51 protein-coding genes (1 of these 51 only partly in view) are annotated in these 57,671 nt (G+C 54.9%); 16 read left to right on the forward strand and 35 right to left on the reverse strand.

Going from position 1 to position 57,671, the window contains the following annotated elements:
• Nucleotides 1-17: 17 nt before the first annotated feature.
• On the reverse strand, nucleotides 18-584 hold the full coding sequence (gene gmhB / locus ENTMO_RS0101970; protein WP_010426655.1) for a D-glycero-beta-D-manno-heptose 1,7-bisphosphate 7-phosphatase: 567 nt from the start codon (nucleotides 582-584) through the stop codon (nucleotides 18-20).
• 188 nt (nucleotides 585-772) lie between these two features.
• On the opposite strand from gmhB, the gene metN reads away from it, so the two are divergent.
• The 6 genes from metN to proS all read left to right on the forward strand — a co-directional run bounded on the left by metN (nucleotide 773) and on the right by proS (nucleotide 6,352).
• Complete coding sequence (gene metN, locus ENTMO_RS0101975; protein WP_010426657.1) at nucleotides 773-1,804, forward strand: methionine ABC transporter ATP-binding protein MetN; 1,032 nt, start codon at nucleotides 773-775, stop codon at nucleotides 1,802-1,804.
• Nucleotides 1,797-2,450, forward strand: a complete 654-nt coding sequence (locus ENTMO_RS0101980) for a methionine ABC transporter permease MetI (RefSeq protein WP_010426659.1) — start codon at nucleotides 1,797-1,799, stop codon at nucleotides 2,448-2,450. Before metN ends, ENTMO_RS0101980 begins: the two co-directional genes overlap by 8 nt.
• 40 nt (nucleotides 2,451-2,490) lie before the next feature.
• Nucleotides 2,491-3,306 carry a methionine ABC transporter substrate-binding lipoprotein MetQ gene (gene metQ / locus ENTMO_RS0101985; protein ID WP_010426661.1) on the forward strand — a complete coding sequence of 272 codons (816 nt, stop codon included), beginning with the start codon at nucleotides 2,491-2,493 and terminating at the stop codon, nucleotides 3,304-3,306.
• A 106-nt stretch (nucleotides 3,307-3,412) separates the two neighbouring features.
• Complete coding sequence (gene rcsF / locus ENTMO_RS0101990) at nucleotides 3,413-3,817, forward strand: Rcs stress response system protein RcsF (protein ID WP_010426664.1); 405 nt, start codon at nucleotides 3,413-3,415, stop codon at nucleotides 3,815-3,817.
• Nucleotides 3,814-4,521, forward strand: coding sequence for a tRNA (N6-threonylcarbamoyladenosine(37)-N6)-methyltransferase TrmO (gene tsaA / locus ENTMO_RS0101995; RefSeq protein WP_010426666.1), 708 nt, complete (start codon nucleotides 3,814-3,816; stop codon nucleotides 4,519-4,521). Before rcsF ends, tsaA begins: the two co-directional genes overlap by 4 nt.
• Nucleotides 4,522-4,633: 112 nt before the next feature.
• Nucleotides 4,634-6,352, forward strand: coding sequence for a proline--tRNA ligase (gene proS / locus ENTMO_RS0102000; protein WP_010426668.1), 1,719 nt, complete (start codon nucleotides 4,634-4,636; stop codon nucleotides 6,350-6,352).
• A gap of 50 nt (nucleotides 6,353-6,402) precedes the next feature.
• On the opposite strand, the gene nlpE is transcribed toward proS, so the two are convergent.
• The 3 genes from nlpE to ENTMO_RS0102015 are packed head-to-tail and all read right to left on the reverse strand — an operon-like array spanning nucleotide 6,403 to nucleotide 8,100.
• Complete coding sequence (nlpE, locus tag ENTMO_RS0102005) at nucleotides 6,403-7,101, reverse strand: envelope stress response activation lipoprotein NlpE (protein WP_010426670.1); 699 nt, start codon at nucleotides 7,099-7,101, stop codon at nucleotides 6,403-6,405.
• Nucleotides 7,102-7,135: 34 nt separating this feature from the next.
• Nucleotides 7,136-7,558, reverse strand: coding sequence for an alternative ribosome rescue aminoacyl-tRNA hydrolase ArfB (gene arfB / locus ENTMO_RS0102010; RefSeq protein WP_010426671.1), 423 nt, complete (start codon nucleotides 7,556-7,558; stop codon nucleotides 7,136-7,138).
• A complete protein-coding gene (locus ENTMO_RS0102015; protein ID WP_010426674.1) occupies nucleotides 7,555-8,100 on the reverse strand; it encodes a YaeQ family protein in 546 nt (181 codons plus the stop codon). The genes arfB and ENTMO_RS0102015 overlap by 4 nt, the downstream gene beginning before the upstream one ends.
• A 196-nt stretch (nucleotides 8,101-8,296) precedes the next feature.
• Here ENTMO_RS0102015 and ENTMO_RS0102020 point away from each other — a divergent pair, with 196 nt between their 5' ends.
• Both ENTMO_RS0102020 and rof read left to right on the forward strand, forming a co-directional pair.
• A complete protein-coding gene (locus tag ENTMO_RS0102020; RefSeq protein ID WP_008501889.1) occupies nucleotides 8,297-8,497 on the forward strand; it encodes a YaeP family protein in 201 nt (66 codons plus the stop codon).
• Nucleotides 8,484-8,744, forward strand: a complete 261-nt coding sequence (gene rof, locus ENTMO_RS0102025; protein ID WP_010426685.1) for a Rho-binding antiterminator — start codon at nucleotides 8,484-8,486, stop codon at nucleotides 8,742-8,744. The genes ENTMO_RS0102020 and rof overlap by 14 nt, the downstream gene beginning before the upstream one ends.
• 28 nt (nucleotides 8,745-8,772) lie before the next feature.
• Here the strand turns inward: rof and tilS are convergent, their stop codons facing one another.
• The 20 genes from tilS to rpsB all read right to left on the reverse strand — a co-directional run bounded on the left by tilS (nucleotide 8,773) and on the right by rpsB (nucleotide 32,254).
• Nucleotides 8,773-10,059 carry a tRNA lysidine(34) synthetase TilS gene (gene tilS, locus ENTMO_RS0102030; RefSeq protein WP_029484919.1) on the reverse strand — a complete coding sequence of 429 codons (1,287 nt, stop codon included), beginning with the start codon at nucleotides 10,057-10,059 and terminating at the stop codon, nucleotides 8,773-8,775.
• A gap of 58 nt (nucleotides 10,060-10,117) precedes the next feature.
• Nucleotides 10,118-10,507 (reverse strand): VOC family protein, encoded by a 390-nt coding sequence (locus ENTMO_RS0102035; RefSeq protein WP_010426691.1) that lies wholly within the window; start codon nucleotides 10,505-10,507, stop codon nucleotides 10,118-10,120.
• Between the two features lie 65 nt (nucleotides 10,508-10,572).
• The gene (locus ENTMO_RS0102040) at nucleotides 10,573-12,705 is read right to left on the reverse strand and encodes a lysine decarboxylase LdcC (RefSeq protein ID WP_010426693.1); all 2,133 of its coding nucleotides are present in this window, start codon (nucleotides 12,703-12,705) and stop codon (nucleotides 10,573-10,575) included.
• Nucleotides 12,706-12,805: 100 nt separating this feature from the next.
• Nucleotides 12,806-13,765 (reverse strand): acetyl-CoA carboxylase carboxyl transferase subunit alpha, encoded by a 960-nt coding sequence (accA, locus tag ENTMO_RS0102045; protein WP_010426695.1) that lies wholly within the window; start codon nucleotides 13,763-13,765, stop codon nucleotides 12,806-12,808.
• 12 nt (nucleotides 13,766-13,777) lie between these two features.
• The gene (gene dnaE, locus ENTMO_RS0102050) at nucleotides 13,778-17,260 is read right to left on the reverse strand and encodes a DNA polymerase III subunit alpha (RefSeq protein WP_010426697.1); all 3,483 of its coding nucleotides are present in this window, start codon (nucleotides 17,258-17,260) and stop codon (nucleotides 13,778-13,780) included.
• Between the two features lie 38 nt (nucleotides 17,261-17,298).
• Nucleotides 17,299-17,895 carry a ribonuclease HII gene (rnhB, locus tag ENTMO_RS0102055; protein ID WP_010426699.1) on the reverse strand — a complete coding sequence of 199 codons (597 nt, stop codon included), beginning with the start codon at nucleotides 17,893-17,895 and terminating at the stop codon, nucleotides 17,299-17,301.
• Entirely contained in the window at nucleotides 17,892-19,040 is a 1,149-nt protein-coding gene (gene lpxB / locus ENTMO_RS0102060) for a lipid-A-disaccharide synthase (protein WP_010426702.1), read from the reverse strand. The genes rnhB and lpxB overlap by 4 nt, the downstream gene beginning before the upstream one ends.
• Nucleotides 19,040-19,828, reverse strand: coding sequence for an acyl-ACP--UDP-N-acetylglucosamine O-acyltransferase (lpxA, locus tag ENTMO_RS0102065; RefSeq protein WP_010426704.1), 789 nt, complete (start codon nucleotides 19,826-19,828; stop codon nucleotides 19,040-19,042). Before lpxA ends, lpxB begins: the two co-directional genes overlap by 1 nt.
• A gap of 3 nt (nucleotides 19,829-19,831) precedes the next feature.
• The gene (fabZ, locus tag ENTMO_RS0102070; protein ID WP_010426706.1) at nucleotides 19,832-20,287 is read right to left on the reverse strand and encodes a 3-hydroxyacyl-ACP dehydratase FabZ; all 456 of its coding nucleotides are present in this window, start codon (nucleotides 20,285-20,287) and stop codon (nucleotides 19,832-19,834) included.
• 103 nt (nucleotides 20,288-20,390) lie between these two features.
• Nucleotides 20,391-21,416, reverse strand: a complete 1,026-nt coding sequence (gene lpxD / locus ENTMO_RS0102075) for a UDP-3-O-(3-hydroxymyristoyl)glucosamine N-acyltransferase (protein WP_010426709.1) — start codon at nucleotides 21,414-21,416, stop codon at nucleotides 20,391-20,393.
• A 3-nt stretch (nucleotides 21,417-21,419) separates the two neighbouring features.
• Nucleotides 21,420-21,914: a molecular chaperone Skp gene (gene skp, locus ENTMO_RS0102080; protein ID WP_010426710.1), complete on the reverse strand. Its 495-nt coding sequence runs from the start codon at nucleotides 21,912-21,914 to the stop codon at nucleotides 21,420-21,422.
• A 122-nt stretch (nucleotides 21,915-22,036) separates the two neighbouring features.
• Nucleotides 22,037-24,454, reverse strand: a complete 2,418-nt coding sequence (gene bamA, locus ENTMO_RS0102085; RefSeq protein ID WP_010426712.1) for an outer membrane protein assembly factor BamA — start codon at nucleotides 24,452-24,454, stop codon at nucleotides 22,037-22,039.
• A gap of 31 nt (nucleotides 24,455-24,485) precedes the next feature.
• Nucleotides 24,486-25,838, reverse strand: a complete 1,353-nt coding sequence (gene rseP, locus ENTMO_RS0102090) for a sigma E protease regulator RseP (RefSeq protein WP_010426715.1) — start codon at nucleotides 25,836-25,838, stop codon at nucleotides 24,486-24,488.
• Nucleotides 25,839-25,849: 11 nt separating this feature from the next.
• On the reverse strand, nucleotides 25,850-26,707 hold the full coding sequence (cdsA, locus tag ENTMO_RS0102095; RefSeq protein WP_010426717.1) for a phosphatidate cytidylyltransferase: 858 nt from the start codon (nucleotides 26,705-26,707) through the stop codon (nucleotides 25,850-25,852).
• A 12-nt stretch (nucleotides 26,708-26,719) separates the two neighbouring features.
• Nucleotides 26,720-27,478, reverse strand: coding sequence for a (2E,6E)-farnesyl-diphosphate-specific ditrans,polycis-undecaprenyl-diphosphate synthase (ispU, locus tag ENTMO_RS0102100; protein ID WP_010426719.1), 759 nt, complete (start codon nucleotides 27,476-27,478; stop codon nucleotides 26,720-26,722).
• A gap of 186 nt (nucleotides 27,479-27,664) precedes the next feature.
• Nucleotides 27,665-28,864 carry a 1-deoxy-D-xylulose-5-phosphate reductoisomerase gene (ispC, locus tag ENTMO_RS0102105; RefSeq protein ID WP_010426721.1) on the reverse strand — a complete coding sequence of 400 codons (1,200 nt, stop codon included), beginning with the start codon at nucleotides 28,862-28,864 and terminating at the stop codon, nucleotides 27,665-27,667.
• A 95-nt stretch (nucleotides 28,865-28,959) separates the two neighbouring features.
• On the reverse strand, nucleotides 28,960-29,517 hold the full coding sequence (frr, locus tag ENTMO_RS0102110) for a ribosome recycling factor (protein ID WP_006173607.1): 558 nt from the start codon (nucleotides 29,515-29,517) through the stop codon (nucleotides 28,960-28,962).
• 167 nt (nucleotides 29,518-29,684) lie between these two features.
• Entirely contained in the window at nucleotides 29,685-30,410 is a 726-nt protein-coding gene (pyrH, locus tag ENTMO_RS0102115) for a UMP kinase (RefSeq protein WP_006173609.1), read from the reverse strand.
• A gap of 149 nt (nucleotides 30,411-30,559) precedes the next feature.
• Complete coding sequence (tsf, locus tag ENTMO_RS0102120) at nucleotides 30,560-31,411, reverse strand: translation elongation factor Ts (protein WP_006173611.1); 852 nt, start codon at nucleotides 31,409-31,411, stop codon at nucleotides 30,560-30,562.
• A 117-nt stretch (nucleotides 31,412-31,528) separates the two neighbouring features.
• A complete protein-coding gene (gene rpsB / locus ENTMO_RS0102125) occupies nucleotides 31,529-32,254 on the reverse strand; it encodes a 30S ribosomal protein S2 (RefSeq protein WP_003856207.1) in 726 nt (241 codons plus the stop codon).
• A 320-nt stretch (nucleotides 32,255-32,574) separates the two neighbouring features.
• Between rpsB and map the strand changes: the two genes are divergently transcribed.
• The 4 genes from map (at nucleotide 32,575) to ENTMO_RS0102145 (ending at nucleotide 37,466) form a co-directional block, all read left to right on the forward strand.
• Entirely contained in the window at nucleotides 32,575-33,369 is a 795-nt protein-coding gene (map, locus tag ENTMO_RS0102130; protein WP_010426734.1) for a type I methionyl aminopeptidase, read from the forward strand.
• A 63-nt stretch (nucleotides 33,370-33,432) separates the two neighbouring features.
• A complete protein-coding gene (gene glnD / locus ENTMO_RS0102135; RefSeq protein WP_010426735.1) occupies nucleotides 33,433-36,108 on the forward strand; it encodes a bifunctional uridylyltransferase/uridylyl-removing protein GlnD in 2,676 nt (891 codons plus the stop codon).
• Between the two features lie 32 nt (nucleotides 36,109-36,140).
• Complete coding sequence (gene dapD, locus ENTMO_RS0102140; RefSeq protein ID WP_010426737.1) at nucleotides 36,141-36,965, forward strand: 2,3,4,5-tetrahydropyridine-2,6-dicarboxylate N-succinyltransferase; 825 nt, start codon at nucleotides 36,141-36,143, stop codon at nucleotides 36,963-36,965.
• A 111-nt stretch (nucleotides 36,966-37,076) separates the two neighbouring features.
• A complete protein-coding gene (locus tag ENTMO_RS0102145; RefSeq protein ID WP_010426739.1) occupies nucleotides 37,077-37,466 on the forward strand; it encodes a DUF3461 family protein in 390 nt (129 codons plus the stop codon).
• A 59-nt stretch (nucleotides 37,467-37,525) separates the two neighbouring features.
• Here ENTMO_RS0102145 and ENTMO_RS0102150 read toward each other — a convergent pair whose 3' ends face one another.
• The 3 genes from ENTMO_RS0102150 to dgt all read right to left on the reverse strand — a co-directional run bounded on the left by ENTMO_RS0102150 (nucleotide 37,526) and on the right by dgt (nucleotide 41,913).
• Complete coding sequence (locus ENTMO_RS0102150) at nucleotides 37,526-38,683, reverse strand: CdaR family transcriptional regulator (RefSeq protein WP_010426741.1); 1,158 nt, start codon at nucleotides 38,681-38,683, stop codon at nucleotides 37,526-37,528.
• A gap of 146 nt (nucleotides 38,684-38,829) precedes the next feature.
• Nucleotides 38,830-40,266 carry a serine endoprotease DegP gene (gene degP, locus ENTMO_RS0102155; protein ID WP_010426743.1) on the reverse strand — a complete coding sequence of 479 codons (1,437 nt, stop codon included), beginning with the start codon at nucleotides 40,264-40,266 and terminating at the stop codon, nucleotides 38,830-38,832.
• A 132-nt stretch (nucleotides 40,267-40,398) separates the two neighbouring features.
• The gene (dgt, locus tag ENTMO_RS0102160) at nucleotides 40,399-41,913 is read right to left on the reverse strand and encodes a dGTPase (protein WP_010426744.1); all 1,515 of its coding nucleotides are present in this window, start codon (nucleotides 41,911-41,913) and stop codon (nucleotides 40,399-40,401) included.
• 82 nt (nucleotides 41,914-41,995) lie between these two features.
• On the opposite strand from dgt, the gene mtnN reads away from it, so the two are divergent.
• Genes mtnN through ENTMO_RS0102175 form a run of 3 tightly spaced genes read left to right on the forward strand, consistent with a single transcriptional unit; the run spans nucleotide 41,996 to nucleotide 44,135 of the window.
• Nucleotides 41,996-42,694 (forward strand): 5'-methylthioadenosine/S-adenosylhomocysteine nucleosidase, encoded by a 699-nt coding sequence (gene mtnN / locus ENTMO_RS0102165; protein ID WP_010426746.1) that lies wholly within the window; start codon nucleotides 41,996-41,998, stop codon nucleotides 42,692-42,694.
• The gene (btuF, locus tag ENTMO_RS0102170) at nucleotides 42,687-43,487 is read left to right on the forward strand and encodes a vitamin B12 ABC transporter substrate-binding protein BtuF (protein ID WP_010426748.1); all 801 of its coding nucleotides are present in this window, start codon (nucleotides 42,687-42,689) and stop codon (nucleotides 43,485-43,487) included. Before mtnN ends, btuF begins: the two co-directional genes overlap by 8 nt.
• Nucleotides 43,488-43,517: 30 nt before the next feature.
• Complete coding sequence (locus ENTMO_RS0102175; protein WP_010426750.1) at nucleotides 43,518-44,135, forward strand: TRIC cation channel family protein; 618 nt, start codon at nucleotides 43,518-43,520, stop codon at nucleotides 44,133-44,135.
• A gap of 93 nt (nucleotides 44,136-44,228) precedes the next feature.
• Here ENTMO_RS0102175 and erpA read toward each other — a convergent pair whose 3' ends face one another.
• The gene (gene erpA, locus ENTMO_RS0102180; protein WP_010426752.1) at nucleotides 44,229-44,576 is read right to left on the reverse strand and encodes an iron-sulfur cluster insertion protein ErpA; all 348 of its coding nucleotides are present in this window, start codon (nucleotides 44,574-44,576) and stop codon (nucleotides 44,229-44,231) included.
• Nucleotides 44,577-44,662: 86 nt separating this feature from the next.
• Nucleotides 44,663-46,063, reverse strand: a complete 1,401-nt coding sequence (gene clcA, locus ENTMO_RS0102185; RefSeq protein WP_010426754.1) for a H(+)/Cl(-) exchange transporter ClcA — start codon at nucleotides 46,061-46,063, stop codon at nucleotides 44,663-44,665.
• 176 nt (nucleotides 46,064-46,239) lie between these two features.
• On the opposite strand from clcA, the gene hemL reads away from it, so the two are divergent.
• Nucleotides 46,240-47,520, forward strand: a complete 1,281-nt coding sequence (gene hemL, locus ENTMO_RS0102190; protein ID WP_010426756.1) for a glutamate-1-semialdehyde 2,1-aminomutase — start codon at nucleotides 46,240-46,242, stop codon at nucleotides 47,518-47,520.
• A gap of 96 nt (nucleotides 47,521-47,616) precedes the next feature.
• Here hemL and fhuB read toward each other — a convergent pair whose 3' ends face one another.
• The 6 genes from fhuB to hrpB all read right to left on the reverse strand — a co-directional run.
• A complete protein-coding gene (fhuB, locus tag ENTMO_RS0102195; RefSeq protein WP_010426758.1) occupies nucleotides 47,617-49,599 on the reverse strand; it encodes a Fe(3+)-hydroxamate ABC transporter permease FhuB in 1,983 nt (660 codons plus the stop codon).
• Nucleotides 49,596-50,486 (reverse strand): Fe(3+)-hydroxamate ABC transporter substrate-binding protein FhuD, encoded by an 891-nt coding sequence (gene fhuD / locus ENTMO_RS0102200; protein WP_029484922.1) that lies wholly within the window; start codon nucleotides 50,484-50,486, stop codon nucleotides 49,596-49,598. The genes fhuB and fhuD overlap by 4 nt, the downstream gene beginning before the upstream one ends.
• The gene (fhuC, locus tag ENTMO_RS0102205) at nucleotides 50,486-51,283 is read right to left on the reverse strand and encodes a Fe3+-hydroxamate ABC transporter ATP-binding protein FhuC (protein WP_010426762.1); all 798 of its coding nucleotides are present in this window, start codon (nucleotides 51,281-51,283) and stop codon (nucleotides 50,486-50,488) included. Before fhuC ends, fhuD begins: the two co-directional genes overlap by 1 nt.
• Nucleotides 51,284-51,333: 50 nt before the next feature.
• Nucleotides 51,334-53,544, reverse strand: coding sequence for a ferrichrome porin FhuA (gene fhuA / locus ENTMO_RS0102210; protein ID WP_010426764.1), 2,211 nt, complete (start codon nucleotides 53,542-53,544; stop codon nucleotides 51,334-51,336).
• A 236-nt stretch (nucleotides 53,545-53,780) separates the two neighbouring features.
• On the reverse strand, nucleotides 53,781-56,306 hold the full coding sequence (mrcB, locus tag ENTMO_RS0102215) for a bifunctional glycosyl transferase/transpeptidase (RefSeq protein ID WP_010426765.1): 2,526 nt from the start codon (nucleotides 56,304-56,306) through the stop codon (nucleotides 53,781-53,783).
• Nucleotides 56,307-56,461: 155 nt separating this feature from the next.
• Nucleotides 56,462-57,671 carry the 3' portion of an ATP-dependent helicase HrpB gene (gene hrpB / locus ENTMO_RS0102220; protein WP_010426767.1) on the reverse strand. 1,220 nt of this gene lie beyond the right edge of the window, so the window shows 1,210 of its 2,430 coding nt (coding positions 1,221-2,430); the start codon falls outside the window, past its right edge; its stop codon occupies nucleotides 56,462-56,464.

Raw genomic sequence — 57,671 nt, forward strand, 5'->3', positions numbered from 1 at the left:
CCTTTTCACCAAAAAGGCTATTTTTGGTGCTTTTTAATCTCTTCAGGCAGGTCTGCCAGACTATTAATTACCCAATCTGCTGCATTCTCTGCTTCTGGCGTCACTGGCTTACCGGTGCGAACTAATATTTTGGTCCCAACCCCCGCAGCAGCAGCTGCCTGCATATCTTCCAGTTTATCGCCCACCATATAAGAGGCAGCCATATCAATGTGCAGAAATTCCTGCGCAGAGATGAACATCCCCGGATGCGGTTTACGGCAAACACAGGTCTGGCGATACTCTTCTACCGTTCCCTGCGGGTGATGCGGACAATAATAGATGCCGTCGAGATCCACACCGCGATCGGCCAGCGACCAGTCCATCCATTCCGTCAGCGTCTCGAACTGCGCTTCGGTGAATTTACCGCGTGCAATACCGGACTGGTTAGTCACAACCACCAGCGCATAACCCATCTCTTTCAGCTGGCGCATGGCATCTATTGCGCCCTCGATAAACTCGAACTCATCAATCTCATGGACGTAACCATGATCCACATTAATAGTGCCATCACGATCGAGAAAAATTGCGGGTACTGATTTTGCCACCGGTTTGCTCCTGAAAAAGGCATGTTCCGCTAGTATCTCATGAATCGCAGCGCAATAAAGTGCTCATCGCACAGAGTTGGATTGATTTAGACGTCTGGATGCCTTAACATCCGTTTTGTTTACGGTCATCACCCGTATCTGGCAGAACAAAATGCCACGGCTAACTTACATATGATAAAAATAATCTAATGATTAAACTTTCCAATATCACCAAAGTGTTCCAGCAGGGGAACCGAACCATTCAGGCGTTGAACAATGTCAGCCTGCATGTTCCTGCTGGTCAAATTTATGGCGTCATTGGCGCATCGGGTGCAGGTAAAAGTACACTTATCCGTTGTGTTAACCTGCTTGAGCGTCCAACCCAGGGCAGCGTTGAAGTTGGCGGGCAAGAGCTTACCGCCCTCTCAGAGAAAGAACTCACTAAAGCACGCCGCCAGATTGGCATGATCTTCCAGCACTTCAACCTGCTGGCTTCCCGTACCGTTTTCGGTAACGTCGCATTACCGCTGGAACTGGACAACACGCCTAAAGAAGAAGTGCAGCGTCGCGTCACCGAACTGCTCGACCTCGTGGGACTGGGCGATAAACATGATAGCTACCCGGCGAACCTGTCCGGTGGGCAGAAACAGCGTGTGGCCATTGCCCGCGCGCTGGCAAGTAATCCTAAGGTGCTGCTGTGCGATGAAGCGACCAGCGCACTGGACCCGGCGACCACTCGTTCGATTCTGGAACTGCTGAAAGATATTAATCGTCGCCTGGGCCTGACGATCCTCCTTATTACGCACGAAATGGATGTGGTGAAACGCATCTGTGACTGCGTGGCGGTCATCAGTAACGGTGAACTGATCGAGCAGGACACGGTAAGTGAAGTGTTCTCGCATCCGAAAACTCCGCTGGCGCAGCAGTTTATTCAGTCCACGCTGCATCTGGATATTCCGGAAGATTATCTGGAACGTCTGAAAACAGAAGCAACGGCAGACAGCGTCCCAATGCTGCGTATGGAATTCACCGGTCAGTCCGTTGACGCTCCATTACTTTCCGAAACTGCCCGTCGCTTTAACGTGAACAACAACATCATTAGCGCGCAGATGGATTACGCCGGTGGCGTGAAGTTCGGCATCATGCTGACGGAAATGCACGGGACACAAGAAGAAACCCAGGCGGCGATTGCCTGGCTGCAAGAACACCATGTAAAAGTAGAGGTACTGGGTTATGTCTGAGCCGATGATGTGGCTGCTGGTTCGCGGCGTTTGGGAAACGCTGGCAATGACCTTTGTATCGGGCTTCTTTGGTTTTGTGATTGGTCTGCCGGCCGGCGTCCTGCTGTACGTGACGCGTCCGGGTCAAATCATTGAGAACGCGAAGCTGTATCGCACCCTCTCTGCGCTGGTGAATATCTTCCGTTCTATCCCGTTCATTATCCTGCTGGTATGGATGATTCCGTTTACCCGCGTGATCGTCGGAACGTCTATCGGTCTGCAGGCGGCCATCGTTCCGCTAACCGTAGGTGCAGCGCCGTTTATCGCCCGTATGGTGGAAAACGCCCTGCTGGAGATCCCAACCGGTCTGATCGAAGCCTCCCGCGCAATGGGCGCAACGCCGATGCAGATCGTACGCAAAGTGCTGCTGCCTGAAGCGTTGCCTGGTCTGGTGAACGCAGCGACCATTACGCTTATTACGCTGGTCGGCTATTCCGCGATGGGTGGCGCAGTCGGTGCTGGCGGTTTAGGCCAGATCGGCTATCAATATGGCTATATTGGTTATAACGCTACCGTAATGAATACCGTTCTGGTATTGCTGGTTGTGCTGGTTTACTTAATCCAATTCTCTGGCGATCGCATCGTCCGGGCTGTTACTCACAAATAACGTTACACACAACACAAACTCGACGAGTTAAGGATAAAACATGGCGTTTAAATTAAAGACCCTTGCAGCGGTAGGCGCGCTGATCGGCTCTCTGGCACTGGTGGGTTGCGGTCAGGACGAAAAAGATCCAAACCACATTAAAGTGGGCGTTATCGTGGGTGCTGAGCAGCAGGTTGCTGAAGTTGCGCAGAAAGTGGCGAAAGAAAAATATGGTCTGGACGTTGAGCTGGTAACCTTCAACGATTACGTGCTGCCGAACGAAGCGCTGAGCAAAGGCGATATTGACGCCAACGCCTTCCAGCACAAACCATACCTGGATCAGCAGATCAAAGATCGCGGCTACAAGCTCGTTGCGGCCGGTAACACCTTCGTTTACCCAATTGCCGGTTACTCGAAAAAAATCAAATCGCTTGATGAACTGCAGCCCGGCTCCCAGGTCGCGATCCCTAACGACCCAACAAACCTCGGTCGCTCCCTGCTGCTGCTGCAGAAAGTGGGCCTGATTAAACTGAAAGACGGCGTGGGTTTGCTGCCGACTGCACTGGACGTTATCGAGAATCCGAAAAATCTGAAACTGGTTGAGCTGGAAGCACCACAGTTGCCACGTTCACTTGACGATGCACAGATCGCACTGGCCGTGATCAACACCACTTACGCCAGCCAGATCGGCCTGACCCCTGCGAAAGACGGCATCTTCGTTGAAGATAAAGACTCCCCATACGTCAACCTGATCGTGACTCGCGAAGACAACAAAGACGCGGAAAACGTGAAGAAATTTGTTCAGGCTTATCAGTCTGACGAAGTTTACCAGGAAGCCAACAAGGTGTTTAACGGCGGTGCTGTTAAAGGCTGGTAATCTCCTCTCAGTGTAATATCATCAGGACGGGCTTATGCCCGTCTTGTCATTTATGCAGGCAACTGATTCAATATCCGTTGTTTTGATTATCCATTGAGGAACTATTATGCGTGCTTTACCGATCTGTCTCTTAGCACTCATGCTGAGCGGCTGTTCTATGCTAAGCAGATCTCCTGTTGAACCTGTTCAAAGCACAGCAACCCCGCCAAAAGCGGAGCCAGCAAAACCGAAAGCGCCTCGCCCTGCACCGGTACGCATTATCACTAAAGCCGACGATCTCGTGGGCAAGCCATTCCGTGAACTGGGTGAAGTGAGCGGCGAATCCTGCCAGGCAACGAATCAGGACTCTCCTCCAAACATTCCAACGGCCCGCAAGCGTATGCAGATTAACGCGTCCAAAATGAAAGCCAACGCGGTGCTGCTGCACAGCTGTGAAGTGACCAGCGGTACGCCAGGATGTTATCGTCAGGCTGTTTGTATCGGTTCTGCACTAAACATTACGGCGAAATGAGTGCATTTCAGTTTGAGCAAATAGGCGTTATCCACTCTCCTTATAAAGAGAAATTCGCCGTACCGCGCCAGCCCGGTCTGGTGACACGGGGCGGCGGCGAGCTTCATCTGATCGCGCCCTACAATCAGGCCGATGCGGTACGCGGGCTCGACGCCTTCAGCCACCTGTGGGTTGTCTTTGTGTTTCACCAGACCATGGAAGGTGGCTGGCGCCCTACGGTGCGCCCTCCTCGTCTGGGAGGAAATGCAAGAATGGGTGTTTTCGCCACCCGTTCGACCTTTCGTCCCAACCCCATCGGCATGTCGCTGGTTGAACTGAAAGGTATACGCTGTCAGAAGGATCAAGTGATCCTCGAGTTAGGCAGTCTTGACCTGGTGGATGGCACGCCGGTTATCGACATCAAGCCGTATTTGCCTTTCGCTGAAGCGCTACCGGACGCCCGGGCAAGTTATGCTCAGGACGCCCCACAGGCCGATATGCCGGTACACTTCACGCCTGAGCTCACCGTCCAGATACATCAGCTCGAAAAGCGTTATCCCCATCTTCGGGACTTTATCGTTGAAGTACTGGCGCAGGACCCTCGTCCCGCCTACCGAAAAGAAGAGGAAGCCGGTAAAACCTATGCCGTCTGGCTACTGGATTTTAACGTGCGCTGGCGCGTAACCGGGGCAGGTTTTGAAGTGTTTGCCCTGGAACCCAGGTAATTTTAACCTCCTCTCTTTTGGCATCTTTGCCACACTGGTAAACTAAACCACTTTTTTTGTGTCAGGTTGGCCTTTAAGCCAGCCCTACTCGTCGAAACGGAACCGTAACAACATGCGTACTAGCCAATATCTGCTCTCCACTTTAAAGGAGACACCTGCCGACGCCGAAGTGATCAGCCATCAGCTGATGCTGCGCGCCGGGATGATCCGCAAGCTGGCCTCCGGGTTATACACCTGGCTGCCGACCGGCGTGCGCGTCCTGAAAAAAGTCGAAAACATCGTGCGTGAAGAGATGAACAACGCCGGTGCAATCGAGGTGTTAATGCCGGTCGTTCAGCCCTCTGAACTGTGGCAGGAGAGCGGTCGCTGGGAGCAGTACGGTCCGGAACTGCTGCGTATTGCCGATCGCGGCGATCGTCCGTTTGTCCTCGGCCCAACGCATGAAGAAGTCATTACCGATCTGATCCGTAATGAGCTGAGCTCTTACAAACAGCTGCCGCTGAACTTCTTCCAGATCCAGACCAAATTCCGTGACGAAGTGCGTCCACGCTTTGGCGTCATGCGCTCTCGCGAATTCCTGATGAAAGATGCCTACTCTTTCCATACTTCTCAGGAATCGCTGCAAGAGACTTACGACGCCATGTACGCTGCGTACAGCAAAATCTTCTCCCGCATGGGTCTGGATTTCCGTGCGGTGCAGGCTGATACGGGTTCTATTGGCGGTAGTGCATCCCATGAGTTCCAGGTACTGGCACAGAGTGGTGAAGACGATGTGATCTTCTCTGACTCCTCTGATTACGCGGCAAACATCGAGTTTGCTGAAGCACTGGCACCAAAAACGCCACGCGCTGCTGCCACCGAAGAGATGAAGCTGGTTGATACGCCAAACGCGAAAACCATCGCCGAGCTGGTTGAACAGTTCAACCTGCCGATTGAGAAAACGGTAAAAACCTTGCTGGTAAAATCCACCGAAGGTAGCGCATACCCGCTGGTTGCCCTGCTGGTCCGTGGCGATCACGAGCTGAACGAAGTGAAAGCCGAGAAGCTGCCGCAGGTTGCCAGCCCGCTGACCTTCGCCACGGAAGCGGAAATCCGCGCCGTTGTGAATGCGGGTCCAGGTTCACTGGGTCCAGTCAATCTGCCCGTTCCGGTTGTTATTGACCGCACGGTTGCCGCAATGAGCGACTTCTCTGCTGGTGCAAACATCGACGGTAAGCACTACTTCGGCATCAACTGGGATCGCGACGTGGCGACGCCAGAAGTAGCCGACATCCGTAACGTGGTCGCAGGCGATCCAAGCCCGGACGGCCAGGGTACGCTGATGATCAAGCGCGGTATCGAAGTGGGTCATATCTTCCAGCTGGGCGATAAATACTCCCGCGCGATGAACGCTGCCGTTCAGGGCGAAGATGGCCGTAACCAGGTTCTGACAATGGGCTGCTACGGTATCGGTGTAACGCGCGTAGTTGCTGCGGCTATCGAGCAAAACTACGACGAGCGTGGCATCGTCTGGCCTGACAACATCGCGCCGTTCCAGGTTGCGATTCTGCCAATGAACATGCATAAGTCTTACCGCGTGCAGGAACTGGCGGAAAAACTTTACGCTGAGCTGCGCGCCAAGGGCATCGACGTGCTGATGGATGACCGTAAAGAGCGTCCTGGCGTGATGTTTGCTGATATGGAACTGATCGGTATTCCGCACACCGTTGTCATCGGCGACCGTAACCTCGACAGCGACGAGATTGAATACAAATACCGTCGCAGCGGCGAGAAACAGATGATCAAGACTGGCGACATTCTTGATTACCTGGTGAAAGCCATTAAAGGTTAAGAAACAAAAAACCCCGCTCCGGCGGGGTTTTTTAATGGCGCTACGTCAGCTTATTTACTGTCGCAGTTTTTACCTGCAACAAATTTCGCGTCTTTATCGGCCACCAGAGTTTTCACCATCTCACCGCTGTCCGGGTTCGGCTCCAGGGTAAAGTGACCATCCACCGTCAGCAGAACCGGCTTGCTGTCGTTGCCGCGCGCCACGGCATAATCACGCTCCAGCTGAGCATTGTTTGCCACGCTGACTTTCTTACCGGTGACGCAATCGGTGAAGATTGCCGCATCTGCCATGTAGAAATACATTCCTCGCATCGCCATTGGCGTGGCAGGCAGTGCCGCTTTTACCGGGGCGAGCGTGTAATTGAACTGAGACTCAATAGGATTGCCTTCACGGTCAAGCATTTCCATGCTGTCACCTTTAGGGCGGAACCAGGTTTTCTCCCCGGTCGTATCCGTCAGGACCAGCTTCTCAGCCGTACGTGCCCAGGTGCCGTAAGTCCCAAACGAAGAAGGCTCTTTCGCGCCCTGATAGCGCTGGTTCATTACCCATGTGCCGTCTTTTTGCAGGAACAGGGATGTTTCGATGCCCTCACAGTCCGCACAAGGCAATACGCCACGCCAGCTCTGCTGCATCGGCTTTAATTCTTCCGTTTGCGTAGGCTGTAATACCTGCGTTTCCGAACGGTTGTTACACCCAAAAAGCGCAAACAGCGTACTCGCTGCCAGCGCTGACCATAATACTTTTTTCACAATGAATTCCTTATGAAAAGTGTGTTCCCTTTCGTCACTCTGTAGGGCGACGAACTTTACCGCGTAATGCTTTCACTGTGGATTTCTGCGCCTTTGACGACAGCCGACGCTCTTTCGATGCACGTGTGGGCCGCGTTGCCCGACGGCTTTTCTGCACTGTCGTTAATTCTTTAATCATCGCCACCAGCCTCGCAATCGCCGCTTCCCGGTTTAACTCCTGGCTGCGGTACTCCTGCGCTTTAATCACAATGACGCCATCGCTGGTGATCAGATGATGGCTGGCGGCAAGCAGACTTTCTTTATAATACTCTGGCAGGCTGGAGACCCGAATGTCAAAGCGCAAATGGATAGCCGTTGAGGCCTTGTTAACGTGCTGACCGCCCGCGCCCTGCGCCCGGATGGCAGTGATCTCCAGCTCGTTATCCGGAATGCTGACGTTTCGGGACAAAACAATCATGACGCCGGTTGCCACGCCGTCAAATGGATTTCCAGATTATTCTGAGAATCAGAAAGCCAGATCGCACCGTCCTGAATCGTCGCCTGCAGGACCATCGTTCGGCCAGCAAACTCGCTCAGTTGCGCCAGCTGCTCATCATCCAGATACCAAACGGTGAGATTTTTAAACTGTCCGCACTTGCTCTTGTTTTGCTGCCACCAGATCTCCGCAGCGCGTTGATTATACGCGAATAACGCCACGTCAGCGGACTGGGTGCACGCCTTTTTAATCCTGCGTTCATCCGGCAGGCCAAGCTCAATCCACAAATCGATACCGAGATGATCGTTGCGCAGCCAGGCTTCGGGTTCATCTTCCGCACTCAAACCACGCGTAAATTGCAAACGCTCGTCGGCGTATTTAATCCACGCCAGCAGGCGCAGCATCATGCGTTCCTGGGTTTCAGAGGGGTGACGCGCCAGCGTCAATGACGCATCAAGGAACTGGTTGCGGTCAAGATCCGCCACATTGACCACAGCTTTATAAATTGTCGCTTTCAGCGCCATCAGAGAACTCCTTTCGATTCAGGCGGACATTGTAGCGAAAACCGGAGCAAAACGCTGTTACGAGGTGATGAATAGTGCGCTATCAAGGCGCTGATATTGCTTAAATGAGTATGGTATAGTCACCTTGCTAAACCGAGTTTATCTTCGTAGGCTTAATGATATCTCACAGTAAGTCAGTGCGCTGGCGGGAGGGGATGTGAATAATTATTGTGAGTTAATTCGCAAACGGTATGCGGAAATCGCCAGCGGCGATCTGGGATATGTCCCGGACGCGTTGGGCTGTGTATTGAAGGTGCTTAATGAAGTGGCCTCTGATGAGAGCCTTTCAGAGTCGGTCAGGGAAAAAGCAGCGTATGCTGCGGCGAATTTACTGGTGAGCGATTATGTCGATGAATGATACTTATCAACCCATCAATTGTGATGACTATGACAACCTCGAACTCGCCTGCCAGCATCATTTAATACTGACGCTGGAGCTAAAAGATGGCGAAGTGTTGAAGGCGAAAGCCAGCGATTTGGTTTCGCGTAAGAATGTGGAATATCTTATAGTGGAAGATGCCGGCGCGACGCGCGAGCTTCGTCTGGACAAAATTGCCAGCTTCAGCCACCCGGAAATCGGTACCGTTGTGGTAAGCGAATCCTGATGACACTCACGGGCAGCCCGGCTGCCCGTTACGCATTCCACTCAAACGAAACGCCCTTTTCTGCCCACCCTTCTTCAGTGATAAACACGCCCGCAGCGGCAATAAGCGTCTCACCATAAAACAGTAGCGGCGTGGTATCGCGCAGCCAGGGCGGCACATTGTTCTCCTGCCAGATTTTCTTCAGCTTTCGTCCGCCATTACGCCCGACGATATGCAGCAAACCACCGGCTTTAAAACGCACCGTAACGGGCTCATCCGCTTCTGGCAGACGCACGTGACCGGCATTCGTCAGGGATACACTACCCGCGCCAGCGGGTAATGTCAGCGCTTCCACCACGCAGGGCCAGTCGAGAACAACATCAGAAAGAGAAGAACGGGATTTAACCCACCACAGTTTGCCCTGATAGCGCCTGACCTCGAAGCCGTTCAGGTAAACGCTCGGTGTGGCATCTTCTCGCGCCTGCGCCACTTCATCCCATATTCTGCCGAGCATTGCTCGCGACGGCATGACGGCATGATGAGAGGCCAACCAGCGGCGTAAAACTGCGGCACGGCGTACCGCACTCATCGCTTCCAGCGGCGCAATTGCCAGCGCACCCTCAGAGGAAATCAGCTCGGCCAGCTCTTCACTCAGCAACTCATCCAGCAGGCTCTCCTGCTCGGCACAGAGCGTGGCGCTCCTGGCCGTCGCTTCAGCAAAGTGCTCCCAGCGTTCGGTCAGTAGCGGTAAGACGCGCAGACGCAGGAAATTACGATCGTAGCTGTCGTCCTGATTGCTTTCGTCCTCAATCCAGCTCAGCTGATATTCATGCGCCCAGGATTCAAGAGAAGCACGTGTTTCACCCAGCAGCGGGCGGATTAATTCGGTTCCGGCAAAACGCGCGCGCTCAGGCATGGCGGATAGCCCCGCCGGACCACTGCCCCGCTTAAGCGCAAGTAAAAAAGTTTCGCACTGATCGTCAAGATGTTGCGCCGTAACGAGTGCTTCACCGGGCAGTAAGGCGCGAGCAAAAGCGGCATAGCGGGCCTTGCGCGCCTGCGCCTCAATACCCAGCCCTTCGTCCTGGAGAGCCACGCGTTCAACTATCAACGGGATGTTCCACGCCTTACAGAGGGCTTCACAGTGCGCTACCCATGCATCAGCATGAGGACTTAACCCGTGATGGATATGCATCGCCCGGAGCTGGACGTCAGGATCCTGGTCACGCCAGAGTTTAAGGCGGTGGAGCAAAACGGTGGAATCCAGCCCACCGCTAAACCCCACCAGCAGCTGGCGGTACGGTGAAACGGCTTGTGCGATAGCGGGTGAGGTCATAGGAAATTACACATAAAAAATGCCCGGACTAAGCGGGCATTATCACACATGACGGCGATTACTGCTGGTAAAGCTCCAGCGGCAGGCCATCGGGGTCGCTGAAAAAGGTAAAACGCTTGTCGGTGAACGGATCGACGCGTATCGCTTCGCACATCACGCCGTGAGATTCCAGATGTTTGACCGCGCTATTAAGGTCATCAACGCTAAAGGCCAGATGGCGCAGGCCGCAGGCTTCCGGACGTGAAGGACGCGCAGGCGGAAAAGGAAATGAGAACAGCTCAATAACATATTGCCCGTTTAGCGCCAGATCGCCCTTCCAGGAGTCGCGCTCCTCGCGGTAAGCCTCACTGAGCAGCGTAAAGCCAAGGATATCGCAGTAGAAGGACTTACTTTTCGCGTAATCGGTCGCAATAATCGCAATATGATGAACAGCTTTTAAACCCAGCATAGCTTCTCCTTTTTATGATGCCTGAACGTTACAACCGAAAACCCGCACCTTGCAAGCGGTCACCTTTATTTTAGGACTCGCACCCAGTACACGCCCTGTTCATCGCGCTTCGCACCGTGGATATCGGTCTCAAAGCCCGGATAATGGCGTCCGACAGAGCAGAGCATCAGCAGGAAATCGAGCACCGCCCGACTCTCTTCGGTGATCATCTCACCGGGCATTAAAAGCGGAACACCCGGCGGATAAGGCAGGATCATGTTGGCCGACACCCGCCCGACCAAATTCTCCAGCTCGATGGTTTCCACCTCGCCTTTCACCTGCCGCTGCCACGCTTTGTGTGGCGTGAGTTTCATTTCCGGTAGGACATCAAACGCCTGCAGCATCAGACGCGGCAGGTCGTGCTGGCGGATCAGTTTGTGGATCCCCTGAGCCAGATCCTGAATGCGCATATTACGATAGAAGTCAGGATCCTCCGCGTAGAGATCCGGCAGCATGTTCTTCACCCGCAGGTTGAGATCGTAGGCGCGCTTAAACTCCATCAGGCCGCGCAACAACCCCATCGCGCGGGTTTTGTCGATCCCAATGCTGAACAGGAACAGTAGGTTATACGGCCCGGTTTTCTCCACCACCACGCCGCGCTCGTCCAGGAACTTCGCCACCAGCGCGGCGGGGATCCCTTCTTCACCCATAATGCCCTGCTCGTCCATGCCCGGCGTCAGGATCGTCACTTTGACCGGATCGAGGAACATATGGTCAGCATCGGCATCCCGGAAACCATGCCAGTCTTCGCCGGGTGAGACGGGCCAGCATTCAGCTTCATCAATCTCTTCCGGCTGCCAGATATCAAAGAACCAGCCGTCGGCTTCATCTTTCAGCCGCTGAACTTCTTTGCGGAAATGCAGCGCGCGCTCCACCGAGCGGTTGATCAAGCGTTTGCCCGGATTGCCGCGCAACATCGCCGCGGCCGTTTCAATCGAGGCCACCAGCGGATAGCTCGGCGAGGTAGTGGTGTGCATCATAAAGGCTTCGTTAAACGTATCTTCGTCGTACTCACCTTTGATGTGAATTAACGAAGCCTGCGAAAACGCAGCCAGCATTTTATGCGTCGACTGCGTTTCGAAGAACACTTTGCCCGGCACACGCTCGCCGCTCATACCGCTTTTACCGGCGTAAATCGGGTGGAAATTGGTGTACGGCACCCACGCTGAATCAAAGTGGATCGACGGCACATCCAGCGTCTGCTTGATCCAGTTGGTGTTGTACAGCAGGCCGTCGTAGGTGGAGTTAGTGATCACCGCGTGAACAGGCCAGCTCGCGCCGGGGATCGCCGCGACCTTACCTTCTATGGCGTCATGCGTAAACTCACGACGCGGGATGCCGCCAAGAATACCGAGCGCGTTGCGCGTGGGTGACAGCCAGAGCGGCACGACGTCGCTCATCATCAGCAGATGCGCCAGCGATTTATGACAGTTGCGGTCAATCAGCAAGGTACTGCCTGCAGGGGCAGCGTACATCCCGACGATTTTGTTCGAGGTCGAGGTGCCGTTGGTCACCATATAGCTCTGTTCAGCACCAAAGGTGCGGGCAATATACTCTTCGGCCTCCAGATGCGGGCCGGTATGATCCAGCAGAGAGCCTAATTCGGTGACTGAAATCGACACGTCCGCTTTCAGCGTGTTGCCGCCAAAGAAATCATAGAACAGGCAGCCCACCGGGCTTTTTTGATAGGCCGTTCCCGCCATATGGCCTGGCGTACAGAAGGTATATTTGCCTTCCTTCACGTAGGTGAAGAGCGCGCGGGTAAACGGCGGCGTAATGTTATCGAGATATTCACCGGTATATTGCTGAATGCGGGTCGCAATATCCTCCGCCACGCCGAGCGAATATTCAAAGAACCACAGCGCCATTCGCATATCATTGGCGCTGACGTCCATGGTTGAGTGGGTATTGATAAACGCGTAAAGCGGGAGATATTCGTTCAGCTTGTTGATATCGCTGCACAGTTCGAGGTCATATTCATCCCAGTCGAAGATCACGCCACAGATACGCGGATTATGCTCGATGAACTTCAGCAGGTCGGCGCTGTTGTGCGGCCAGATTAGCTGATACCCGCGCGACTGCAGGGCTTGCTCCAGCTCCTTAATCGGCTCATCTTTATAAAAGACGCCGTGTGGCCCCATAATGGCAATGATATTCATGGGCTTCCTCCTTAAAAAACATTAGCTAAGCATAGTCCGGCTAAACCGCAGATATAAAAAAAGCCGCAACAGTGTGCGGCTTTTCAGATAATTGTGAAGCTTACGCGTAACCGTAGGTCATCAGACGCTGGTAGCGACGGTTGAGCAGATCGTCTTTGCTCAGCACGTCCAGATCCGCCAGGTCAGCCAGCAGCTGTGCTTTCAGGGAAGCGGCCATCACTTCCGGCTTACGATGCGCACCACCCAGCGGTTCCGGGATGATGGAGTCGATCAGCTTAAGCTCTTTCAGGCGCGGCGCAATGATGCCCATTGCTTCTGCAGCCAGCGGCGCTTTGTCGGCGCTTTTCCACAGAATGGACGCACAGCCTTCCGGGGAGATAACGGAATAGGTGCTGTACTGCAGCATATTCACTTTATCGCCCACGCCAATGGCCAGCGCACCACCGGAACCGCCTTCACCAATAACGGTACAGATGACCGGCACCTTCAGACGAGACATCTCGCGCAGGTTGCGCGCGATAGCTTCAGACTGACCGCGCTCTTCTGCACCCACGCCAGGGTAAGCACCCGGGGTGTCGATGAAAGTGATGATAGGCATGTTGAACCGTTCAGCCATCTCCATCAGACGCAGGGCCTTACGGTAGCCTTCTGGTGCTGGCATCCCGAAGTTACGACGGATTTTCTCTTTGGTTTCACGACCTTTCTGATGACCAATGATCATCACCGGGCGTCCGTCCAGACGCGCGATACCGCCAACGATAGCTTTATCGTCAGCGTATGCGCGATCGCCTGCCAGTTCGTCAAATTCGTCAAACGCCAGGCGGACATAATCCAGGGTGTACGGACGCTGTGGATGGCGTGCCAGCTGGGCCACCTGCCATGCGCCGAGATCGGCAAAGATTTTGCGCGTCAGTTCTACGCTTTTCTCGCGCAGACGATGCACTTCTTCGTCGATGTTAATATCCAGTTTTTCACCCTGACGGCTTACCGCTGTCAGAGAATCGATTTTCGCTTCCAGCTCAGCAATCGGCTGTTCGAAATCAAGGAAATTCAGACTCATAGTATTCCTGTATTAGTCAAACTCCAGTTCCACCTGCTCCGAACCAATGAGGCCACGGAGATCGTTCAGTAAACGATCGCTCGGAGAGACACGCCACGTTGCACCAAAGCGCAACCGCGCACGTGCATCCGCCCTCTGATAGTAGAGATGTACTGGAATGGTCCCCGAGCGGTGGGGTTCCAGAGACTGACGGAGTCGGTTTAAAAGCTGGTCATCAATTTGCCTGTCCGTCAGCGAGATAGCAAGCCCGCGAGCATATTTTTCCCGGGCTTCGTCAATGTCCATCACTTCGCGGGCGGTCATTTTAAGCCCCCCGCTGAAGTCATCAAAGCTGACCTGTCCGCTGACGATAAGTATGCGGTCTTTTTCCAGCAAGTGCTGGTATTTATCCAGCGCATCGGTGAATAACATCACCTCCAGACGCCCGGAACGGTCATCCAGCGTACAGATGCCGATACGATTGCCGCGCTTGGTGACCATTACCCTTGCAGCAATCACGAGCCCCGCAGCCGTGGTGATTTTACCACGATCTGTCGGATGCATGTCTTTTAGCCTGTGGCCGCCGACATAGCGCTCAATTTCTTTAATGTACTGGTTGATCGGGTGCCCAGTCAGGTACAAGCCTAACGTTTCACGCTCCCCATCCAGTACGACCTGTTCTGGCCACGGCTGGCAGTTGGAGTATGACTGTTCAATCTGCTCTGGCTCTTCCGCCAGCACGCCAAACATATCCGCCTGACCAATCGCTTCCGCTTTTGCATGCTGATCCGCCGCTTTCAGGGCGTCGCCGAGCGAGTTCATCAGCGCGGCGCGGTGCGGCCCCAGCCTGTCAAACGCGCCGGACATGATCAGTTTTTCCAGCACGCGGCGGTTAAGTTTTTTGGTATCGGTACGGGCGCAAAGATCGAACAGCTCGCGGAAATACCCGCCGTTGTTACGCGCTTCGATGATCGCCTCGATCGGCCCTTCACCCACGCCTTTGATCGCGCCGATCCCATAAACGATCTCCCCGTCGTCGTTGACGTGGAAGTGATAGAGACCCGAGTTAATGTCCGGCGGCAGGATCTTGAGCCCCATGCGCCAGCACTCGTCCACAAGGCCAACCACCTTCTCGGTATTGTCCATATCGGCCGTCATTACCGCCGCCATAAATTCAGCAGGATAGTGCGCTTTCAGCCACAGCGTTTGATACGACACCAAAGCATAGGCGGCGGAGTGGGATTTGTTAAATCCGTACCCGGCGAATTTCTCCACCAGGTCAAAGATCTTAATCGCCAGTTCACCATCAACGCCGTTTTTTCTCGCTCCTTCTTCGAAAGTGCCTCGCTGCTTGGCCATCTCTTCCGGCTTTTTCTTACCCATTGCACGACGCAGCATGTCCGCGCCGCCGAGGGTATAGCCGGAAAGCACCTGGGCGATCTGCATAACCTGTTCCTGATACAGGATGATGCCGTAGGTTGGCTCAAGCACCGGCTTCAGGCTTTCGTGCTGCCACTGAACGTCCGGATAGGAAATCTCTTCGCGCCCGTGCTTACGGTCGATAAAGTTATCTACCATCCCCGACTGCAGCGGGCCCGGACGGAACAGGGCCACCAGTGCGATCATATCTTCGAAGCAGTCAGGCTGAAGACGCTTAATCAGATCTTTCATGCCGCGGGATTCAAGCTGGAAGACGGCGGTAGTCTCCGAGCGCTGCAGCATGTCGAAACTTTTTTTGTCATCCAGCGGGATGGCTGCGATGTCTATTGGCTCAAGGCCCTGCTTTTCCCGACGCGGGTTGATCATCTTCAGCGCCCAGTCGATGATCGTCAGTGTTCGCAGGCCGAGGAAGTCGAACTTCACCAGCCCGGCGTATTCTACGTCGTTCTTATCGAACTGGGTAACCGGGTGCTGGCCCGCTTCATCGCAGTATAGCGGTGCGAAGTCGGTGATTTTGGTCGGGGCGATAACCACGCCCCCCGCATGCTTACCGGCGTTACGCGTGACGCCTTCCAGCTTGCGCGCCATGTCGATCAGCGCTTTAACTTCTTCGTCGGCTTCGTAGATTTCCGGCAGCTGAGGTTCGGCTTCAAACGCTTTTGCCAGCGTCATGCCCGGATCGGGCGGCACCAGCTTAGAAATACGATCAACAAACCCGTACGGGTGGCCCAGCACGCGGCCGACGTCACGGATAACCGCTTTCGCCGCCATCGTACCGAACGTAATAATCTGCGATACCGCATCACGGCCGTACATATCGGCGACGTGCTCGATCACCTGGTCGCGTTTCTCCATGCAGAAGTCGACGTCAAAGTCGGGCATGGAAACACGTTCCGGGTTAAGGAAACGTTCGAACAGCAGGTCAAACTCCAGCGGGTCGAGATCGGTAATTTTAAGCGCATAGGCCACAAGCGATCCTGCTCCGGAGCCACGCCCCGGTCCGACCGGCACGCCGTTATCTTTCGACCACTGGATAAACTCCATAACGATCAGGAAGTAGCCGGGGAAGCCCATCTGGTTGATCACCTGGAGTTCAATATCCAGACGTTCATCGTACGGCGGGCGTTTCTCTTTGCGAACGGCTTCATCCGGGAACAGGAACTCCAGACGCTCTTCCAGGCCTTCCTTAGATTTTACGACCAGGAAATCTTCCGTGGTCATGTCACCCGTCGGGAACTGCGGCAGGAAGTACTCGCCGAGACGCACGGTGACGTTACAGCGTTTTGCTATTTCAACGCTGTTTTCCAGCGCTTCCGGGATGTCAGAGAAGAGCTCACACATCTCCTCTTCGTTGCGCATATACTGCTGAGAGGAGTAGTTACGCGGACGTTTAGGATCGTCGAGGGTGAAGCCGTCATGGATCGCCACACGCATTTCATGTGCGTCAAAATCGCCCGCTTCGAGGAAACGGACATCGTTGGTGGCCACCACAGGCAGACCGCGCTCTTCGGCGAGTGCCACGGCGGCATGCAGATAGCTTTCTTCGTCCGCACGCCCGGTGCGGATCAGCTCAAGATAGTAGCGATCCGGGAAATACTCTTCGTAGAACGAGACGCACTGATCCACCAGCGCACTGTTGCCACGCAGCAGACACTTGCCGACATCGCCCATGCGACCGCCGGAAATCAGCAGCAGGCCTTCGTTCAGCTCTGCCAGCCAGTCGCGGTCGATCCACGGGCCCATCGCGCCATATCCACGCTGATAGGCTTTAGAGATAAGCAGGGTAAGGTTCTGATAACCGGTGTTGTTCATCGCCAACACGGAGATCTGCGTCATTTCATCGCCGAGCAGCTCGCTCTGGACATGAAAATCCGCGCCGACAATTGGCTTTAACCCGGCACCATGCGCGGTTCCGTAGAACTTCACCAGGCCACACAGGTTGGTAAAATCGGTGATCGCCAGCGCAGGCATGCCGAGCGCGGCCGCCTTTTTTACCAGCGGTCCGGTCTTTGCCAGCCCATCGCTCATGGAGTAGTCGCTATGCACCCGCAGGTGTACGAAACGTGGTTCAGCCATCTTCAGATTCCGCGTTACTTAATTACTTGCGTATTGATTCAGGACACCCGTCCCAGCGCGCGCTTCACCGGGCCAAAGCTGCGACGGTGGTGTTCGGTTGCGCCATGTTCAGCCAGCCTTTCCAGATGGAAAGGTGTGGGATACCCCTTATGCTGGGCGAAACCATACTGAGGGTAAGTGAGGTCCAGCGCGGCCATTTCGGCGTCGCGCGTCACTTTGGCAATAATAGAAGCTGCGCTAATTTCTGCGACCCGGCTATCGCCTTTGACGACCGCCATTGAAGGCATTGGCAGTGCCGGACAGCGGTTTCCGTCAATCAGGACATATTCAGGAGAAATTTTCAAACCCGCTACCGCACGCTGCATCGCCAGCATCGTAGCATGCAAAATATTCAGCTCGTCTATTTCATGCGGTTCAGCGCGCCCCAGGCTCCAGGCCAGCGCCTTCTCCTGAATCTCACTAAACAACGCCAGCCGGCGCTTTTCAGACAATTTTTTAGAGTCGTTCAGCCCGATAATGGGACGAGCCGGATCGAGGATCACCGCCGCGGTGACCACAGCTCCCACTAACGGACCACGACCCACTTCGTCCACGCCCGCCACAAGGTGGGTGTGAGGATAAACAAATTCCATCATTTTGCTAGCTCCAGCACCGCATCAGCCGCTTGCTCATCAGCATTACCGCGGATCAGTTGATGCAGTTCACGGAAGGTATCGTGCATCTCGTGGCTGGTCTTGCCGTTTGCCAGCAGCGGCAGCAGTGCATCCGCGAGCGCCTGCGGCTGGCACTCATCCTGCAACAACTCTTTCACCAGCTCGCGACCGGCAAGCAGGTTTGGCAGGGAGACATAATCCGTTTTCACCAGACGTTTTGCCAGCCAGAAGGTGAACGGCTTCATGCGATAACCGACCACCATCGGGCATTTCGCCAGCATACACTCCAGCGCCGCCGTGCCGGAGGCCAGCAGCGCGGCATCGCTCGCATACATCGCTTCCCGTCCTTTCCCGTCCAGCAGACGGACGTGAAGATCCGGGGCGACTTCCGCTTTGATACGCTCAAACTGCTCGCGGCGTTTGGCATTCACCAGCGGCACGACCACTTCAAGGTCGGGATAGGTCTGGCGAAGCATTTGCGCTGTTTTGAGGAAATCGGCACTCAGCATTTCAACTTCAGCACCGCGGCTGCCCGGCAGCAGCGCCAGACAGTGAACGTCATGGGGAATACCCAGTACGTCGCGCGCCGCGTTTTTATCCGGATCCAATGGCATCGCATCCGCCATGGTATGACCGATAAAACGGCACGGAACATTAAATCTGTCGTAAAACGCTTTTTCGAAAGGCAGGAAAGCCAGCACCAGATCGGTGGATCTCCCGATTTTGAAAACGCGTTTCTGTCGCCACGCCCAGACGGACGGACTGACGTAATGAATGGTTTTGATCCCCTGCTTTTTCAAATTCCCTTCGAGGGTAATGTTGAAATCAGGCGCATCGATACCGACAAACACATCAGGTTTGAGGTCGGTAAAACGGCGGGTGAGATCGGCACGAATATGAAGTAAGCGACGCAGACGCCCCAGCACCTCAACGATGCCCATCACGGCCAGCTCTTCCATCTCATACCAGGCTTCGCAACCTTCAGCCTGCATCAGCGGGCCAGCAACACCCACAAAGCGAGCATTAGGTACGCGAGCTTTTAGCGCGCGGATGAGACCAGCACCAAGAATATCGCCGGAGGTTTCTCCGGCGACCAGGGCTATCGTAAGCGGACGACTGTCGACCATTAACGAATCAGACCCCTTGTTGAACGGTCAAAGAACTCCATGAACGCGTTCACTTCAGGGTGTTTGTTCGCCAGCTCGGCAATTTCCGGCTTCGCCTCTTCCAGCGTTTTCCCGCTACGGTACAGCAGTTTGTACGCGTTGCGGATGGCTGTAATCGCTTCGCGGCTAAAGCCACGGCGCTTGAGGCCTTCGATGTTCACGCCAAATGGCGTGGCATGGTTACCCTGCGCAATAACGTAAGGTGGAACGTCTTGCGCCACACCTGAGCAGCCGCCGACCATCACGTGTGCACCAATGATGCAGAACTGATGAACTGCGGTCATACCACCGATAATTGCGAAATCATCTACCGATACGTGCCCCGCCAGCGTTGCGTTGTTGGCGAGGATACAGCGGTCACCCACGGTACAGTCATGCGCGATATGCGCATTAACCATAAACAGGTTGTCGCTGCCTACCTTCGTCAACCCACCGCCCTGTACTGTTCCACGATGAATGGTGACGCTTTCACGAATACGGTTACGATCGCCAATTTCCAGACGGGTAGCTTCACCAGCATATTTCAGATCCTGGTTAACTTCACCGATGGAAGCGAACTGATAAATCTCGTTATTACAGCCAATGGTCGTGTGACCATTCACCACAACGTGAGATTTCAGTACTGTACCCTCACCAATTTCGACATGGGGTCCAACAATACAGAACGGGCCAACGTGGACGTTAGCACCAATGATGGCACCGGTTTCCACGATGGCAGTAGGATGAATAAAGGCAGATTTATCAATCACGTATCAGGACTCCCGGCTACGAGCACACATCATCGTCGCTTCGCAAACAACTTTGCCGTCAACCAGAGCTACGCCTTTGAAGCGAGTCAGGCCGCGACGCGTTTTTTCAAAAGTGACTTCCATGATCATCTGATCACCAGGCACAACTGGACGCTTAAAGCGCGCCTCATCGATACCTGCGAAGTAATAGAGTTCACCCGGCTCCAGTTTACCTACGCTTTTAAACGCCAGAATACCGGTTGCCTGTGCCATTGCTTCCAGGATCAACACACCCGGGAAGATCGGCTTACCAGGGAAGTGTCCCTGGAAGAAAGGCTCGTTAACGGAGACATTTTTCACTGCGCGCAGAAAACGACCTTCTTCAAAATCCAGCACACGGTCTACCAGCAAAAACGGGTAGCGGTGCGGCAGAAGTTCTAAAATCTCTTCAATATGCAGAGTATGAGTGTCAGTAGTCAAAATACTCTTCCTGTCAAATGTACTAAGTAGCAATAATAACACGGCCTGCCGGTTTATAAAAAAGCCGACAGGCCGGGAAAATTAGCGTTAAACGGATGAACGCTTAGTCTTGTTGATCGATTTTGCGCTCAATCGCTTTGAGACGCTTGCTCATATCATCAATATTCATCACCAGAGCAGCTGTTTTACGCCAGACCTTGTTCGGTTGCAGCGGAATGCCTGAGGAATAGACGCCAGGTTCAGTGATAGGACGCATAACCATGCCCATACCTGTCACCGTCACTTTGTCGCATATTTCCATATGGCCGTTGATCACACTGGCACCGCCAATCATGCAGTAACGGCCAATTTTGAGGCTGCCTGCCATGATCACGCCGCCCGCAACTGCGGTATTGTCGCCAATCACAACGTTATGTGCAATCTGGCACTGGTTATCAATGATAACACCATTGCCAATAATGGTGTCGTCAAGCGCACCGCGGTCAATAGTGGTACAGGCACCGATCTCAACACGATCGCCGATAATCACGCGACCCAACTGTGGGATCTTAACCCAGTTACCCCGATCGTTGGCGTAACCGAAACCGTCAGAACCAATCACCGTGCTGGATTGAATGAGGCAATTTTCGCCAATCTCAACCTCATGGTAGACAGATACATTGGCCCACAAGCGGGACCCTGCACCAATCTTCGTATTTTTACCAACAAAGCAGCCTGGACCAATCACCACGTTGTCACCCAGCACAACGCCGGATTCAATGACAGCGTTTGCACCAACTGCAACGTTGTTACCCAGCTGAGCCGTCGGATCAATTGAGGCACTAGCCGCAATGTTCTGCGCCGGCTGCGGCGTGGTATCAAGAATTTGGGCCATGCGTGCATACGTCAGGTAGGGATTTGTCACTACCAGAGCAGCGCCTGTGGCAAACGGAAGATCGTCCTGCGTCAGAACAACGGCAGACGCCTGGCATTGAGCCAGGTGTTCACGGTACTTAGGACTTACCATGAAAGTGATGTTGCCAGCTTTAGCAGATTGCATGGACGCAACAGCGGTGATGACGATATCGCCATCACCGTGTAATTCTGCATCCAACTGCTGAGCTAAATCAGCCAGTCGAATTGAAGGCATTACTTATTTAACCTGTTTCAGAACATCAGCGGTGATGTCTTTAACATCGCTGCTGTTGAAAGCAACGGCATTCGCATCAACAACCAGATCGATGCTCTGATCGGCAGCAACAGCTTTAACTGCAGACTGAATGCGAGTAACCAGTTTACCGCGCTCTTCGTTAGAACGACGCTGACGATCCTGCTCGAAAGCCTGCGCTTTCTGGGAGAAGGTCTGGCGCTGAGCCATTACGTCTTTTTCCAGCTTGCTGCGATCGCTTGCTTTCATGGTAGAACCATCGCGCTGCAGACGCTGCATTTTAGTCTGGAGGTCGCCTTCCATACGTTGCAGCTCGCTAGCACGGCCTTTGAATTCGTTTTCCAGCGTCGCAGAAACGCCCGTTTTCTGTGCAACTTGCTGGAACAAATTACCCATGTTGACGATTGCGATTTTGTCCGCTGCCTGAGCAGAAGTTGCCATCGCTAAACCGAGACCTGCAGCTAATAACCACTTTTTCACAATTAACTCCTTACCATCCCATTGGCACCTGAAGGTACCGTTCTTTGCGTGGCAAGGCGATCGTGTTACCGATCGCCAGTTGTCAGCGCTACACTGCCAACGCATTCCTTTGCAGCGAATTATTACCAGGTTTTACCAATGTTAAACTGGAATTGCTCCGCTTTGTCTCCATCGTATTTCTTAAACGGCTGGGCGTAAGAGAAGACCAACGGCCCCAGCGGTGACATCCATTGTAATGCGATACCTGCGGACATGCGAATGTTGCCCGGATCGCTGTAGTCTGGAACACCTGCCGCACGCATCTGGGCGGTATTCTCCCAGTTGGTATCCCACACCGTACCCGCATCCATAAAGAAGGAGGTACGGACAGAGTTCGCGTACTTGTCGCTGATAAACGGCGTAGGCGTGATGAACTCAAGGCTCGCCACGGCCATAGCGTTACCGCCGACTGCATCATCAGAGCTACACACTTGTTTTGGATCACGGCTTGCGCAGTTATCTTCGTCATTACCGCCGTAGTAGACCGCTTTCGGACCAATGTTATTGGACTGGAAGCCACGAACGGTGCTGGAACCGCCCGCATAGAAGTTCTCATAGAACGGCAACTCTTTACTGCCAATCCCATCACCGTAGCCCCAACGAGTACGACCCAGGACAACCCACTTGTGGTCATCATCAATTGGGAAGTAAGACGCCGTGTCCAGCGTCAACTTGTAGAACTCGTTATCAGAGCCAGGAATGGTCACTTTACCGTTCAGATTGACGCGAGAACCTTCCGTAGGGAAGTAGCCACGGTCAAGGCGGTTATATGTCCAGCCGTAGTTGAAGGTGAAGTCATCCGCCGCGAAACCGTTGTCATCGCTGGACGTACTTGCCGACTGGCCAATGGAATCCAGATAACGCCACATCGCCACCTGAGGCTGCATGTTGGACAGGTCGTTATGCACATAACCTAAGCCCGCACGCAGCGTGTTGTATTCGTTCACCGGGAAGCCGAGCGTACCGTCTACACCGTAACTCTTGTTGGTATAGGAGGACAGATCCGCGTCGTCTGCTTTAAAGTCGTTATAGAAGATACGACCACCCAGGCTCACACCGTCAACGGTGAAGTATGGGTTTGTGACAGAAAACTCAGAGTAGGTCTGGTAGTCGTTTTTGGTCCCGTTGATACCAACAGAGTACCCCGTACCCAGCCAGTTATCCTGCTGAACACCGACCTGGAAGCTCACACCGCTTTCAGTACCGTAGCCCACACCGAAGTTGAAGCTACCGGTGTTACGCTCTTTTACTTTATAGACGACATCAACCTGATCCGGGCTGCCTGGTACACGCTGGGTATCAGTATCAACCGTCTCGAAGTAACCCAGACGATTCAGACGCTCTTTACCCTGGTCAACCAGGTCGCTACCCAACCACGCCCCTTCCATCTGGCGCATTTCGCGACGCAGAACGGAATCTTTAGACGTATCGTTACCTTCGAAGCGGATCTTACGCACGTAGAAACGGTTACCCGCATCAACGTTCACGTGCAGCTTAACGGTTTTCTCTGCGTCGTTGATTTCCGGCTGAGTTTGTACGCGCGGATAGGCGTAACCATAGCGGCCGAGCAGCTTTTTAATACTGTCTTCCATTTTGGTGACTTTAGAACCGCTATACAGATCGCCGGGCTGAATTTTGGTCAGCGACTCAATCTCAGCAGAATGCCCCGCCAGGTTTCCACTTACTTCAACGCCAGAAAGCTTGTACTGATCGCCTTCTGTGATGTTAACCGTAATGTAGATCCCTTTCTTGTCCGGAGTCAGACTGACCTGAGTTGAATCAATGTTGAAACGGGCATAACCGCGATCCAGATAATAGCTGCGCAGGGTTTCAAGGTCGCCTGCCAGTTTCTGTTTCTGGTATTTACGGTCACCCACCACGTTCCACCACGGCACTTCGTCACGCAGCTGGAACGTTGAGATCAGTTCGTCAGTGCTGAACGCGTGGTTACCCACAATGTTGATCTGTTGGATCTTCGCAGAAACACCTTCCTGGAAGACCAGTTTCAGGTCAACACGGTTACGCGGCAGCGGCGTCACTACCGCTTTCACGCTGGCGCTGTATTTACCGACGCTGTAATAGAAGTCTTCCAGACCTTTTTCAATGTCTGCAAGGGTTGTGCGGTCCAGGGACTCCCCCACACGAACACCGGATGCTTCAAGGTTTTGCTTGAGCATGTCATCTTTCACCGACCTGTTGCCGGAGAAGGTGATACTGGCGATCGTTGGACGTTCTTTTACCTGAACCAGCAGCGTATCACCATCGCGCAGGACGCGGACGTCCTCAAAGTTGCCAGTGGCAAACAGAGCGCGGATGGTGTTACTGATGTCTTCATCATTAACCGTATCGCCGGGGCGCACAGGCATACTGAGGAGGGCCGCACCAACGGCGACACGCTGAAGGCCTTCGAAATGAATATCTTTCACTACGAACCCGTCAGCACCGTATACGGTGGCGCTGCTAAACAGCAGCGACGCTATGAGCAACTTTTTCATCGCCATCGTTATTATGCGTTCTTCCTAACTAACTCTCTTACAACCGAGAGAAATCATTGAAAAGTGCAAGCCCCATTAACAGCACCAGCAAAATCGAGCCAATGCGATAACTAAAGTCTTGAACTCGCTCGGATACCGGTCCGCCTTTTAGCTTTTCAATGGCTAAAAACAGCAGATGGCCCCCGTCTAATACGGGAAGCGGGAACAGGTTGATTATCCCGAGGTTCACGCTAATGAGCGCGAGAAACATGAGATAGTAAATCACCCCGAACTCCGCTGACATCCCAGCCCCTTGAGCAATCGAAATAGGCCCACTGAGGTTGTTCAGTTTCACATCACCGGTTATCAATTTCCCCAACATGTTTACCGTCAGCTTCATCAGTTGCCATGTTTTATCCGTGGCTTCAAGGATGGCGCTGAACGGCCCATACTGGCGTATTGTCTTGTACTCATCTGGCAGTGGGATCACTTTCGGCACAACGCCTGCAAACCCTTCTGCCTTTCCGCTGCTCGATTTGGTATCCGGAATCAGCGTCAGTGAGAGCGGACTCCCCTGTCTTTCCACTTCCAGCGCGAGCGATGTACCCGGATTATCGCGTACCAGAGTAACAAAGGTCATCCATTGTGTTAATGGTTGACCATCGACTTTAACGATCCTGTCGCCCGCTTGCAAACCCGCTTTACTCGCTGCGGAGTTAGCCTGTACTTCGGCTAATACCGGTTCGATTTGCGCGCTGCGCGGCCGAATCCCCAGAGCGGAAACGGGATCTTCTTTGTCGGGTTCGAAACTCCAGTGGCGTAAATCCAGCACTTTTTCCTGCCGCTGGTCTGATCCAAAAGGCGACACGCTGACAGTCGTCTTCTCATCACCAATTTTCGCAACCAGCTGCAATCGCACGGCATCCCAATCAGGGGTTTCGATGCCATCAATCGCTTTAAGTTCCATCCCAGGTGCAATTTGCCCACTCGCTGCAATAGAGCCAGGGGCAATTTCACCGACAACCGGACGCACGCCAGGGACACCGATGATAAACACCAGCCAGTAAGCGAAGATAGCAAAGATGAAATTGGCTACCGGACCGGCAGCAATGATGGCAGCACGTTGCCCAACGGTTTTGTTGTTAAACGCGCTGTGTCTCAGTTCTGGCGCGACAGGCTCGACGCGCTCGTCGAGCATTTTGACGTAGCCGCCCAGCGGAATAAGGGCGATGACAAACTCGGTGCCATGGCGATCGGTACGCTTCCAGAGCGATTTACCAAACCCGATGGAGAATCTCTCCACCCGCACGCCACAGCGTCGAGCAACCCAGAAATGGCCAAATTCATGCACGGTAACCAGTACACCCAGTGCAACAATGAACGCCGCCAGATTCCAGAGAATGCTCAGCATAAAACCTTCCGTTAAATCGTCCCGAATACCAGTAAAAGCAAGCAAGCAAACACTGGAACAGCCGCCGTCAGGCTGTCAATGCGATCCAGTATCCCGCCATGGCCTGGAATCAAGTGACCACTGTCTTTAATCCCTGCTTCACGCTTGAACATACTTTCGGTGAGATCACCCAGCACCGAGGCCAGCGCAGCGAAAATTGAGCACACCAGCAATGTTGACGGTGCTACCTCCAGATTCGCCCATAGGCCATAACCCCAGGAGATGATCGCCGCCGTAAACAGGCCACCAATGAATCCTTGCCAGGTTTTACCCGGGGAAACCTTCGGCGCCAGTTTATGTTTGCCGAACAGTTTACCAAACATATAGGCTCCAGAGTCAGCCCCCCAGACGAGAATCATCACATAAAGCAGCCAGAGGGCACCGCTATAGTGGTTTTCGTCATAGTGCCAGGCGCGCAGCGCGACCATACCCCAGAAAAATGGAACAATTGTGAGCAGACCAAAAATAAGGCGCAACACTTTAGAATTTCGCCACAGTGCCGCAGAGCCTGGATAAAAAAGCACCAACACAAGCGCAGCAACCCACCATGCCAGCGATATCCATAAGGATCCGGCAACCAGCGGTTGGTGAATATCGTGATGATATTCAGGCAACGTGAACAGCATCAGGGCCAGGATAAAGCCACAAAGCACCGCCAGCCATACCCGCTGTGTGCGCGAGGTAAAGCCGCTAAACTGTCCCCATTCCCAGGCGGCGAGCATGCACACCACCAGCGTAACAATCGCGAATCCCACTGGGGGCAGTAAAAACAGCGCCGCAATGACAATGGGTATTAATACAAAAGCGGAAATCAGGCGATACTTCAGCAAAAGCTACCCCCATCAGGCTTTGTCGCCACCAGGCTCGGTGCCGCCGAAACGACGCTCTCGATTGGCAAAGGCATGCAGCGCACCTTCAAAGTCTTGTTCATCAAAATCGGGCCAAAGAACATCAGTAAAGTAAAGTTCGGCGTAGGCGATTTGCCAAAGCAAAAAGTTACTTATGCGGTGTTCTCCCCCTGTCCTTATTACCAAATCCACAGGCGCTAGTTCATTCATGCAGATTTGCCGACTGAGCGCCTCTTCATCAATTTGGTCGGGTCTCAACAGCCCTTCCTGAACCTGCTCGGCAAGATGCCGAACGCCCTGAATAATATCCCAGCGTCCGCCGTAATTCGCCGCGATATTGAGCGTCAGGCCGGTATTATTTTCCGTCAGCGCTTCTGCTTTGCGAATCCGTTCCTGCAAACGTGAGTTAAAACGACTGGTTTCGCCAATAATACGCAGGCGGACGTTGTGGCGGCGCAGGCTTTTTACTTCGCTATCGAGCGCCCACACAAACAGTTCCATCAACGCAGTCACTTCCTGCGGTGGTCGATTCCAGTTCTCACTGCTAAAAGCATAGAGCGTTAACGCATCAATGCCGTTATTGGCGGCAAAAGAAACGGCGCGGCGAACGGACTTCGCCCCCGCTTTATGCCCAAAGGCTCGTATCTTCCCTTGTCTTTTCGCCCAGCGGCCGTTGCCATCCATGATGATTGCTACATGACGACAGCCATGCGCTGGCAAGTTTTCGCTCATTGGTTGATTCGCAGACAACATAACGCGTTTTTAGTCCCTGAAAAGGATTTAACGGTACACAGGAATACTGAAGCCTATACATAAAAAAGCCGTGTCAAACCACGGCTTACCTGACCACATAAAGTCAAATACCTGCGATCAGGTGGCGCAGACTATATCACTGAAGCACAACGCTAACAAATAGCACGACGACTAGTGGCTGCTTTATCACCAGCTTGCGAGACGCGTCACCAGTTTACGCGCAACAATGCGAGCCTCTGCATCGACCGACAGCACCTCTTCCACGCTTTGTGGCTCGCGCAAATCCATCAATTCAAGCACTGAAAGATTCATTGCTGCGATATCGGTAAAGCGGATCTGCTGATTCAGAAATGCCTCAACGGTCTCTTCATTCGCTGCATTCAGTGCCGTCGTCGCCGCCTGCCCCTGGTCAAAGGCCGTCATCGCGAGCTTAAGGCAAGGGTAACGGTCGTAATCAGGCTCGCTAAAGGTCAGTGAACTCAGCTTGCAGAAATCGAGCGGTTTTGCCCCGGATGTCACACGGTTTGGCCACGCCATGGCGTGAGCAATAGGCGTGCGCATATCCGGTTCGCCCAACTGAGCAAGCACGCTGCCATCCTGATAGCGCACCATAGAGTGAATCACCGATTGCGGGTGGATCAGCACTTCCATCTGTTTCGCTGACGCATTAAACAGCCAGCGCGCTTCAATGTATTCCAGACCTTTATTCATCATGGTGGCTGAATCAACGGAGATCTTACGACCCATCGACCAGTTCGGATGACGGCACGCCTGATCCGGCGTCATTGCGCTCAGTTCTGACAGTGGCGTTTCACGGAACGGGCCACCAGACCCGGTGAGCAGAATCGACACAACGCCATTCTGCTCCAGGTCAGCGTACCCCAGGTTCTGTTGAAAAGGTTGCGGCAAACTCTGAAAAATGGCGTTGTGTTCACTATCAACCGGTAAAAGACGTGCTCCGCGCTGCTTGACCGCCTCCATAAACAGGCGTCCGCAGGTCACCAGCGACTCTTTATTCGCCAGCAGAACATCTTTACCGGCATCAATAGCGGCAAGCGTCGGCAGGAGCCCAGCCGCCCCAACGATGGCGGCCATCACCTGATCGACCTCATCCAGCGCCGCCATCTCGCATGCCGCCTGCTGACCGCTGAGCACCTCGGTGCGGCTGCCCTTTTCCTGCAGCTGCGCTTTCACCTGGCGAGCACTCTCTTCGTCATCCATCACCGCAAAGCGGGGCGTAAACTCCAGACACTGCTCCACCATGCGCTGCACGTTTTTACCGGCCACAAGGGCGGTCACGGTGTAGCTTTCAGGATTATGGCGAACCACGTCAAGAGTGCTGCAACCGATAGAGCCGGTTGAGCCAAGGAGTGTTAAATGCTTCATGAGATGCCCGGAAAAAAGTTAGACCAGATAAAACCAAAACGCCGCCAGTAAGACACAACGTCCCCTGAACGGCGTTTATCAGTGTACGACAGAAATCAGAACTGCATCAGTTCCGCTTCTTTATCTGCCAGCGCCGCATCAATTTTCTTGATAGCCGCGTCAGTCATTTTCTGCACGTCATCCTGGGAACGACGGTCATCATCTTCGCTGATCTCTTTTTCTTTCAGCAGCGCTTTTACTTTATCGTTCGCGTCGCGACGTACGTTACGTACGGAAACACGACCTTGCTCAGCTTCACCGCGCACCACTTTGATCAGGTCTTTACGACGTTCTTCGGTCAGCGCAGGCAGCGGAACGCGGATGTCGGCACCCGCAGAGCTTGGGTTCAAACCGAGGTCAGACGCCATGATCGCTTTCTCAATAGCCGGGCTCATTGAACGATCGAATACGTTGATTTTCAGCGTACGGGTATCTTCTACGGTAACGCTCGCCAGCTGACGCAGTGGAGTTGGCGTACCGTAGTATTCTACGATGATGCCATCCAGCAGGCTTGGAGAAGCACGGCCAGTACGGATTTTGCTGATTTGGTTTTTGAACGCTTCTACGCATTTATCCATGCGTACTTCAGCATCTTTTCTGATGTCGTTAATCACGTTACGGATCCTTGAAAACTTGTCTCAGGCAGACTAACCGCCAGCACAGCGTTACAGGTGTGCTAAGTATAGTCGCGTTTAATTCATGACAACGCCAAAGGCGCGTCCGGGTAAGATACCACTACAAAGTAAAGCGGAATCTTACCTGTATTTATCGCCGACGGAAATTATTCCGTGATCAAAGTGCCTTCTTTTTCGCCCATTACAACGCGGCGCAGTGCGCCCGGCTTGTTCATGTTGAAGACACGGATCGGCAGTTTGTGGTCACGAGCCAGCGTGAAGGCGGCAAGATCCATTACTTTCAGCTCTTTATCCAGCACTTCGCTGTAGCTCAGCTGATCGTACATGGTCGCAGAAGGATCTTTTGCCGGATCGGCAGTAAACACGCCATCCACTTTGGTCGCTTTCAGCACCACATCGGCTTCGATTTCGATACCGCGCAGGCAGGCAGCGGAATCGGTGGTAAAGAACGGGTTACCCGTACCGGCGGAGAGGATCACCACGCGGTTATTGCGCAGCAGGCTGATGGCTTCTGCCCAGCTGTAGTTATCGCACACGCCGTTCAGAGGGATAGCGGACATCAGGCGGGCGTTCACATAGGCGCGATGGAGCGCATCACGCATGGCCAGGCCATTCATCACGGTTGCCAGCATACCCATGTGGTCGCCCACAACGCGGTTCATCCCCGCTTTCGCCAGACCAGCACCACGGAAAAGGTTGCCACCGCCAATGACCACGCCAACCTGAATACCCAGTTCGACCAGTTCTTTGATTTCCTGTGCCATGCGGTCAAGGATGCTTGCGTCAATACCGAAGCCTTCCGTTCCCTGCAGCGCTTCGCCACTCAGCTTAAGCAGAATGCGTTTGTACACGGGTTTTGCATTGGTAGCCATGTTTCTTTCCTGAGACTGTCAACGATTAAGATGGGGTTAATTCTGGCGACATGTTATGCCGCAAACCAGCGCAGGGATACAGTAACCTGTCTGATTTTGTATGACGGGTGACAAAAAGAAGCCGCCCTCAGGCGGCTCCTTTTCAATCATTAAGACTGCTTGGACATTGCAGCAACTTCTGCTGCGAAGTCAGTCTCAACTTTCTCGATGCCTTCGCCCACTTCGAAGCGGATGAAGCCAGTTACGTCAGCGTTGTGCTCTTTCAGCAGCTGAGCAACAGACTTGCTTGGATCCATAACGAAAGGCTGGCCAGTCAGAGAAACTTCGCCGGTGAATTTCTTCATGCGGCCTTCAACCATTTTCTCTGCGATTTCTTTAGGCTTACCAGATTGCATCGCGATGTCCAGCTGAACCTGGTACTCTTTCTCTACCACTTCAGCAGACACGTCTTCTGGCTTAACGAATTCTGGCTTGCTTGCAGCGATGTGCATTGCCAGCTGTTTAACCAGCTCTTCATCAGCGCCTTTAGCCGCAACCAGAACACCGATACGTGCGCCGTGCTGGTAAGAACCCAGAACGTCGCCTTCCAGGGAAGATACGCGACGGATGTTGATGTTTTCACCGATTTTAGCAACCAGCGCAACACGCTCTTCTTCGAACTGTGCTTTCAGAACTTCAACGTCAGTGATTTTGCCCGCTACAGCTGCGTCCAGTACTTTGTTCGCAAATGCCTGGAAACCGCCATCTTTAGCAACGAAGTCAGTCTGGCAGTTAACTTCCAGAATGATACCGTAGGTGCCGTCGATTTTAGTGATGATCACGCCGTCAGCAGCAACGTTGCCTGCTTTCTTAGCTGCTTTGATCGCACCGGATTTACGCATGTTTTCGATTGCCAGCTCAATGTCGCCGTTCGCTTCAGTCAGCGCTTTTTTGCAATCCATCATGCCTGCGCCAGTACGCTCGCGCAGCTCTTTTACCAGGGATGCGGTAATTTCAGCCATTCTTAAATCCTCGGGAGATGTGAACTGCCCGGCCATAAGCCAAACAGTATAAATTGAAAAAAGGGGCCGATAATTGGCCCCTATTCATACACGGTACTAATAAGGGGTAAAACCTTATTATTCAGCTTCTACGAAGCTTTCTTCCGCCTGAGAAGCCAGATCCTGGGAACGGCCTTCACGAACGGTAGCAGCTACAGCGCTCAGGTACAGGCTAACAGCACGGATTGCGTCGTCGTTACCCGGGATAACGAAGTCAACACCGTCCGGATCGGAGTTGGTATCAACGATAGCGAATACCGGGATACCCAGGTTGTTAGCTTCTTTGATTGCGATGTGCTCGTGGTCTGCATCGATTACGAACAGCGCGTCTGGCAGGCCGCCCATATCTTTGATACCGCCCAGGCTGTTTTCCAGCTTGTCCAGTTCACGAGTACGCATCAGCGCTTCTTTCTTAGTCAGCTTATCGAAAGTACCGTCCTGAGACTGGGTTTCCAGATCTTTCAGGCGTTTGATGGACTGACGAACAGTTTTCCAGTTGGTCAGCATGCCGCCCAACCAGCGATGGTTCACGAAGAACTGGTCGCAGCTGTTAGCAGCATCTTTCACAGCTTCGCTTGCAGCGCGCTTAGTACCAACGAACAGAATCTTACCTTTACGGGAAGAGATCTTGTTCAGCTCAGCCAAGGCTTCGTTGAACATTGGTACAGTTTTCTCAAGGTTGATGATGTGAACTTTGTTACGTGCGCCGAAGATGAAAGGCTTCATTTTCGGGTTCCAGTAACGGGTCTGGTGACCAAAGTGAACACCAGCCTTGAGCATGTCGCGCATGGAAACAGTTGCCATGTTTAAAACCTCTATAGTAAAAGTTGGGGTTATGCCTCCACGTATCCCATATTACCGACCCCAAAGGGCACCCCGGAATATGTGCCGATACGTGTGTGTTGTTACACAAAGTGAGATTTGTCGCTTCCGTCCAGCCTGTGTATCTGAAATGGATCGGAAGTCCGGCGCGCTTTATACCACAAAACACGGCCAGAAACCAATAATTGTTGACGGTGTGTGCTGTTAATGATTCTCAATTTGGCAGTGGGTGCGCCAGACTGTTACCATTGACGACACTTGAACTAGTATTGTCGAAAAATCGACACCGATGGACAGATTACATGGCTATCTCTATTAAGACTCCTGAAGAAATTGAAAAGATGCGCGTCGCCGGTCGTCTGGCCGCTGAAGTGCTGGAAATGATCGAGCCATTCGTGAAGCCGGGCGTCAGCACTGGCGAGCTGGATCGCATCTGTAATGACTACATCGTCAACGAGCAGCACGCGGTCTCCGCCTGCCTCGGCTACCACGGTTTTCCAAAATCCGTGTGCATCTCTATAAATGAAGTGGTTTGTCACGGTATTCCTGACGACGCAAAACTGCTGAAAGATGGCGACATCGTTAATATCGACGTGACCGTCATTAAAGACGAATACCACGGCGACACCTCTAAGATGTTCATCGTAGGCAAACCGACCATCCTCGGCGAGCGCCTGTGTAAAGTGACGCAAGAGAGCCTCTACCTGGCACTGAAGATGGTGAAACCAGGCATCCGTCTGCGCACTATCGGTGCGGCTATCCAGAAGTTCGTGGAAGCAGAAGGTTTCTCCGTGGTGCGCGAGTACTGCGGGCACGGCATTGGTCGCGTCTTCCACGAAGAGCCGCAGGTTCTGCACTACGATGCGGATGACGGCGGCGTGGTGCTGCAGAAAGGCATGACCTTCACCATTGAGCCAATGGTCAACTCGGGCGATTACCGCATCCGCACCATGAAAGACGGCTGGACGGTGAAAACCAAAGACAGAAGCTTGTCTGCACAGTACGAGCATACTATTGTGGTAACAGACAACGGCTGCGAAATTATGACGTTGCGCAAGGATGACACCATCCCGGCGATACTGACGAACATTGAGTAATAAAAGAGCCGGCGAATGCCGGCTTTTTTAATGGCGATAGCTTTTTCTTATGGGTGGCGCACGATGAGTAATCTTTTACCCGAACAGTATGCTAACACAGCCCTTCCCACCCTTCCCGACCAGCCCGACAACCCGGGCGTCTGGCCGCCGCATGAGCTGAAGTGTGCCGATATCAAAGCACATATGGATGTCTTCCAGCGCTGGCTCAGTAGCGCGTTTGACGCAGGCATTTCCGCCGAGCAGCTCATCGAAGCACGCACCGAGTTTATCGACCAGCTGCTGCAACGCCTGTGGATCGATTACGGCTTCGGGCAGATTAGCGACGTAGCGCTGGTTGCCGTCGGGGGCTATGGTCGCGGTGAGCTGCATCCGCTTTCCGATATCGACCTGCTGATCTTAAGCCGCAAAAAGCTGCCGGACGAACAGGCGCAAAAAATTGGCGAACTGCTGACCCTGCTCTGGGACGTGAAGCTGGAGGTGGGCCACAGCGTGCGCACCCTGGAAGAGTGTCTGCTGGAGGGGCTATCTGACCTGACCGTCGCCACCAACCTGATTGAAACCCGCCTGCTGATTGGCGACGTCGCGCTGTTCCTGGAGCTACAGAAACACATCTTCAGCGACGGCTTCTGGCCGTCAGAAAAATTCTTCGCCGCGAAGGTCGAGGAGCAAAACCAGCGCCACCAGCGTTACCACGGCACCAGCTATAATCTTGAACCCGATATTAAAAGCAGCCCCGGCGGCCTGCGCGACATTCATACCCTGCAGTGGGTCGCCCGTCGCCACTTTGGCGCGACGTCAATGGATGAGATGGTCGGCTTCGGCTTCCTCACCGAGGCCGAGCGTAACGAGCTAAACGAGTGTCTGCACCTGCTGTGGCGCATCCGGTTTGCCCTGCATCTGGAAGTCACCCGCTACGACAACCGCCTGCTGTTTGATCGCCAGCTCAGCGTGGCGCAGCGCCTGAATTACCAGGGCGAAGGCAACGAGCCGGTTGAGCACATGATGAAGGATTTCTTCCGCGTCACCCGCCGGGTGACCGAGCTGAACCAGATGCTGTTGCAGCTGTTCGACGAGGCCATTCTGGCCCTGACGGCGGACGAAAAACCGCGCCCGATTGATGACGAATTCCAGCTGCGCGGCACGCTTATCGATCTGCGCGACGAAACGCTGTTCATCCGCGAGCCGGAAGCGATTCTGCGGATGTTCTATACCATGGTTCGCAACAGCACCATCACCGGGATCTACTCCACCACCCTGCGTCATCTGCGCCATGCGCGCCGCCACCTGACTCAGCCTTTGTGCTATATCCCGGAAGCGCGCGCCCTGTTCCTGAGCATGCTGCGCCATCCGGGCGCCGTCAGCCGCGGCCTGCTGCCGATGCACCGCCACAGCGTGCTGTGGGCGTATATGCCCCAGTGGTCGCATATTGTTGGTCAGATGCAGTTCGATCTGTTCCACGCTTACACAGTGGATGAACACACCATCCGCGTGATGCTCAAGCTGGAAAGCTTTGCGAAAGAAGAGACGCGATCCCGCCACCCGCTGTGCGTTGAACTGTGGCCACGCCTCTCCCATCCTGAACTGATCCTGATCGCCGCCCTGTTCCACGATATCGCCAAAGGTCGCGGCGGCGACCACTCGGTGCTGGGGGCGCAGGACGTGCTGAAATTTGCTGAGCTGCACGGGCTGAACTCACGCGAAACGCAGCTGGTGGCCTGGCTGGTCCGTCATCACCTGCTGATGTCGGTCACCGCACAGCGTCGTGACATTCAGGATCCTGAAGTCATTAAGCAATTCGCCGAAGAGGTGCAAACGGAAAACCGCCTGCGCTATCTGGTCTGCCTGACGGTGGCGGATATTTGCGCCACCAACGAAACCCTGTGGAACAGCTGGAAGCAGAGCCTGCTGCGCGAACTGTACTTCGCTACCGAAAAACAGCTGCGTCGTGGTATGCAAAACACCCCGGACATGCGCGAGCGCGTGCGCCACCATCAGCTGCAGGCGCTGGCGCTGCTGCGGATGGATAATATTGATGAAGAGGCGCTGCATCAGATCTGGGCGCGCTGTCGCGCCAACTACTTTGTACGCCACAGCCCAAACCAGCTTGCCTGGCACGCGCGGCATCTGCTGAAGCACGATTTGTCGAAGCCGATGATCCTGCTCAGCCCGCAGGCCACGCGCGGGGGCACGGAGATCTTCATCTGGAGCCCGGACCGACCCTATCTGTTTGCCGCCGTCTGCGCCGAACTGGACAGGCGTAATCTGAGCGTTCACGATGCGCAAATTTTCACCACCCGCGACGGCATGGCAATGGACACCTTTATTGTGCTGGAGCCGGACGGCAGCCCGCTGTCGTCGGACAGGCATGAAGGGATTCGTTTTGGTCTGGAGCAGGCCATTACCCAGCGCAGTTGGCAACCGCCGCAGCCGCGTCGCCAGCCTGCAAAATTGCGTCATTTTACCGTCGATACCGAGGTCAATTTCCTGCCGACCCACACCGACCGCAAATCGTTCCTTGAGCTGATCGCGCTCGATCAGCCAGGACTACTTGCCCGCGTCGGCCAGGTGTTTGCCGATCTTGGAATTTCGCTTCATGGCGCCCGAATTACAACCATTGGTGAGCGAGTAGAAGATTTATTTATAATCGCTACAGCGGACCGACGTGCCCTTAATAATGACCTGCAGCTTGAAGTGCAACAACGGTTGACAGCAGCCCTCAATCCAAACGATAAAGGGTGACGTGTTTTTTAGTGAAATGGAAAGAGTAAACAATGCAGCAGTTACAGAACGTTATTGAGTCCGCTTTTGAGCGTCGCGCCGAGATCACTCCGGCAAATGTGGATACCGTGACCCGTGAAGCGGTAAACCAGGTTATTTCCCTGCTGGATTCCGGCGCATTACGCGTGGCAGAAAAAATCGACGGTCAGTGGGTCACTCATCAATGGCTGAAGAAAGCCGTGCTGCTCTCTTTCCGTATCAACGATAACCAGGTTATCGACGGAGCAGAAAGCCGCTACTTCGATAAAGTGCCAATGAAATTCGCTGACTACGACGAAGCGCGCTTCCAGAAAGAAGGTTTCCGCGTGGTACCACCTGCGGCAGTGCGTCAGGGCGCGTTCATCGCACGCAATACCGTGCTGATGCCATCTTACGTAAACATCGGTGCTTACGTTGACGAAGGTTCCATGGTGGATACCTGGGCGACAGTCGGCTCTTGCGCGCAAATCGGTAAAAACGTTCACCTGTCCGGCGGCGTCGGCATCGGTGGCGTACTGGAACCACTGCAGGCTAACCCAACCATCATCGAAGACAACTGCTTCATCGGCGCACGTTCCGAAGTGGTTGAAGGCGTGATCGTGGAAGAAGGCTCCGTGATCTCCATGGGCGTTTACATCGGCCAGAGCACCCGTATTTATGACCGCGAGACCGGTGAAGTTCACTACGGTCGCGTTCCAGCGGGTTCTGTGGTGGTTTCCGGCAACCTGCCGTCTAAAGACGGTAAATACAGCCTGTACTGCGCGGTTATCGTGAAGAAAGTGGATGCGAAAACCCGCGGTAAAGTGGGCATCAACGAGTTGCTGCGCACCATCGATTAATCGGGTATAACAAAAAGCGGGGGCAACCCCGCTTTTTTTGTATCTGAGGGTGGCGAAAATAGATTTTTTCGTTAATTATTCAAAGGTTATGTTGAGATCAAGGGTACCGCTATGTACGATAATCTGAAAAGTCTGGGCATTACCAATCCTGATGAAATTGATCGTTACAGCCTCCGTCAGGAAGCCAATAACGATATTCTTAAAATCTATTTTCACAAGGACAAAGGTGAGTTTTTCGCCAAAAGCGTGAAGTTTAAATATCCACGCCAGCGCAAAACCGTGGTGGCTGACGGCATCGGTCAGGGTTACAAAGAAGTACAGGAAATCAGCCCTAACCTGCGCTATGTGATCGATGAACTCGATCAGATCTGCCAGCGCGACCGCACTGAAGTCGATCTCAAGCGTAAGATCCTTGACGATCTGCGTCATCTTGAAAGCGTTGTGACGAATAAGATCAGCGAGATTGAAGCAGATCTTGAGAAGCTTACTCGTAATAAGTAATCAACGGTGCGGCCTGATGCCCTCACCCCGCCCTCTCCCACAGGGAGAGGGAGAAACCCTCATCTCTGCTCATCTAACTGTAACGCCACATACAACAACAATCTGTCATCGAAATTCCCCAGATCCAGCCCCGTCAGCTCCGAAATCCGGTTTAACCGATACTCCAGGGTATTGCGGTGAATAAACAGCGCCTTCGAGGTCGCCAGCGGCTGCACGTTGTGACGGAACCAGGCCTGCAATGTGCGGCGCAGCAGGCCGTTGTTGTCCATGGCTTTCAGACGCACTAATGGCCGCGCCAGCTCATTGGCCTGCCAGCCGCCGCGCAGGCTGTCGAGCAGCACTGGCAACATCAAATCTTGATAGAAATAACTGCGGCTTTCCGGCATACGCTGTTTACCCACCATCATGGTGGTGCGTGCGGTCCGCCAGGAGCGGGCGATACTGCCCGGCCCGGTAAAGTAGTTGCCCAGCGCGACGCGAAAACGCAGTTGGCCGTTCTCCTGCATGCGTGCAATCAGCTGATCCACACGGCGGCGATGGTCTTCTGCATCCCAGCGGCCAAACTGATTGAGCGCGGGTTTAAGCACCACCATTTCAGTCAGAGACACAATCGCCACCAGGTTATTGCGTTCCGGCGTCGCCAGCGCGTTTTGCAGCTGCTGCAGCTCTGCCATGGCGCTGTCCACGCCAAGCTGGCCGCTATCGACCTCAATCACCGCCACCACGCGCGGCTGGTTCAGATCGATCCCCAACCGCTGCGCCCATTCGCTGAGTGCAGGCGTATGCTCATCCGCCTGTATAAGGTTCATGACCAGCTCTTCGCGCAGGCGGCTATCCTGGGCAAGAAGGTGCATCAGGCGCGACTGCTCCAGCATCATCTCCGCCGTCATACAGACCAGCTCGCCGTATTTACGCAGCGATTCCGGCTCGCCGGTCAGACCGATTACCCCCACAATCTCACCTTCAAGGCGCAGCGGCAAATTGATGCCCTGACGTACGCCATGCAGATGTTTTGCTACCGCATCGTCGATATCGACCACGCGGCCCTGGGAGAGCACCAGCAATGCACCTTCGTGCAATTCCCCAATACGCTCGCGATCGCCGCTGCCGATAATGCGGCCGCGAGCATCCATCACGTTGATATTGGTATCAATGATGCGCATGGTGCGCGCCACGATATCCTGCGCCATTTTGGTATCAAGATGCCAGCCAGCCATGTAACCCTCCTGTGAGCAGAGCTCAAGCATAGGGAAGTTCAGCGACGGCTGCATTGTGCGAATGCACAAAGAGAGAGGGAGAAGTATGGAGTTGTGGTAACAGTCACAGAAACGAGAAAGCCCCTGCGAACAGGGGCTTGAGAGGATTACTGCATCAGCAGATAAAGTGAGGTATCACCACGCTGGATATTCAGCGCCAGCACGGAAGGCTTGCTGTCGAGAATTTTGCGCAGTTCAGCGATGTTTTTCACCGGCTGCTGGTTAGCGCCCATGATCACATCACCTTTTTTCAGGCCGATACGGGCTGCCGGTGAATTCGCTTTCACGTTGTTCACCACCACGCCTTTGTCTGCGCCTTTATTGCTCATCTCGGCACCTTCAATCCCGCTGAAGATGGTGCTGGAATCCACCTGATTCTGGCTGCTCTGCTGCAGTTCCAGGCTCACGTTAACCGGCTTACCGTCGCGCAGCAGGCCGAGGGTGACTTTGCTGCCAATCGGCATCGAGCCTACTTCGGCACGCAGGGCGGCAAAGCTGCTGATCGGCTTACCGTTCAGGGAGGTGATCACATCCCCCGCTTTAATGCCCGCCTTCGCCGCAGAGGAATTCGGCATCACCTGGCTGACGAATGCCCCGCGCTGGGCGTCAACCTTCATCGCTTTTGCCAGCTCGGAGTTCAGCTCAGTCCCGAGGATACCCAGCTCACCGCGTTTCACCTGGCCATACTGGACCATCTGCGCGGTCAGGTTTTTCACCATGTTGCTCGGGATCGCAAAGCCGATACCGATGTTACCACCGTCCGGTGCCAGAATGGCGGTGTTGATACCGATCAGCTCACCGTTAAGATTCACCAGCGCACCGCCGGAGTTACCGCGGTTGATCGCCGCATCCGTCTGGATAAAGTTTTCGTAGTTTTCCGCGTTCAGGCCGCTACGACCCAGCGCAGAGACGATCCCCGAAGTCACGGTTTCGCCCAGACCAAACGGGTTACCGATTGCCACGGTGTAGTCACCCACGCGCAGCGCGTCGGAATCGGCAAGCTTAATCGCCGTCAGGTTTTTCGGATCCTGAATCTGGATCAGCGCGATATCGGAGCGCGGATCTTTACCCACGACTTTGGCATCGAACTTACGACCGTCGCTCAGCTGAACTTTAATGGTGCTGGCGTTATCCACAACGTGGTTGTTCGTCACCACGTAGCCTTTTGCGGCGTCAATGATGACACCCGAGCCAAGCGCCATGAATTTCTGCTGCTGGCCGCCGCCCTGGCTGTCATCTCCTGCCCCACCGCCCTGACAGAACGGGGAACTCTGGAATGGCGAACCGTCCTGGCAGAACGGCGAGTTGTCGCCAAAGAACTGCTGGAAATTACGCGGCATACGCGGCGTATTGACGGTCGTGCTGCCCTCAACGTTAATACTCACCACCGATGGCATCACTTTTTCGAGCATCGGTGCCAGGCTTGGCATCTGCTGCGCGGTTGCTGCCGACGACGCGGTCTCGGCTGCAGTAGCAGTCAGAGGAGACAGCGCTAAACCTAAACTCAGAGCCAGTGCACTCATTGCTAATGTGGTTTTTTTCATGTTTCTCAATCTCGATTTACCAGATAACGCAAAATTGCTGTGTAACTCAGATTCGTTTTATACCGCTTAGTTCCGGGATTAAGTTTATGGAAAAAGTAAAAATTTATTGGTCGTCTTTACAAAACTCCGCGCTTATTCCACGGCCATGAGCTTGCGGTATTCATCCCAGGCATATAAACCTGTCATGCCGCTGATATAGTCCTGGATAAGGCGACAGCGATAATAATATTCCATTACCGGCCATTCAGAAGAGTGGCGCTCCAGCTTACCTATCGCTTCGACATACGCCAGACGATGACGGGTAGAAAGTTTCTGATAAAGCCGGGATTCGATAGGTATTCGCCGCACGCGCTCGTGTTCCACCAGCTCGCTGAATTCATCGACCGATAAGTGAAGCAACGGGGAATAAATTTCCAGTAACCCACTGATCACCCGGTATCCCTGCAGCTCTAATTGCTCCACGTCCGGATGGCTGAACACATGGCGCATCGCCACATGTTTATAAAGCTCAAGGAGTTGACTGAAACTGCTGTCATCTTCCAGCAGCGCGTGATTGAATTCCCCGCTGAAAATCAGCGGCAAATTATCAATAAAGCGCGACGCCGCGTAAGGCACCAGCTTATTTAATGTATTGACCCGCAAATACATAAAGAACTGATCTTCGGTACTGCGGCTGAGGGAATTAGAGCGCGATTTTTCCCAGGCATTTTCGACGACCTGAGAAAACAGCGACCCTTTTTCATGTTTACCCCAGGCATCATAAAGATGCTGATAAAGCTCCTCGACGCTGAATATTCTTTTCTCAACGGCGTCTTCCAGGTCGGCCACGCAATAGGAAATGTCATCGGCGGCTTCCATAATCCACGTTAATGGGAAACGCCCCTTTGGCGTTAATGAAAGTTCTTTACGCAGCCGCTCAATATAAGCCTCTTCGGAGAGATAGTAGCCCGGCTTTTTCATCAGGTAGCTGTGCGTGGAAGGCGTTTCTCCCATCCACCAGGCCGGGCGCGTGTATTTGAGTATGCAGCCCACCTGCGCCCACGTCAGATTCATGCGCATCAGGGAGTGCACCAGGCGGATCCCCTGCGCGTTACCTTCAAAATGGCAGAGATCCTGACGGACTTTGCGACGCAGATCGTTAAGGCTCTCTTCACCCTCACGCAGGCGTAAATCCCTCACCACGCAGCGATCGTCGCTCAGCGGCTGGCTTTTCGCGTCCAAAGGGAAAAGCCGCTGCTTAAACCAGTCGTTGATTGCCGCCTCGCCGAAATGCCCGAAGGGCGGGTTGCCGATGTCATGCATCAGGCAGGCCATCTCAACGATGCTTTCAAATGGCCCGGTCAGTTCATCCAGACCATAAGTTTCCAGCAGCCGCTGCTCTTTCAGGCGGCTCAAAATCTCTTTGGCAATGTAGCGCCCAACCTGCTGAACTTCCATGGAGTGGGTTAAGCGCGTGCGCACCGCGGCATTACGCTCCAGCGGGAACACCTGGGTCTTTTGCTGCAAGCGCCGGATAGCAGGCGAGTTAATGATCCTCCCGCGATCGCTCTCGAAGATACGCAGGATCTCATGTTCGCTCTTTTCGCCCTGCGGCGAACGGAAACGTCGGTGCCAGTTAATTTTGGTGCGAAAATCGATTGGTGCCATGTGCTCCCCCGCGTGAGAATGCGTTTCCCCTTAACCGCATGATAGACTATGCATCTTAACAAGGCACATCGCGAGTAAATCTATGAAAATCGGCATTATTGGTGCAATGGAAGAAGAAGTTACGCTGCTGCGTGACAAAATTGAGAACCGTCAGACTCTCTCTCTGGGTGGTTGTGAGATCTATACCGGCCAGCTGAACGGTGTTGACGTGGCTCTGCTGAAATCTGGCATCGGTAAAGTTGCGGCTGCGCTGGGTGCGACCCTGCTGCTCGAACGCTGCAAGCCGGACGTGATCGTTAACACTGGCTCTGCGGGCGGGCTGGCGCCGACGCTGAAAGTGGGTGATATCGTCGTTTCCGACGAAGCACGTTACCACGATGCCGACGTGACCGCCTTCGGCTACGAATATGGTCAGCTTCCGGGTTGCCCGGCCGGGTTTAAAGCCGACGACAACCTGATTGCCGCGGCAGAAAGCTGCATCGCAGAACTGAACCTCAACGCGGTACGCGGCCTGATTGTCAGCGGTGATGCGTTCATTAACGGCTCCGTGGGCCTGGCGAAAATCCGCCATAACTTCCCGCAGGCGGTTGCCGTTGAGATGGAAGCAACCGCGATTGCTCATGTTTGCCATAACTTTAGCGTACCGTTTGTGGTGGTTCGCGCGATCTCTGACGTGGCAGACCAGCAGTCCCACATTAGCTTTGACGAGTTCCTTGTTGTGGCGGCAAAACAGTCCACCGTGATGGTGGAGCGTCTGGTGCAGAAACTGGCTCGTGGCTAAACATACCGTCAGGGCGCTGGCCGCCCTGCTTCTTCTCGCTCCGGCATGGCTTTTCGCCATGCCGCGTGTGATTACTCTCTCCCCCGCGAATACCGAACTGGCCTTTGCTGCCGGGATCACCCCTGTGGGCGTGAGTAGCTTTTCGAATTATCCCCCCCAGGCCGCCAGCATTGAGCAAGTCGCGACCTGGCAAGGTATGAATCTCGAGCGCATTGTGGCGCTTAAGCCTGACCTCGTGCTGGCCTGGCGTGGCGGCAATGCCGAGCGGCAGGTCAACCAACTAACCTCACTGGGTATTAAGGTCATGTGGGTGGATGCAGTCAGTATTGAGCAAATCGCCCAGACGCTGCGCGAACTGGCCCCTTTCAGCCCCACGCCCAAAAAAGCCGAGAACGCTGCGAAACAGATGCTCAGCGACTATGCGGCGCTGAAATCCCGGTACAACACCCCCGCCAAAAAACGCATCTTTCTGCAATTTGGTAGCCAGCCGTTGTTCACCACCGGAAAAGGTTCGATTCAGAATCAGGTGCTGGAAATCTGCGGCGGCGAAAATATCTTTGCAGCCAGCCGGGTACCGTGGCCTCAGGTCAGCCGTGAACAGGTGCTTGCTCGCCAGCCGCAGGCTATCGTCGTGGTCGGAAATGCGAGCGATATTCCTAAAGTTGAACAATTCTGGCAAAGCCAGCTTAAAATTCCGGTGATCCCACTCAACGGTGACTGGTTTGAACGCGCCAGCCCGCGTATTATCCTCGCCGCAAAACAACTCTGTGCCGCGCTGGCAGAGAGTCACTAACATAGATAAATACTTTTCGAGGATTTAACGATGCTCGTGTATTGGCTGGATATTCTTGGCACAGCCGTTTTTGCTATCTCCGGCGTTTTACTCGCCGGAAAACTGCGCATGGATCCGTTTGGCGTGCTGGTGCTGGGCGTTGTGACCGCCGTGGGCGGCGGAACAATCCGCGATATGGCGCTGGCGAATGGCCCGGTGTTTTGGGTGAAAGATCCCACCGATCTGGTGGTGGCGATGGCCACCTGCATGTTGACCATTGTACTGGTTCGTCAACCCCGCAGATTACCCAAATGGATATTACCGGTGCTGGATGCCGTCGGCCTCGCCGTGTTTGTCGGTATTGGCGTTAATAAGGCGTTTAATGCGGGTACCGGTCCGATGGTGGCGATCTGCATGGGTGTATTAACCGGCGTGGGCGGCGGGATCATTCGCGACATTCTGGCGCGTGAAGTGCCGATGATCCTGCGTACTGAAATTTACGCCACGGCGTGTATTGTAGGGGGAATTGTTCACGCCACCGCGTATTACACCTTTGCGGTCCCGCTGGAAAATGCCGCGATGCTGGGGATGGTCGTGACGCTGGTGATACGTTTAGCGGCGATACGCTGGCACCTGAAACTGCCGACGTTTGCGCTGGATGACAGGTAAACGCAAAACGGTAACCGCAAGGTTACCGTTTTTCGTCTTTTCTCCCTCTCCCTGTGGGAGAGGCCCGGGGTGAGAGCATCAGCTCGCACCCTCTTAAATACTGAACGACGAACCACACCCACAGGTGCTTGTCGCGTTCGGGTTGGTCACCACAAAGCGCGAACCTTCCAGACCTTCGGTGTAATCAACCGAACCACCGACCAGGTATTGCAGGCTCATCGGGTCAACCACCAGCGCGACGCCCTGCTTCTCGATGGTCATATCGCCCTCGTTCACCTGGTCGTCAAAGGTAAAACCATACTGGAAGCCGCTGCAGCCACCACCGGTAATATAAACACGGAGTTTCAGTTCCGGATTGTCTTCATCGGCAATCAGGACTTTCACTTTTTTGGCTGCTGCTTCGGTAAATTCGAGCGGTACAGCTACTACGTCATCACTCATCTTATGCTCCCATGAATACTGCATACTGCTATTGGGTAAAAATCACCCAATTCTTTTTTTCATTATCTAATACCCTGGTAATTCATTCAAGTATTCTGCGTTGAGGCCCGTTCAGCCTCCTGTTTCGCCAGGGTCCGTGCAAGAATGGTGGAGTATAGCGGTTTTCCACCCAGGAATTGGGCTAATAGTGTCGCGCCGAGACAGGTAATGATCATTGGCAAAATGAGCTGGTAATTGTCCGTCATCTCAAGCACCAGCACGATCCCGGTCAAGGGTGCACGCAGGGACGCGGCGAGCAGCGCCCCCATTCCGGCGACGGCAAACGTCCCGGCTTCAAGATGATAGGCCGGGAAACCCACAGCCGCCGCCATGCCAAAAGCGGTTCCCAGCAGCGTGCCCAGCGCCAGCATCGGGGCAAAAATGCCGCCGGGCGCGCCGGAGGAGAAGCAGAGCACGGTAGTGATCACCCGCGAGATGAACATGAACAGCAAAAGACCAATGCTGAAATTTCCCGCCGCCGCAATGGGGATAAGCCCAAAACCGCCACCTGCCGCGTTGGGTTCGATAAAGCCCAGAACCCCACACATGCCGCCGAGCAGCCCCCCCACCAGCACCCATTTGGTCGTGTTGCCGCCGTGGATCCGCTGGAACATGTCCTGAGCACGTAAAATAAGGCTGTTAAACAGCGGACCAACAATGCCAAAAATCATGCCGAGGATCAGATACAGCCACAACGTATTGACCGGCGCATTGGTGAGCTTCCCGACCTCGATGACCGCCCCTTCGCCATTGAAAAGGCGAAAGACGATACTCGACATAATCACCCCGGTAAACACCGCTTTTATCGAGATCAGGTTATAGCGAAACTGAGCGCGCATCTCTTCGATAATAAACAGGATCCCCGCCAGCGGGGCATTAAACGCGGCGGAAAGCCCTGCGGCGGCACCGGTTGCCAGCAGCGTATGGCGGGCTTCAGCACTGCGCATCCTGAACAGATCGCTGACCATACGGCCAACATTACCGCCCAGTTGTACGGTCGGCCCTTCGCGCCCGAGCACCATTCCCGCACCCAGCGTGCCTAACCCACCGATAAACTTCACGGGAAGCACGCGCCACCAGCGGACCGGACGCAGCTCTTCGAGTGCCCCTTCTATTTCCGGGATCCCTGAACCGCCCGCTTCCGGGGCAAATTTTCGCACCAGAAAATAGCCCACCATGGCGAGCAGTGCAGATAAACCAAACGCCAGGATCCAGACCAGCCATTCGCGATCGGCATAACTCGCAACGGTGCCAATACGCCAGTTAAGCACGCCATTGACGGCCTTTTCGAACGCGACGCCCACCAGCCCCGCCAGCGTTCCCACCACGGCAGCGCCCAGCAGAATCGCCAGCGGCGTCTTGTCGCGATTGAGCAGTCGTCGGATGCTGATACGGTGTCGCGCGCGCGCAAACTGTTGTTCTTCAAATGAGGGTGAGTCTGATTTCATTGCCTGTTCTTTTCGTCATACAAATCGCCGTCAGGATTTTACCAGAGACCGCCCCAACGTCTCCTGAAAATTACTTAACAAATCTTAAAGCATTGCCAGGGTAAAAATTTCATAACCATCCCCGAATCACTTAGAATAGTGTGCTTAATCATTTTATACGAACCAGGAACGACGCCATGAGCAAGTCTGAAAACCTCTACAGTGCAGCCCGCGAGCTTATTCCGGGTGGCGTGAACTCACCTGTGCGCGCCTTTACCGGCGTGGGCGGCACGCCGCTGTTTATCGAACGTGCTGACGGCGCGTATCTGTATGATGTCGATGGCAAAGCCTATATCGATTATGTCGGCTCCTGGGGCCCGATGGTGCTGGGGCACAACCACCCAACCATTCGTAACGCTGTGATTGAAGCGGCTCAGCGCGGCCTGAGCTTTGGTGCGCCAACCGAAATGGAAGTCAAAATGGCGGAGCTGGTGACCGAACTGGTTCCCACCATGGACATGGTACGTATGGTGAACTCCGGCACCGAAGCCACCATGAGCGCCATTCGTCTGGCGCGAGGTTTTACCGGTCGCGATAAAATCATCAAATTCGAAGGTTGCTACCACGGTCACGCCGACTGTCTGCTGGTGAAAGCGGGCTCTGGCGCGCTGACGCTCGGCCAGCCAAACTCGCCGGGCGTACCGGCCGATTTCGCTAAGCATACCCTGACCTGTACCTACAACGATCTGGACACCGTTCGCGCAGCGTTCGAGCAGTATCCGCAGGAGATCGCCTGCATCATCGTTGAGCCGGTTGCGGGCAACATGAACTGCATCCCACCGCAGCCTGACTTCCTGCCGGGCCTGCGCGCCCTGTGCGACGAGTTCGGCGCGCTGCTGATCATCGATGAAGTGATGACCGGCTTCCGCGTGGCGCTGGCGGGTGCTCAGTCTTACTACGGCGTTGAGCCAGACCTCACCTGCCTCGGCAAAATCATCGGCGGCGGCATGCCGGTCGGGGCATTCGGTGGTCGTAAAGACGTCATGGAAGCGCTGGCACCAACCGGTCCGGTTTACCAGGCGGGAACGCTCTCGGGCAACCCCATCGCGATGGCAGCGGGTTTCGCCTGCCTGACCGAAGTGGCTCAGCCGGGTATTCACGAAACCCTGACCGACCTGACCACGCAGCTGGCAAACGGTCTGCTGGAAGCGGCAGATGAGGCCGGTATTCCTCTGGTGGTCAACCACGTGGGCGGGATGTTCGGGATTTTCTTCACCGAGGCGAAAACCGTGACCTGCTATCAGGACGTGGTGAAGTGCGACGTTGAACGCTTCAAGCGCTTCTTCCACCTGATGCTGGATGAGGGCGTGTACCTGGCACCATCAGCGTTCGAAGCGGGCTTTATGTCCGTTGCGCACAGTGAAGAAGATATCAACAACACCATCGACGCGGCACGTAAGGTGTTTGCGAAGCTGTAAGGGCATTGCCGGGTGGCGCTCACGCTTACCCGGCCTACGATGTTCTCCCTCTCCCCGTGGGAGAGGGCCGGGGTGAGGGCATCAGGCCGCACCTGACTACCGGCTCTGCTTTCTCAACAGATAAATAAAGTACGGCGCACCGATAAAGGTCGATAGCAGACCCGCAGGGATCTGATACGGGAACAGCACCATTCTTCCGCACCAGTCCGCGAACACCAGCATCACCCCGCCCGTCAGGGCCGACATCACGATATGCGGCATCGTCCGGCGGAAGCCCATCATTCTGGCAATATGTGGCGCCATTAACCCCACAAAACTCAGCGGTCCAATCGTCATGGTGGCCGTCGCCGTCAGGCACGCAGCCAGCAGCAGCAGCGCCACGCGCGCTGGCGTCAGCGCCATCCCCACCGCGCGCGCGGTTTCACCGCCAAGCGGCAGGATGGTCATCCAGCGGCGGCACAGCGGAACCACCGCCAGCAGCGCTATCATGACGATCCCTGACCAGACAACCTGACTGCCGGTGGCATTGTAGGTTGAGCCAGAAATCCATGTCAGGATCTTCGCCATACGCGGATCGCCGCTGGCCTGCAGCATCATCAGCAGCATCGTGAAGGCGGTGCTCAGCGCCATCCCGGCCAGCAGCATACGGTGAGGTGAAAATCCGCCGCGACCGGCAGCAATCAGGATAATCATCAGCGTGACCGCCGCACCGATACTTCCGGCTGGCAGTAGCCAGCCAAACGCATTGCCCGGCACGAAGAACAGCATCAGCACCACGCCAAACGCCGCACCAGAACTGATACCCAGGACTTCCGGGCTTGCCATCGGGTTGCCGGTGAGACGTTGAATAATGCACCCCGCTACCGCCAGCATCACGCCTGCGATCAGCGCAGCGAAGATACGTGGCCAGCGCCACTGCAGCAGTTCATTGAGTAAATCACCCGTTGCCCAGTGCCAGCCCGAGGCATCGCGTCCGAAGGAGAGCGCCGCGAACGAGGCAATGATCAGCACCGCCAGTCCCGCCAGGCTAAACCACAGGACCGACTGCCGTTCAGCATGGACCTTATCACCCGCATCCATGGCGGGCGCGCTCATACTGCGCAGGCGCGGCAGCAGCCACAGCAGCAGCGGCGCACCGACGAGTGCGGTCACCGACCCGGTAGACACTTCCATCCAGACTCGCGCCAGCCAGAGAATGATTTGATCGGAAAGCCAGAGGATCAGCGCCCCAATCAGTGGCGCCAGCATCAGACGCGTCAGCAAACGACGCGCCCCGAGCATTTTCGCCAGCAGCGGCGCAAACAGGCCGATAAACCCGATGATGCCGACCGCGTTTACCAGCAAAGCACTTAGCACAATCGCCAGCGCCAGCGTGCCCAGACGCGCCAGCGACAGGGCAAGACCCAGATTGCGCGCCACGCCGTCGTCCAGCCCCATTAGGGTCAGCGGACGTAGCAGCAGTAGCGTCAGCACCACGCCGCCAATCAACTGTGGCCACAGGCGCTGCACGATGCTCCAGTCGGTCTGGGTGAGCGTCCCGGTACTCCACATGAACATGCTTTGCAGCTGGTCGTGATGGAACAGCACCAGCAGCTGGTTGATCGCCCCGCAGTAGAGGCTGACCACCAGACCCGCGAGGATCAGCGTGACCGGTGAAAGACGTTTACCCCACGCCACGCCAAAGACCAGCGCGCCCACCACGCATGCCCCCGCGAGTGCTGCAAACTGCGAGGTTAATGCTCCCGGTAGCGCCCACAGCGTGGTAATGGTGATCCCAAGCTGTGCACCGGTTGCGACCCCCAGCGTGGTCGGTTCGGCCAGCGGGTTACGTAAAACCTGCTGGAACAGCACGCCCACCAGCCCTAAACCAGCGCCGACTAAAAGGGAGATCGCCAGACGCGGCAGCAGGCTGTAGTGGAACAGCATTTGCTGAATATTGTCGATATCCGGCGCGGTAAAGGCAGCGTCCCACTGTTCACGCGGTAACTCGGTCGAGAGGTTGAACCAGGTCAACGCCATCGCGACGAGGAATAGCAGCGCCAGAAGAAGCGCCGGGAAACGGGCAATACGCGTACTCATGCCTTGCCTCCCATCGCGTTGTCCAGCACGCGGGCAAAATGCATCGCCGACAGCGTCGCGCCGTAGAACCACACCGCTGGCGCGCGCAGGAAACGTTTCTCGCGTACGAACGGCATCGCCTGCCAGAGCGGGGTCGCCATCAGGGTTTGCATTTCGCGCTCGTTGCCGTGATCGAAGCACAGCACGTCCACATCGCGAAATGCCGCCAGGCGATCAATGCCGACGGCGGTACTCCCCCAGAAGGTCATCTCCCCTTCCCAGGCGTTGCGAATACCGAAGCTGTCGAGCACTTCCTGGAACAGGCAGTTATTACCGAAGACCAGCATATGCCGGGCATCCAGCAGCGTCACCATCAGTAGAGGACGGTCGCCCCGGTGAGCAAAGCGCGGCTTCAGGGAGTCAATCAGGGCATCAAATTCGTCGAGGTGTTTTTTGGCCTCCGCCTCGCGATTGAGGAAATGCGCCATCTCGTTAATGGAGTTTTTTGCCATAGCCAGCGGTTTTTTACCGTCGCTGAAAGAGAACCCGCGTCCTGGCGCAATGCGCGCCATGGTCTCTTCTGACGGACCGTAGCCCGCTGACCAGAACAGAAACGACGGTTTCATCTGGGTAAGCAGTTCGAGGTTTGGCTCCGTTCGCAGGCCGATGTCGATGACGGAATCCGGCAGCTTAGGCTCGTTCACCCAGAGGTTATAGTTAGGAATGTCCGCCACACCATACGGCGTGACGCCGAGCGCCATCATCAGCTCGACCGGCAGCCATTCCAGCGCCACAATCCGATGTGGATCTATCGCGGCGGCACGGGCGGTATTCATTTTTAACAGCAGCGGTGACAGCGCCATCGCCATCAGCAGGCGACGACGGCTCATTGAGATTGAATCCAGCATCAGTAGACGAAGCTCACTGGTGCAGCCCCGGCTGGGTGAGGCAAAATCCCCATCGGAATACCGTAAATGTTTTCCAGCGTTTCGCTATGCATCAGCTCAGACGGCGTTCCCTGAGCGATCATCTCTCCGCCGCGTAAGGCCACAAGGTAATCGCAGTAGCGCGCTGCCATGTTGATATCATGCAGTACCGCAATCACCGTCAGCCCACGCTGCTGGCTTAAACGATGCACCAGCGCCAGAACGTCGACCTGGTGGGCAATATCCAGTGCAGAGGTCGGTTCGTCGAGCAACAGGCAACGGCTGTCCTGCGCCACCAGCATCGCAATCCATGCGCGCTGACGCTCACCGCCGGACAGGCTATCCACCAGACGGTGCGCCAGTGGCTTTAATCCTACCAGCGCAATCGCCTCTTCCACTTTCTCTCTGTCGGCCACGCCGAAGCGACCAAGCGCCCCGTGCCACGGATAACGACCAATCGCCACCAGCTCACGCACCGTCATCCCTTCTGCCTGCGGTAACTGCTGCGGCAGATACGCCACCTTGCGGGCAAAGGCCTTGCTGTTCCAGCTCTCCAGCGGCTGACCGTCCAGCAGGATATCGCCTTCCGACGGCGGCTGATGGCGTCCAAGCATCTTAAGCAACGTGGACTTACCCGAGCCATTGTGACCAATCAGGCCGGTGACTTTACCTGCGGGGAACGTCAAAGAGAGCGGATGCAGCAGGGTGCGTCCGGGTACGCGAAAGGAGAGATTACTGAGCGAAAAGGTGGTGTCGGATTGCGTTTGATTATCCTGCATATCAGCCAACTTAAATAAAAAGGGCACGGCGAACCGTGCCCGAAGAGAGATTAGAAGCGGAAGGTCGCGGTGGCAACAACCTGACGTCCTGCTCCCCAGTAGCATGCATATTCGCTGTAGCAGCTGGAAACATACTCGCGGTCAAAGATGTTGTTCACGTTGACGCCGACTGAAGAGCCCGGCATTCCGAAGCGTGCCAGATCGTATTTCACCGTCGCATCCGCCAGCGCGTAACCCGCAACGTTAAACGACTCGTAGGCTTTCGGTGAGGCGGCGGAGTAGTAGGACACGGTATTGCCGATATAACGGGTACCCGCACCGACAGTCAGACCGCTCAGCGCCGTTTCGTGGAAGGTATAATCCGCCCACAGCGAGGCCATATTACGTGGTACTTCCGCCGGGCGACGTCCTTCATACCAGGTATCGTGCGTATATTCCGCATCGGTGTAGCTGTAGGATGCCGTCACGTTCACGTTGGCTGACACGGCCGCTTTCGCTTCCAGTTCGAAGCCACGGGAACGGATTTCTCCTCCCTGCACGCTAAAGCCGCTGGTCGGGTTCGCAGGATCGGCGGTCAGGTTGTTCTTCTTGGTCAGCTGGTACACCGCTGCAGTGACAACTACAGGCAGATCTTTCGGGACATACTTCACGCCCGCTTCGTACTGCTTGCCGCGAGCCGGATCGAACGGCTTACCGTCCTGGGTCGTCCCCGAAATCGGTTCGAAAGATTCGCTATAGCTAAAGTACGGCGTGATACCGTTGTCGAACAGGTAGTTGATTCCCCCGCGCCAAGTGAATGCCTGGTCGTTAATTTCCGCGGTGGTTCCGCTAGCGCGATTCAGGGCTGACGTTTTTGCAAAGTCATAGCGGCCACCCATCGTGAGCACCCACTTATCCCATTCAGCCTGATCCTGAGCGTACAGGCCCGTTTGCTCCTGACGGTTAAGCATCTGATACAGGTAGTAAACATCGACATTCGGATTACCATAATCAGGCTTCGTCATGCTGATAGGATCAGCGGTGCCATAGTCAGCGTTAATGTCATTACGCATGCGGAGGTAATCGACACCTGTTAACAGGGTATGATCAACTGCGCCGGTCGCAAATTTAGACTGAAGCTGGGTATCAACCGTGAAAGAATTCAGATTTTCATCAGAACGGACATAGGCGCGGCTGATTTGTGCCGGGGCGATATAGCCATTGCCGTAGACAGAGCGGTAAAGGGTATTGATTTTGCTGTAGCGCAGATTTTGACGCACGGTGAAGGTGTCGTCGAATTGATGCGAGAAGCTATACCCCACCATCTTCTGACGACGGGAGATCTTGTTATCTTCCTCGCCTTCATTGAAATCAGTCGGCAGTTTATGCGCGTTGCCGTTGGCGTCGTAGTAAGGCACAACGGTGCCTTCCCGCGGCAGCCAGCCGTAATAGCCCGCATCCGGATCGCTCTGGAAGTTGCTCAGGAAAGTAAAATCGGTTTTATCATCAGGACGCCAGCTGAAGGAAGGCGCAATCGCGTAGCGGGTAGACTTCACCATTTCCTGCTGCGCATTTTCACTGCGCCCCAGACCGGTCAGACGGTATGCCCACACGCCGTCATCGTCAATCGCATCGCTGAAATCAAACCCGGTTTGCCACAGGTTATCGGTGCCCATTTTGAACTGAATTTCTTTCAGCGGCTCGGTGGCCGGGCGCTTGCTGACCATGCTGACGACGCCGCCCGGGTGGCTTTTGCCGTACAGAACGGAAGTAGGACCACGCAGCAGCTCAACGCGTTCAAGGAAATAGGGATCCATGGACGCTTCAGAATAGTTATCCCCCTGCAGCTTCATACCGTCCAGATACTGGTTGGTGTTCACGGTACTGGAGGTCGTAAAACCACGAATAGAAACCACGTCATAGGTGGTAGACGCACCGCGTGTCGCGAAAACACTTGGCGTGTAGGCCAGGGCTTGTTTAACCGTGCCCGGCTGCTTCATGTTCATCTCTTCACGCGTCACCACGGAAATAGACTGCGGGGTCTTCTCAATCGGCGTATCGGTTTTGGTTGCCGTTGCGGTGCGTTTTGCAGCAATCGTCGGCGCGGGGCCCCACGGGCTCTCCTGCGCAGCCGGTGCGGCAGTGACGGTGATGGTTTCTTCTTTTTTCGGTGTTTCGGCAGCGTGTGCGTAAGTAGACATGCCGGCAACCGCTGTGGCTACGACAGCCGCGATTTTACGCAGCGACGTGTTGATTGGCTGAGCAGTATTGGAAAGCGCCATGTTTATCTCTGATGGAAAAGTGAATGATAACGTAAACGAGAATTATTATTATGACCGCAGAATAATATGCGAAACGCTGGCTGCATAGCAAGCAGTAAGCGGCCCTACAAGAACTAAGGGTTTAAGAAGTAATCAACGGAGACTTAGAGGTTAATTAGGGTTCAATCCGACGTTAACGAAATGAGTGCTACAGGTAAAAAAATACCCCCTTCCGTGGAAGGGGGTTGTAAGCAAGGTTAGTTTCCGCCGAACATATCTTTAATCCAGCCTGCGACACCGTCGCTGTCCTTCTTCTCATTCTGCTGCTGCGGCTGTTGCTGCTGCGGCTGCTGCGGTTGAGAAGATTGATCAAACGGGTTGCCCGTCGGCTGTTCTGGCTGGCTCTGCTGGCACAGCGAGTCTGGATTGGTTGTCCAGACCGGCAGCGTACGCATTCCACCACCGCAGATAAAGTTACCGGATCCATCAACGCCCATATCAACGATATCTTCCGGTGCAACAAGGTTCAGCGGCACCGGAGACTGATTTGCCAGATAACGCTGGTAAATCGACATCGCCCCGCTCGCACCGTACAGTTTGGTCGGCTGGTTGTTATCGCGGCCTACCCAGGTGATCACCACTTCACGGCCATCAATACCGGCAAACCAGGTATCGACGTTGTTGTTGGTGGTACCTGTTTTACCCGCCAGATGCAGACCCGGGTATTTCGCCCCCAGCTGACGCCCGGTACCGCGCTGCACAACCTGCTGCATGGTCCACAGCGTCATATACGCCGCTTGCGCCGGAACAGCACGCTCCGCCTGCGGGAAGCTCTGATACAGCACGGAACCGTCTTCGGCAATCACCGAACGCAGCGCAGAAAGCTGTGCACGGTTACCGCCGCTGGCGATAGTCTGGAACGCCTGCGCCACTTCGATTGGCGTCAGGTTAAGCGCCCCCAGAATCATCGCCGGCACCGGATGCAGCTGATCTTTCGGCACGCCCAGCTTCTGCCAGGTCTCGGTGATAGCAGGCAGGCCCAACGCCATACCGAGGTTAACGGTTGGTACGTTCATGGAACGCGTTAACGCATCCACCAACATTACCTGACCGCTGAACTGTTTATCATCGTTCTGCGGAGACCACACCTGACCGTTTGGCTGACGCAGGGAGATCGGTGCATCGGCGATCCAGGTATTCAGACGATACTGGTTCGGCTGGCTCAGCGCGGTGAGGTAGGTCGCCGGTTTTGCCAGAGAACCAATTGAACGACGCGCCTGCATTGCACGGTTATAACCCGCAAACTGCGGCTCAGCGCCGCCCACCATGGCGCGCACTTCACCGGTGTTACGGTCAACCACCACCATCGCGGTTTCCAGATCGCTCAGCTTGCGCTGTTTCTTCAGCGCTGGAATGCCCTCAACGGCCGCTTTTTCTGCCGCGTCCTGCGCCACGGAGTCGAAGGTGGTAAAGATCTTCACGCCGGAGAGATCTTTCACCTTATCACCGAGCTTAGACTGCAGCTCCTGACGCACCATCTGCATAAACGCAGGCTGCGGGGAGATCACGCCACCGCGCGGCTGAACGCCGAGTGGACGCGCGCTCAGCATGTCGTACAGTTCCTGATCGATCACCTGCTGTTGTTGCAGCAGACGCAGCACCAGGTTACGACGCTCCAGCGCCAGTTTCGGGTTACGCCACGGGTTGTAGATGGACGCCCCTTTCACCATGCCCACCAGCAGCGCCTGCTGGTCAAGGCTCAGCTCTTCCACCGGACGGCCAAAGTAGTACAGGCTCGCCAGCGGGAAGCCGCGGATTTCGTTATCACCGCTCTGACCGAGGTACACCTCGTTCATGTACAGCTCAAGGATACGATCCTTGCTGTAACGGGCATCCATCAGCACCGCCATATACGCTTCGTTGGCTTTACGCCAGTAGGAGCGTTCGCTGGAGAGGAACAGGTTCTTCACCAGCTGCTGGGTCAGGGTACTTGCCCCCTGCACGGTACGTCCGGCGGTCAGGTTCGCCAGCACCGCACGACCAATCGAGTAAAGGCTAATACCGTCGTGCTCGTAGAAGTGACGGTCTTCGGTTGCCAGCAGGGTATCCACCAGCAGGTCCGGGAAGCCGTTACGCGCCACGAACAGACGCTGCTCGCCGTTGGCCGACGAAAGCATGGTGATCAAACGTGGATCGAGACGGAAGAAACCGAACTGGCGGTCATTATCCATGTTCTCGATCGTTTCCAGGCGATCGCCGTCGAAGGTCAGACGCGCGCGCACCTGCCCTTCTTTGCTGTCCGGGAAGTCGAACGGACGACGGATCATCTCAATGCTCTTCGCCTGCACCGTAAACTCGCCCGGGCGGGTCATTTTCGTGACCTGACGATACTGTGTCGCCTGCAGCAGTTTGACCATCTCGTTCTTGCTGATGGACATATCCGGCTCAAGGTTCACCATACGGCCATAGACTGCCGCAGGTAACTGCCAGACTTTCCCGTCAATACGGCTGCGGATCTTCTGATCCAGATACACGCCGTAGATCGCGATCAGCACCACAAAAACAATAAACAGCTTCAGCAGCAGCCAGAACCAGCCGCGCTTACCACGAGGCTTCCGCCCTTTGCCTTTCCCTTTACGCGGCATTGGCTCATCATCCTCATAATCGTCTTCGTAGTCATCGTCATACTCCTCATCTCTGAGGCGACGACGGCTCACCTTTTCTTTCGCCGGACGCGTTGGCTTTCCCTTACGTCCTATTGGCTCGCGGTCATTCCCCGCCATGCTTTTTCTCCGCAACATTCAGGCGCAAAGGCCAGATTTTCTTATCTTTCACAGGTCTATGAAAGAAGAAATCTCTCAAAATTGGTTTTCTCCCTCTCCCTGTGGGAGAGGGCCGGGGTGAGGGCATCAGGCCGCACTCCCCTCTTTCACCTTACTCACGAATACTTCTTCGTCCGCCTCGTCGGCGCCGTATTTGCCGGGTCGTCCGGCCAGACGTGTTTGGGATACCGCCCCTTCATCTCTTTTTGCACTTCACGGTAGCTCCCCGCCCAAAACGCCCCCAGGTCGCGAGTGATCTGCAGCGGGCGATGCGCCGGGGACAGCAGTTCGAGCACCAGAGAAACGCGCCCTTCCGCGATGGACGGCGTGGTGGCCTCCCCAAACATCTCCTGCATCCTTACCGCCAGCGCCGGAGGATTATCCTCGTGATAACGAATGGCAATCCGGCTTCCGGTCGGCACAGTGTAATGCCCAGGCAGTTCACTATCCAGACGTTGACGTAATGACCAGTCCAGTAAATTCTGTAACGCGGCCTTAACATCGAGCGCTTTCAGCGCTCTGAGCGAATGTACGCCGCTCATTTGCGGCAGCAGCCAATCTTCCAGGGAAGCCAGCAGCGTCTCATCATCAACCGTCGGCCAGCCATACTCCGGCAGCCAGCGTGCGGCACAGTGCAGCCGAATACGGTACTGCTCGGCCTCTGGCGTCCAGTTCAATACGCTCAGCCCTTTTTCGCGAATGCCGTTCAGCATGGCCTGATGGAGTTCTTCTTCCGACGGCTTCGCCAGCGGCTTTGTACCTAACGTCAGTTTACCGATCTGTCTACGACGAAACGCCTTAAGCGTGCCCTGGTTATCATCCCACTCAACGATATCGGATTGCTGGAGCAATTGCGGGCAGCTGCGCGTCAGGGCGTCAATATCAACGGCAATTGCCTGTAAGATACGCGCGTCCGGGGAATGGCTGCCCTGCCGTAATAGCGGTGCAATCAGCCATTCATGGCGCGTCAGGGCGTCATCGCTGTCCAGCATCGCCCCCATGCCGTTCGCCAGCTGATAACGTCCGTCCAGCCCGCGACGGCGGGCGATCCGGTCCGGGAAGGCCTGTGCCAGCAGGAAGCCAATACTCGCGCTGTCAGGCGAACCACCGCGGCTGTTCAGGCGTTTGCACAGGTGCTGAGCCCGCTGCTGCCAGTTCCCCTGATTGCGCGAGAACGCCTGCCCCAAATCGCTGCTGCCACCGCGAGGCGGCTCCTCAAGAATAGCCGCCAGTTTTGCCGCCGTAGCAATTTCGTCGTCGCCCTGCGCTGACACCAGCATCGCGGCCAGACGCGGCTCGTTGCCCAGTGTCGCCATTTTCTGGCCG

This window comes from Enterobacter mori LMG 25706, from assembly GCF_000211415.1.
Taxonomy (GTDB): Bacteria; Pseudomonadota; Gammaproteobacteria; order Enterobacterales; family Enterobacteriaceae; genus Enterobacter; species Enterobacter mori.

What these genes read in the sequence shown, in the direction of transcription:
- metN (WP_010426657.1), top strand. Translation starts at nt 773, where the DNA reads ATGATTAAACTTTCCAATATCACCAAAGTGTTCCAGCAGGGGAACCGA.
- ENTMO_RS0101980 (WP_010426659.1), top strand. Translation starts at nt 1,797, where the DNA reads ATGTCTGAGCCGATGATGTGGCTGCTGGTTCGCGGCGTTTGGGAAACG.
- metQ (WP_010426661.1), top strand. Translation starts at nt 2,491, where the DNA reads ATGGCGTTTAAATTAAAGACCCTTGCAGCGGTAGGCGCGCTGATCGGC.
- rcsF (WP_010426664.1), top strand. Translation starts at nt 3,413, where the DNA reads ATGCGTGCTTTACCGATCTGTCTCTTAGCACTCATGCTGAGCGGCTGT.
- tsaA (WP_010426666.1), top strand. Translation starts at nt 3,814, where the DNA reads ATGAGTGCATTTCAGTTTGAGCAAATAGGCGTTATCCACTCTCCTTAT.
- proS (WP_010426668.1), top strand. Translation starts at nt 4,634, where the DNA reads ATGCGTACTAGCCAATATCTGCTCTCCACTTTAAAGGAGACACCTGCC.
- arfB (WP_010426671.1), bottom strand. Translation starts at nt 7,558, where the DNA reads ATGATTGTTTTGTCCCGAAACGTCAGCATTCCGGATAACGAGCTGGAG.
- ENTMO_RS0102015 (WP_010426674.1), bottom strand. Translation starts at nt 8,100, where the DNA reads ATGGCGCTGAAAGCGACAATTTATAAAGCTGTGGTCAATGTGGCGGAT.
- rof (WP_010426685.1), top strand. Translation starts at nt 8,484, where the DNA reads ATGTCGATGAATGATACTTATCAACCCATCAATTGTGATGACTATGAC.
- tilS (WP_029484919.1), bottom strand. Translation starts at nt 10,059, where the DNA reads ATGACCTCACCCGCTATCGCACAAGCCGTTTCACCGTACCGCCAGCTG.
- ENTMO_RS0102035 (WP_010426691.1), bottom strand. Translation starts at nt 10,507, where the DNA reads ATGCTGGGTTTAAAAGCTGTTCATCATATTGCGATTATTGCGACCGAT.
- ENTMO_RS0102040 (WP_010426693.1), bottom strand. Translation starts at nt 12,705, where the DNA reads ATGAATATCATTGCCATTATGGGGCCACACGGCGTCTTTTATAAAGAT.
- accA (WP_010426695.1), bottom strand. Translation starts at nt 13,765, where the DNA reads ATGAGTCTGAATTTCCTTGATTTCGAACAGCCGATTGCTGAGCTGGAA.
- dnaE (WP_010426697.1), bottom strand. Translation starts at nt 17,260, where the DNA reads ATGGCTGAACCACGTTTCGTACACCTGCGGGTGCATAGCGACTACTCC.
- rnhB (WP_010426699.1), bottom strand. Translation starts at nt 17,895, where the DNA reads ATGATGGAATTTGTTTATCCTCACACCCACCTTGTGGCGGGCGTGGAC.
- lpxB (WP_010426702.1), bottom strand. Translation starts at nt 19,040, where the DNA reads ATGGTCGACAGTCGTCCGCTTACGATAGCCCTGGTCGCCGGAGAAACC.
- lpxD (WP_010426709.1), bottom strand. Translation starts at nt 21,416, where the DNA reads ATGCCTTCAATTCGACTGGCTGATTTAGCTCAGCAGTTGGATGCAGAA.
- bamA (WP_010426712.1), bottom strand. Translation starts at nt 24,454, where the DNA reads ATGGCGATGAAAAAGTTGCTCATAGCGTCGCTGCTGTTTAGCAGCGCC.
- rseP (WP_010426715.1), bottom strand. Translation starts at nt 25,838, where the DNA reads ATGCTGAGCATTCTCTGGAATCTGGCGGCGTTCATTGTTGCACTGGGT.
- ispU (WP_010426719.1), bottom strand. Translation starts at nt 27,478, where the DNA reads ATGTTGTCTGCGAATCAACCAATGAGCGAAAACTTGCCAGCGCATGGC.
- ispC (WP_010426721.1), bottom strand. Translation starts at nt 28,864, where the DNA reads ATGAAGCATTTAACACTCCTTGGCTCAACCGGCTCTATCGGTTGCAGC.
- pyrH (WP_006173609.1), bottom strand. Translation starts at nt 30,410, where the DNA reads ATGGCTACCAATGCAAAACCCGTGTACAAACGCATTCTGCTTAAGCTG.
- tsf (WP_006173611.1), bottom strand. Translation starts at nt 31,411, where the DNA reads ATGGCTGAAATTACCGCATCCCTGGTAAAAGAGCTGCGCGAGCGTACT.
- rpsB (WP_003856207.1), bottom strand. Translation starts at nt 32,254, where the DNA reads ATGGCAACTGTTTCCATGCGCGACATGCTCAAGGCTGGTGTTCACTTT.
- map (WP_010426734.1), top strand. Translation starts at nt 32,575, where the DNA reads ATGGCTATCTCTATTAAGACTCCTGAAGAAATTGAAAAGATGCGCGTC.
- glnD (WP_010426735.1), top strand. Translation starts at nt 33,433, where the DNA reads ATGAGTAATCTTTTACCCGAACAGTATGCTAACACAGCCCTTCCCACC.
- dapD (WP_010426737.1), top strand. Translation starts at nt 36,141, where the DNA reads ATGCAGCAGTTACAGAACGTTATTGAGTCCGCTTTTGAGCGTCGCGCC.
- ENTMO_RS0102145 (WP_010426739.1), top strand. Translation starts at nt 37,077, where the DNA reads ATGTACGATAATCTGAAAAGTCTGGGCATTACCAATCCTGATGAAATT.
- ENTMO_RS0102150 (WP_010426741.1), bottom strand. Translation starts at nt 38,683, where the DNA reads ATGGCTGGCTGGCATCTTGATACCAAAATGGCGCAGGATATCGTGGCG.
- degP (WP_010426743.1), bottom strand. Translation starts at nt 40,266, where the DNA reads ATGAAAAAAACCACATTAGCAATGAGTGCACTGGCTCTGAGTTTAGGT.
- dgt (WP_010426744.1), bottom strand. Translation starts at nt 41,913, where the DNA reads ATGGCACCAATCGATTTTCGCACCAAAATTAACTGGCACCGACGTTTC.
- mtnN (WP_010426746.1), top strand. Translation starts at nt 41,996, where the DNA reads ATGAAAATCGGCATTATTGGTGCAATGGAAGAAGAAGTTACGCTGCTG.
- ENTMO_RS0102175 (WP_010426750.1), top strand. Translation starts at nt 43,518, where the DNA reads ATGCTCGTGTATTGGCTGGATATTCTTGGCACAGCCGTTTTTGCTATC.
- erpA (WP_010426752.1), bottom strand. Translation starts at nt 44,576, where the DNA reads ATGAGTGATGACGTAGTAGCTGTACCGCTCGAATTTACCGAAGCAGCA.
- clcA (WP_010426754.1), bottom strand. Translation starts at nt 46,063, where the DNA reads ATGAAATCAGACTCACCCTCATTTGAAGAACAACAGTTTGCGCGCGCG.
- hemL (WP_010426756.1), top strand. Translation starts at nt 46,240, where the DNA reads ATGAGCAAGTCTGAAAACCTCTACAGTGCAGCCCGCGAGCTTATTCCG.
- fhuB (WP_010426758.1), bottom strand. Translation starts at nt 49,599, where the DNA reads ATGAGTACGCGTATTGCCCGTTTCCCGGCGCTTCTTCTGGCGCTGCTA.
- fhuD (WP_029484922.1), bottom strand. Translation starts at nt 50,486, where the DNA reads ATGCTGGATTCAATCTCAATGAGCCGTCGTCGCCTGCTGATGGCGATG.
- fhuC (WP_010426762.1), bottom strand. Translation starts at nt 51,283, where the DNA reads ATGCAGGATAATCAAACGCAATCCGACACCACCTTTTCGCTCAGTAAT.
- fhuA (WP_010426764.1), bottom strand. Translation starts at nt 53,544, where the DNA reads ATGGCGCTTTCCAATACTGCTCAGCCAATCAACACGTCGCTGCGTAAA.
- mrcB (WP_010426765.1), bottom strand. Translation starts at nt 56,306, where the DNA reads ATGGCGGGGAATGACCGCGAGCCAATAGGACGTAAGGGAAAGCCAACG.